46 protein-coding genes and 1 pseudogene (1 of these 47 cut by a window edge) are annotated in these 57,671 nt (G+C 63.0%); 14 read left to right on the top strand and 33 right to left on the bottom strand.

From position 1 onward, the window contains the following. The first annotated feature begins 16 nt into the window (after positions 1–16). From NKI72_RS00725 to dhaK, 7 genes are all read left to right on the top strand, one after another. Positions 17–1,660 carry a dihydroxyacetone kinase subunit DhaK gene (locus NKI72_RS00725; RefSeq protein ID WP_352849792.1) on the top strand — a complete coding sequence of 548 codons (1,644 nt, stop codon included), beginning with the start codon at positions 17–19 and terminating at the stop codon, positions 1,658–1,660. Between the two features lie 81 nt (positions 1,661–1,741). Continuing rightward, positions 1,742–2,344, top strand: a complete 603-nt coding sequence (gene dhaL / locus NKI72_RS00720; RefSeq protein ID WP_352767236.1) for a dihydroxyacetone kinase subunit DhaL — start codon at positions 1,742–1,744, stop codon at positions 2,342–2,344. Further along, a complete protein-coding gene (gene dhaM, locus NKI72_RS00715; protein WP_352469937.1) occupies positions 2,341–2,730 on the top strand; it encodes a dihydroxyacetone kinase phosphoryl donor subunit DhaM in 390 nt (129 codons plus the stop codon). The genes dhaL and dhaM overlap by 4 nt, the downstream gene beginning before the upstream one ends. Positions 2,731–2,752: 22 nt before the next feature. After that, the gene (locus tag NKI72_RS00710) at positions 2,753–3,055 is read left to right on the top strand and encodes an HPr family phosphocarrier protein (RefSeq protein ID WP_023676329.1); all 303 of its coding nucleotides are present in this window, start codon (positions 2,753–2,755) and stop codon (positions 3,053–3,055) included. Further along, positions 3,039–4,655 carry a phosphoenolpyruvate--protein phosphotransferase gene (gene ptsP, locus NKI72_RS00705; protein WP_352849791.1) on the top strand — a complete coding sequence of 539 codons (1,617 nt, stop codon included), beginning with the start codon at positions 3,039–3,041 and terminating at the stop codon, positions 4,653–4,655. The genes NKI72_RS00710 and ptsP overlap by 17 nt, the downstream gene beginning before the upstream one ends. Before the next feature lie 8 nt (positions 4,656–4,663). Continuing rightward, positions 4,664–5,086, top strand: coding sequence for a hypothetical protein (locus NKI72_RS00700; RefSeq protein ID WP_023676327.1), 423 nt, complete (start codon positions 4,664–4,666; stop codon positions 5,084–5,086). 26 nt (positions 5,087–5,112) lie between these two features. Then, positions 5,113–6,099 carry a dihydroxyacetone kinase subunit DhaK gene (dhaK, locus tag NKI72_RS00695; RefSeq protein ID WP_352849790.1) on the top strand — a complete coding sequence of 329 codons (987 nt, stop codon included), beginning with the start codon at positions 5,113–5,115 and terminating at the stop codon, positions 6,097–6,099. A 284-nt stretch (positions 6,100–6,383) separates the two neighbouring features. Here dhaK and NKI72_RS00690 read toward each other — a convergent pair whose 3' ends face one another. Further along, a complete protein-coding gene (locus NKI72_RS00690; RefSeq protein ID WP_352849789.1) occupies positions 6,384–7,175 on the bottom strand; it encodes a DUF2259 domain-containing protein in 792 nt (263 codons plus the stop codon). Positions 7,176–7,345: 170 nt separating this feature from the next. On the opposite strand from NKI72_RS00690, the gene NKI72_RS00685 reads away from it, so the two are divergent. Together NKI72_RS00685 and NKI72_RS00680 are read left to right on the top strand one after the other, a co-directional pair. Continuing rightward, the gene (locus NKI72_RS00685) at positions 7,346–9,253 is read left to right on the top strand and encodes a propionyl-CoA synthetase (RefSeq protein ID WP_352681427.1); all 1,908 of its coding nucleotides are present in this window, start codon (positions 7,346–7,348) and stop codon (positions 9,251–9,253) included. Between the two features lie 193 nt (positions 9,254–9,446). Then, the gene (locus tag NKI72_RS00680; RefSeq protein WP_352469933.1) at positions 9,447–10,148 is read left to right on the top strand and encodes a metallophosphoesterase family protein; all 702 of its coding nucleotides are present in this window, start codon (positions 9,447–9,449) and stop codon (positions 10,146–10,148) included. Between the two features lie 15 nt (positions 10,149–10,163). Here the strand turns inward: NKI72_RS00680 and NKI72_RS00675 are convergent, their stop codons facing one another. The 6 genes from NKI72_RS00675 to NKI72_RS00650 form a co-directional block, all read right to left on the bottom strand. Further along, positions 10,164–12,584 carry a polysaccharide biosynthesis tyrosine autokinase gene (locus NKI72_RS00675; RefSeq protein WP_352454691.1) on the bottom strand — a complete coding sequence of 807 codons (2,421 nt, stop codon included), beginning with the start codon at positions 12,582–12,584 and terminating at the stop codon, positions 10,164–10,166. Positions 12,585–12,733: 149 nt separating this feature from the next. After that, positions 12,734–13,630, bottom strand: a complete 897-nt coding sequence (locus tag NKI72_RS00670; RefSeq protein WP_023676320.1) for a UTP--glucose-1-phosphate uridylyltransferase — start codon at positions 13,628–13,630, stop codon at positions 12,734–12,736. A 75-nt stretch (positions 13,631–13,705) separates the two neighbouring features. Then, entirely contained in the window at positions 13,706–14,656 is a 951-nt protein-coding gene (locus tag NKI72_RS00665; RefSeq protein ID WP_352849788.1) for a glycosyltransferase family 2 protein, read from the bottom strand. After that, the gene (locus tag NKI72_RS00660) at positions 14,646–15,596 is read right to left on the bottom strand and encodes a glycosyltransferase family 2 protein (RefSeq protein ID WP_352849787.1); all 951 of its coding nucleotides are present in this window, start codon (positions 15,594–15,596) and stop codon (positions 14,646–14,648) included. The genes NKI72_RS00665 and NKI72_RS00660 overlap by 11 nt, the downstream gene beginning before the upstream one ends. Next, complete coding sequence (locus NKI72_RS00655; protein WP_352849786.1) at positions 15,596–16,588, bottom strand: glycosyltransferase family 2 protein; 993 nt, start codon at positions 16,586–16,588, stop codon at positions 15,596–15,598. Before NKI72_RS00655 ends, NKI72_RS00660 begins: the two co-directional genes overlap by 1 nt. 11 nt (positions 16,589–16,599) lie before the next feature. Then, a complete protein-coding gene (locus NKI72_RS00650) occupies positions 16,600–17,772 on the bottom strand; it encodes a glycosyltransferase family protein (RefSeq protein ID WP_352540408.1) in 1,173 nt (390 codons plus the stop codon). 302 nt (positions 17,773–18,074) lie between these two features. Here NKI72_RS00650 and NKI72_RS00645 point away from each other — a divergent pair. Next, positions 18,075–19,127, top strand: a pseudogene (locus NKI72_RS00645) (polysaccharide pyruvyl transferase family protein); the annotation flags it as partial. A 222-nt stretch (positions 19,128–19,349) separates the two neighbouring features. Here the strand turns inward: NKI72_RS00645 and NKI72_RS00640 are convergent. From NKI72_RS00640 to NKI72_RS00605, 8 genes are all read right to left on the bottom strand, one after another. Next, positions 19,350–20,813 carry a lipopolysaccharide biosynthesis protein gene (locus NKI72_RS00640; protein ID WP_352849785.1) on the bottom strand — a complete coding sequence of 488 codons (1,464 nt, stop codon included), beginning with the start codon at positions 20,811–20,813 and terminating at the stop codon, positions 19,350–19,352. Then, a complete protein-coding gene (locus tag NKI72_RS00635; RefSeq protein WP_352849784.1) occupies positions 20,810–22,096 on the bottom strand; it encodes a glycosyltransferase in 1,287 nt (428 codons plus the stop codon). Before NKI72_RS00635 ends, NKI72_RS00640 begins: the two co-directional genes overlap by 4 nt. Positions 22,097–22,166: 70 nt before the next feature. Beyond that, a complete protein-coding gene (locus NKI72_RS00630) occupies positions 22,167–23,246 on the bottom strand; it encodes a glycosyltransferase (protein ID WP_352681437.1) in 1,080 nt (359 codons plus the stop codon). Positions 23,247–23,277: 31 nt separating this feature from the next. After that, positions 23,278–24,609, bottom strand: a complete 1,332-nt coding sequence (locus NKI72_RS00625; RefSeq protein ID WP_352849783.1) for a UDP-glucose dehydrogenase family protein — start codon at positions 24,607–24,609, stop codon at positions 23,278–23,280. 85 nt (positions 24,610–24,694) lie between these two features. After that, positions 24,695–25,561: an endo-1,3-1,4-beta-glycanase ExoK gene (gene exoK / locus NKI72_RS00620; RefSeq protein WP_352849782.1), complete on the bottom strand. Its 867-nt coding sequence runs from the start codon at positions 25,559–25,561 to the stop codon at positions 24,695–24,697. A gap of 131 nt (positions 25,562–25,692) precedes the next feature. After that, positions 25,693–26,094 carry a hypothetical protein gene (locus tag NKI72_RS00615; RefSeq protein WP_352849781.1) on the bottom strand — a complete coding sequence of 134 codons (402 nt, stop codon included), beginning with the start codon at positions 26,092–26,094 and terminating at the stop codon, positions 25,693–25,695. 269 nt (positions 26,095–26,363) lie between these two features. Beyond that, positions 26,364–27,386, bottom strand: coding sequence for a glycosyltransferase family 2 protein (locus NKI72_RS00610; RefSeq protein WP_352469920.1), 1,023 nt, complete (start codon positions 27,384–27,386; stop codon positions 26,364–26,366). A gap of 455 nt (positions 27,387–27,841) precedes the next feature. Next, complete coding sequence (locus NKI72_RS00605; protein ID WP_352469919.1) at positions 27,842–28,162, bottom strand: exopolysaccharide production repressor protein; 321 nt, start codon at positions 28,160–28,162, stop codon at positions 27,842–27,844. Positions 28,163–28,720: 558 nt separating this feature from the next. On the opposite strand from NKI72_RS00605, the gene NKI72_RS00600 reads away from it, so the two are divergent. Together NKI72_RS00600 and NKI72_RS00595 are read left to right on the top strand one after the other, a co-directional pair. Continuing rightward, a complete protein-coding gene (locus NKI72_RS00600; RefSeq protein WP_352849780.1) occupies positions 28,721–29,398 on the top strand; it encodes a sugar transferase in 678 nt (225 codons plus the stop codon). 207 nt (positions 29,399–29,605) lie between these two features. After that, the gene (locus tag NKI72_RS00595; protein WP_352540403.1) at positions 29,606–30,817 is read left to right on the top strand and encodes a polysaccharide biosynthesis/export family protein; all 1,212 of its coding nucleotides are present in this window, start codon (positions 29,606–29,608) and stop codon (positions 30,815–30,817) included. Between the two features lie 125 nt (positions 30,818–30,942). Here the strand turns inward: NKI72_RS00595 and NKI72_RS00590 are convergent, their stop codons facing one another. Further along, a complete protein-coding gene (locus NKI72_RS00590) occupies positions 30,943–32,214 on the bottom strand; it encodes an O-antigen ligase family protein (protein WP_352454701.1) in 1,272 nt (423 codons plus the stop codon). 328 nt (positions 32,215–32,542) lie between these two features. Here NKI72_RS00590 and NKI72_RS00585 point away from each other — a divergent pair, with 328 nt between their 5' ends. Beyond that, positions 32,543–33,295: an SDR family NAD(P)-dependent oxidoreductase gene (locus NKI72_RS00585; RefSeq protein ID WP_352448445.1), complete on the top strand. Its 753-nt coding sequence runs from the start codon at positions 32,543–32,545 to the stop codon at positions 33,293–33,295. 40 nt (positions 33,296–33,335) lie between these two features. On the opposite strand, the gene NKI72_RS00580 is transcribed toward NKI72_RS00585, so the two are convergent. Together NKI72_RS00580 and NKI72_RS00575 are read right to left on the bottom strand one after the other, a co-directional pair. Continuing rightward, complete coding sequence (locus NKI72_RS00580; RefSeq protein WP_352448444.1) at positions 33,336–33,917, bottom strand: DUF1349 domain-containing protein; 582 nt, start codon at positions 33,915–33,917, stop codon at positions 33,336–33,338. A gap of 37 nt (positions 33,918–33,954) precedes the next feature. Further along, positions 33,955–35,391, bottom strand: a complete 1,437-nt coding sequence (locus NKI72_RS00575; RefSeq protein WP_352454833.1) for an aldehyde dehydrogenase family protein — start codon at positions 35,389–35,391, stop codon at positions 33,955–33,957. A gap of 175 nt (positions 35,392–35,566) precedes the next feature. Here NKI72_RS00575 and NKI72_RS00570 point away from each other — a divergent pair, with 175 nt between their 5' ends. Then, complete coding sequence (locus tag NKI72_RS00570) at positions 35,567–36,598, top strand: hydroxyacid dehydrogenase (protein ID WP_352849779.1); 1,032 nt, start codon at positions 35,567–35,569, stop codon at positions 36,596–36,598. Positions 36,599–36,625: 27 nt separating this feature from the next. On the opposite strand, the gene NKI72_RS00565 is transcribed toward NKI72_RS00570, so the two are convergent. From NKI72_RS00565 to NKI72_RS00495, 15 genes are all read right to left on the bottom strand, one after another. Beyond that, positions 36,626–37,111: a hypothetical protein gene (locus tag NKI72_RS00565; RefSeq protein ID WP_352849778.1), complete on the bottom strand. Its 486-nt coding sequence runs from the start codon at positions 37,109–37,111 to the stop codon at positions 36,626–36,628. Positions 37,112–37,215: 104 nt separating this feature from the next. Continuing rightward, positions 37,216–40,047 (bottom strand): nitrate reductase, encoded by a 2,832-nt coding sequence (locus NKI72_RS00560; RefSeq protein WP_352849777.1) that lies wholly within the window; start codon positions 40,045–40,047, stop codon positions 37,216–37,218. Positions 40,048–40,050: 3 nt separating this feature from the next. Further along, positions 40,051–40,380, bottom strand: a complete 330-nt coding sequence (gene nirD / locus NKI72_RS00555) for a nitrite reductase small subunit NirD (protein ID WP_352849776.1) — start codon at positions 40,378–40,380, stop codon at positions 40,051–40,053. A 66-nt stretch (positions 40,381–40,446) separates the two neighbouring features. Further along, on the bottom strand, positions 40,447–42,897 hold the full coding sequence (gene nirB / locus NKI72_RS00550) for a nitrite reductase large subunit NirB (RefSeq protein ID WP_023676296.1): 2,451 nt from the start codon (positions 42,895–42,897) through the stop codon (positions 40,447–40,449). A 19-nt stretch (positions 42,898–42,916) separates the two neighbouring features. Beyond that, positions 42,917–44,218 carry an MFS transporter gene (locus tag NKI72_RS00545; RefSeq protein ID WP_352448438.1) on the bottom strand — a complete coding sequence of 434 codons (1,302 nt, stop codon included), beginning with the start codon at positions 44,216–44,218 and terminating at the stop codon, positions 42,917–42,919. A gap of 58 nt (positions 44,219–44,276) precedes the next feature. After that, complete coding sequence (locus NKI72_RS00540; protein WP_352469909.1) at positions 44,277–44,474, bottom strand: twin-arginine translocation signal domain-containing protein; 198 nt, start codon at positions 44,472–44,474, stop codon at positions 44,277–44,279. 391 nt (positions 44,475–44,865) lie between these two features. Beyond that, entirely contained in the window at positions 44,866–45,663 is a 798-nt protein-coding gene (locus NKI72_RS00535) for an ABC transporter ATP-binding protein (protein ID WP_352681456.1), read from the bottom strand. An 11-nt stretch (positions 45,664–45,674) separates the two neighbouring features. Next, complete coding sequence (ntrB, locus tag NKI72_RS00530) at positions 45,675–46,571, bottom strand: nitrate ABC transporter permease (protein WP_352849775.1); 897 nt, start codon at positions 46,569–46,571, stop codon at positions 45,675–45,677. A gap of 74 nt (positions 46,572–46,645) precedes the next feature. Then, positions 46,646–47,962 (bottom strand): CmpA/NrtA family ABC transporter substrate-binding protein, encoded by a 1,317-nt coding sequence (locus tag NKI72_RS00525; RefSeq protein ID WP_352849774.1) that lies wholly within the window; start codon positions 47,960–47,962, stop codon positions 46,646–46,648. A 359-nt stretch (positions 47,963–48,321) separates the two neighbouring features. Then, complete coding sequence (locus NKI72_RS00520; protein WP_352849773.1) at positions 48,322–49,560, bottom strand: CmpA/NrtA family ABC transporter substrate-binding protein; 1,239 nt, start codon at positions 49,558–49,560, stop codon at positions 48,322–48,324. Between the two features lie 2 nt (positions 49,561–49,562). Then, a complete protein-coding gene (locus NKI72_RS00515) occupies positions 49,563–50,162 on the bottom strand; it encodes an ANTAR domain-containing response regulator (protein WP_023676288.1) in 600 nt (199 codons plus the stop codon). Between the two features lie 443 nt (positions 50,163–50,605). After that, a complete protein-coding gene (locus NKI72_RS00510; protein ID WP_352849772.1) occupies positions 50,606–53,809 on the bottom strand; it encodes an efflux RND transporter permease subunit in 3,204 nt (1,067 codons plus the stop codon). Continuing rightward, positions 53,806–54,912, bottom strand: a complete 1,107-nt coding sequence (locus NKI72_RS00505) for an efflux RND transporter periplasmic adaptor subunit (RefSeq protein ID WP_352470181.1) — start codon at positions 54,910–54,912, stop codon at positions 53,806–53,808. The genes NKI72_RS00510 and NKI72_RS00505 overlap by 4 nt, the downstream gene beginning before the upstream one ends. Before the next feature lie 496 nt (positions 54,913–55,408). Beyond that, entirely contained in the window at positions 55,409–56,908 is a 1,500-nt protein-coding gene (locus NKI72_RS00500; RefSeq protein ID WP_352849771.1) for a helicase HerA domain-containing protein, read from the bottom strand. Positions 56,909–57,050: 142 nt separating this feature from the next. After that, positions 57,051–57,671, bottom strand: partial view of a PAS domain-containing hybrid sensor histidine kinase/response regulator gene (locus tag NKI72_RS00495; RefSeq protein WP_352813849.1) — the end only. It continues 1,446 nt past the right edge of the window; only the last 621 of its 2,067 coding nucleotides appear in the window; the start codon falls outside the window, past its right edge; the stop codon is at positions 57,051–57,053.

The raw sequence follows: 57,671 nt of genomic DNA, 5'->3' as shown, positions 1-57,671 counted from the left end.
GGACTGGACCAATTCGATGAAGCATTTTTTCAATCGCAGGGATACGACCGTAACTGAGGCCCTGGACGGCTTCCTCGATACTACCGGCGCCGGCGATCTCGCTCGCCTCGACGGCTATCCCGAGATCAAGGTCATTCTCCGCGCGGACTGGGATAAGACCAAGGTTGCGGTCATTTCCGGCGGCGGGGCCGGGCACGAACCTGCCCATGCCGGCTTTGTTGGCATTGGCATGCTGACGGCGGCGGTTTCGGGCGAGATCTTTGCTTCGCCGAGCGTGGAAGCGGTATTGGCCGCCATCCGCGCGGTGACCGGTCCCGCCGGGTGTCTGCTGATCGTCAAGAACTATACCGGCGATCGCCTCAACTTCGGCCTGGCAGCCGAGAAGGCGCGCGCCGAAGGCTTCCGGGTCGAGATGGTGATTGTCGCCGACGATATCGCCCTGCCGGACATTGCCCAGCCGCGTGGCCTGGCCGGCACCTTGTTCGTGCACAAGATCGCCGGCCACCAGTCGGAAGCCGGCATTGACCTGGCGGCGATTGCCGGGGCGGCGCGGGCAGTGGCGGCGGATATCGTTTCGCTCGGCATATCGCTGTCATCCTGCTCGATCCCCGGCCAGAGCCATGAAGAAAGATTCGGGGCGGACGATGCCGAACTCGGCCTCGGCATCCATGGCGAACCGGGCGTTGAGCGGATTGCGGTGCAAAGTGCCGAAAGGCTGGTTGCGATCATGTCGGAGCGCCTTGCCGCGCGGCTTGATCCGGTCAGCCACTACGCCTTGCTGATCAATAATCTCGGTTCGGTGCCACCGCTGGAAATGTTGCTTGTCGCCAATGCGGTACTGGCTTCACCGCTGGCGCAAAAGGTGACGCTGACAATCGGGCCCGGGCAGCTTATGACCGCGCTCAACATGAACGGCTTTTCCCTGTCGCTGATCCGGCTCGATGCGTCGCGCGAAGCGGCGTTGCGGGCGCCGGTAGGCCCCCACGCCTGGCTGCCGGCAAGAGCCGTTCGCCAAGCCAGCGTCGTGCCGATGGCCAAAGCCGCCGGCCCGAACAACGCGTCGAAAGCCAGCCAGGACCCACGCACCGACCGGTTGGTTGTCGCGGTCTGCGAACGGCTGATCTCGCTTGAAGGCTCGTTGAACGGACTGGATGCCAAGGCGGGAGACGGTGACACCGGATCGACAGTGGCGGCCGGTGCGCGCAGTGTGCTTGGCCGCATTGCAACACTGCCGCTCGCTGACCCTGCCGCAACGCTCGCCGTCGTCGGCGACATCCTGAGCGCCAGCATGGGCGGCTCTAGCGGCGTGCTGTTGTCGATCTTCTTCACCGCCGCCGCGCAGGCGCTGGAGTCTGGCGAAACGCTTCCCAAGGCGCTTCTCGCCGGCCTCGATCGGATGTCCTTCTATGGTGGAGCGAGGGTCGGCGATCGCACGATGATCGATGCCCTGGAACCCGCCTTGAGGGCGCTGGATAGGGGGAGTCTGGAAGATGCGGCGGTCGCGGCGCAACGCGGAGCCGAGGCCACCGCTGCCATGCGCAAGGCCAAGGCCGGGCGGTCCGCCTATATTGGCAGCCAGCTCGACGGCGTGGTCGACCCCGGCGCCTTTGCCGTCGCCGAGGTCTTCACTGCCCTCGCTGCGTTGCTCGAACCCGCTTGACTGGGGAAAAGAATGCTTCAATTGCCGGATATGCAATTTTCTCGTACTGCCGGCAGCGCAGGGGCCAGGAGCATGGGTGACATGGCGGCAGCGGATATTTCCAGGCTGATCGAGGCGGCGGCAAACACGATCGCCGCACATGCCGACGAGCTGACCAGTCTCGACCAGGCCATCGGCGACGGCGACCATGGGCTCAACATGAAACGCGGCTTCGAGGCAGTGCGGGCCGAGGCCGGCGCGTTTGCGACAAAGCCGTTGCCCGAGGCGCTGAAGGCGATCGGCACCAAACTGGTGATGACCGTCGGCGGAGCCTCCGGTCCGTTGTTCGGCACGCTGTTCATGGCGCTCGGCAAGGAGATTTCCGCCGCGCCGGGTCGCGCCGACCTGGCGGCGGCCTTCGGCAAGGCGATCGAAGCGGTTGCCGCCAGAGGCAAGTCGCAGGCCGGGCAAAAAACCATGTTAGACGTGCTGCAGCCGGTGCATGAGGCCCTGCTGCAGGGAAAGACGGCAGCGGACATCGTCGAGATCGCCGACAACGCGGCCGACGCGACCGTGCCGATGAAGGCGCTGCGTGGGCGCGCCTCGTTCCTTGGCGACCGTTCGATCGGTCATATGGATGCCGGCGCACGCTCGACTGCGCTTCTGGTGCGGGCCGTAGCGGAGGCAATCGAGAGGCGCGCATGAGCAATGTCGGCATCGTCATCGTATCGCATTCGCCGCTGGTCGCCGAAGGCACCGCCGACATGGTGCGGCAGATGGTCGGCAACGAAGTGCCGCTTGCATGGTGCGGGGGAAACGGCCATGGCGGGCTGGGAACCAATGTCGAGGCGATCATGGACGCCATCGACAAGGCCTGGTCGGAGGCGGGGGTCGCGATCCTCGTCGATCTCGGCGGTGCCGAGACCAATAGCGAGATGGCGGTCGAGATGATCGGCGAACCACGCGCCCAGAAGATCATCGTCTGCAATGCGCCGATCGTCGAAGGCGCGGTGATGGCGGCGACCGAGGCTTCCGGCGGCGCCTCGCTCAGGGAAGTGGTGGCGACGGCGCACGAATTGTCGCCGTCGTGAACGAACGGGAATTTTGACAAGCATGTCCGCAGCAGCCGAAGCCAGCGTCCTGATCACCCATGAGGTGGGACTGCATGCGCGTCCTTCGGTGAAGTTCACCAAGCTTGCCAAGACGTTTTCGGCCGACGTCGAGATTGCGCTCGCCGCCAACGGGCCATGGTTCGACGCCAAGAGCATCGTCAAGGTGATGGCGGCGAAAGCGCCGAAAGGCACTGTCCTGCATATCAGAGCCAAAGGGGACGGCGCCGGCGAGGCGGTCGGCGCACTGGTCGAGCTGGTGCGGCGCGATTTCGACGAAGGCAAGGACCATGCCCGAACCGCTTAGGCTGCAGGGCATTTCGGCATCGGCCGGCTATGCCGAGGGGCCGCTGTTCAATCTGGACCAGGCTGCTGTGCGTTATGTCCGCAAGGCGACTGCCGCGGACGAGAAGGCGGCGCTTGAGGCCGCCATCTCCATTGCCGCAGGCCGGCTCGCGACATTGATGGAAACCAGCGACAGCGAGGCGGCCGGTATCCTCGAATTCCAGCTCGCCATGCTGGAGGACGACGCGCTGACCGGCCCGGCCTTTGAGCGAATTGCCGAGGGCATGGCTGCTGATGTGGCTTGGCGAAAAGCGCTCGACGCCGAGATAGCCGGCTATGAAACATCCGAGCAGGACTATTTCCGGGCGCGCGCGGCCGACATGCGCGACATACGCGACCAGGTGCTACGCGCGCTTGCCGGGGGCGGCGACATTGCCGCGCCGGCAGGTGCGATCTTCTACGGCGAGGATATCGCACCGACGCGCTTCCTCGAAACCGACTGGAGTGCCGGCGGCGGCATAGCACTTACGGCCGGAAGTGCCGCAAGTCATGTCGCAATGCTGGCACGCTCACGCGGCGTGCCAATGGTGGTGGGGTTGGGGCTCGTAACGCGTGGGGTAGCCGGGCCCGGTGCTTCGCCGGCTCACCTTGCCGGAATCGCACTGCTCGATGCCGAACATGGCGGCATCGTGTTGGCGCCTTCGAAAGTGGAGATCGACGCATTCCGGCGATCGTCGTCGTCTTTCGCGGCGCATCGCGACAAAGCGGCAGCCTATTTGACAAGGCCGGCAGCAACGAAGACCGGCATAGCGGTCCACGTGCAGGTGAATATTGCCGATCCGTCCGATGTCGACCGCATCGATGCTGCGGCGTGCGACGGTGTCGGGCTGATGCGGACCGAATTCCTGTTCGGCAAGACGCTGCCGGACGAGGAGACGCAATATCGCGCCTACCGTAGAGTGCTGGAATGGGCAGGCGACAGGCCGGTGACGATCCGTACTGTCGATGCGGGCGGCGATAAACCTGTGCCGGGCCTGACCGTCGAGGAAGGTAATCCATTCCTTGGCCTGCGCGGGATCAGGCTGTCGCTGATGCGTCCGGAGGTCTTTGGTGTGCAGATCCGCGCCTTGCTACGTGCCGCCATGCACGGCAATCTGAAGGTGATGTTCCCGATGATCGCCGTTCCGGAAGAGTATGAACACGCCACCGCGCTGTTCGCTGAGGAGCAGGCTGACCTTTTGGCGCGCGGCATCGCGCACAAAATGCCGCCGCTTGGCATCATGGTCGAGGTGCCGTCGGTGGCCATCGCACCGGAGGCATTCGCCAAGGCCGCTTTCTTCTCGATCGGTTCGAATGATTTGACCCAATACGTGATGGCCGCCGCGCGCGACAATGCGTCGGTCGCACATTTGAATTCCGTCAGGCATCCGGCCGTGCTCCGGCTGATCGCCTCGGTTGCCGCCTTCGGCCGCGAGCATAATATCCCGGTCAGCCTGTGTGGCGATGCCGGCGGCGACCCCGCCTCGATCCCGGCGCTGCTCGAAACCGGCCTGCGTGACCTCTCCGTCGCTCCCGCCCAACTCGCGATGGCCAAGGCGGCCATCGCGGACGTTTCGATCTAGGCCCCGGTATGGCAGACAAGGCGTCGCAATCCGGCCCCGAAGAGGCGATCCGCGCCTACAAGACGATCCTGTCGCAGGTGATCGACCAGCGCCCGTCCGGCATGCGCCAGCGCCTCGCCGATGCGCTGGGCAAGCATCGCAGCTTCGTCACGCAGATTTCCAGCCCGGCCTATTCGACGCCGATCCCGTCGAAGCATTTGCCGGCTATCTTCTCCGTCTGCCATTTCAGCCCGGCCGAACGCGATCATTTCCTTGAGGCCTACCATCGGGCGCATCCGGGAAAGATGTCGCTGGCCGCAGGCTTGCGCAAGACACGCCATGTCTCGCTGATCGTTCCCGATTTCGGCGACGACAAGCAGAACGCGGCGCTCGACCGGGCGGTCAACGATTTCATCCAGAAGATCACCAGCATTGCCGGCAAGGGCAGCTGACGCTGGGCTATTTCGGGAGGACGGCCATGAAGAAATTTTTGAATTCGGTCGATACGGTGCTGACCGAGAGCCTCGACGGCTTCGTTGCCGCGCATGCCGATATCCTGGCGCTTGGCGAGGAACACAGATTTGTCCGCCGCAAGCTGCTCACACCGGGCAAGGTGGCGCTGATCTCCGGCGGCGGCTCGGGTCACGAGCCGCTACATGGCGGGTTCGTCGGGCACGGCATGCTGGATGCGGCCTGCCCCGGCCAGGTATTCACCTCGCCAACGCCTGACCAGATGATGGCGGCGGCCGAAGTCGTCAATACGGGCGCCGGCTGCCTGTTCATCGTCAAGAACTACGAGGGCGACGTGATGAATTTCGACATGGCCGCTGAAATGTCGGAAGGCGTGATGCAAATCGTGACCAATGACGACGTTGCGGTCGAAAACTCGTCCTACACCACCGGCCGGCGCGGCGTCGCCGGCACGCTGGTGGTCGAGAAAATCGTCGGCGCGGCGGCCGAACAAGGCATGGCACTGGAGCCGTTGAAGGCGCTCGGCGAGCGCGTCAACGGCGCGACGCGCTCGATGGGCGTGGCGCTGACCAGTTGCACCGTGCCGGCGGCGGGCAAGCCGACCTTCGATATCGGCGACGGCGAGATGGAGTTCGGGGTCGGCATCCACGGCGAGCCTGGGAGGCGGCGCGACACATTGAAAAGCGCCGATGCTATCGCCGAGGAGATCTGTACCGCAATCCTGGGTGACCTGGGCGACGGTGCCAGAGGCCAGGCGCTACTCTTCGTCAACGGCTTTGGCGGCACACCGTTGATGGAGCTTTATCTGATGTACAACAGCGCCCGCAAAATCTTCGAGAAGCACGGCGTGACGGTGATCCGGTCGCTGGTCGGGTCCTATGTGACCTCGCTCGATATGGCCGGCTGTTCGATCACGCTGAGCATGCTCGACGACGAGGCGGCTGTTTGGTGGGATGCACCGGTACATACGGCCGCGCTGCGCTGGGGCATGTAGCGGCGGAGAATGCCCCAGAAATAGTCGGTGACAAGACCGGTATCGGCAACGCCGCGCATCGCCAGACAGTTGCCCTCCTCACCCTGCGTAAGATAAAGAATCTGCGGGTTTGGGGAGTTCGAGCATGCGTTACAATTGGGATCGGGCGCCGACGGGTTTCGAGCGCCATGGAAAGGTGCTGGCAGCCGCCTTGCTGATCGTCGGCGGGGTCGGACTTATGCTCGCTGCCCTCCCGCTTTAGGGACAACAAACTCGGGTAGCGGACTACGTCTCAGCGCGTTGCCTCAGTGCGCCTGGCCAGTCACGGCGATGAAACGGCGGTCGCGCCCTTCAAATCCCTGGCTGAAGCGCTGCACGAGCACCGCAAGCACGCCCGGTTTTCCATCCGGGGTGAATGCGTAAGATTCCGACAGGCTGTAGGAAGTCGGGCAATTCCTCGAACCGGGCACCGCCTTGTCCTCATGCAGCAGCTTGATCGGCTTGCCGTCCTGACCCTGCAGCGTCAGGCGAAAGCCGAGCGCCTTGCCGGTCGTTTCGCCTTGCAGCGTCGCGTCGAAACTCGCTGAACAATCCGCCGTGCTGTCGGCACGGATCTGCTCGAGCTGGATGGTGCCAAGCTTCTCATAGGCCGGCGAAAGCCATTTTTGCGAAACCTGCTCGAGGCGCGCAATGTCATTGTAGGCGACCATGTCGTCGGGAAAGGTGAACCTGTCCAAGGCAGTCCGCTCGCCGCGCGGCGCGATGGCATATTTGGCCAGCAAGGGCGCCGCCAGTTCGGCGGCCTGTGCCCTCGCCTGCGCAAGCGTCAATGTCGAATCCTCCGTCTCGTCGGCGATGACGATCGGCTTGCCGCCGACGAACTCATCGGTCCGCGTGTCGATGATGTCGATCTCCGACCAGCCCGAATCCGAAGCACCGGCATCGAGCGTGCCGTACTGTTCGAAGGCGAAGTAGTTGCCGTCTGGCGAAAAGCCGATGACGCGCCGAGCCGCCGCGTCGCCTGCCTGAGCAGCTGAAGCGAGCACCACCGCCAGCGTCGCAACCGCGGCAAACCCAAGCTCATATCGCAATTTCATCGCGCCCTGCCCCTAATGCCGAAAATTCGAACGATACCGGCCCCCAGACCACCATGACCCGCACTTGCGGCCAAGTTAGAACGACGGCAAACGAAACGCACAAATACATGGTTACACAAACCAGCATACGCTATTTCAAGGACAGCAAACATTCCTGGGGAGGAAGCTGGATGGCGTCACGCTACCACGAGGTCTATGACGACTGGAAACGCGACTCGGAAAAATTCTGGGCCGATGCCGCGGGCGAAATCGACTGGTTCTCGCCCTTTGAGACGGTGTTCGACGCCAATGCCGGCGTCTATGGCAGGTGGTTCATTGGCGCCTCGTGCAACACCTGCTTCAATGCCGTCGATCGTCATGTGGCGGGCGGCCGTGCCGACCAGATCGCGTTGATCCATGACAGCGCGATTTCCGGCACAATCAGGAAGTTCACCTATACCGAGTTGAAGCGCGAGGTGATCGCGCTGACCTCGGTGCTCAAGAATCGTGGCATCCAAAAAGGCGATCGCGTCATCATCTACATGCCGATGGTGCCGGAAGCAGCCTTCGCCATGCTTGCCTGTGCGCGGATCGGCGCCGTGCATTCGGTGGTCTTCGGCGGCTTTGCCTCGCATGAGCTCGCCACCCGCATCGACGACGCCAAGCCGAAGCTGATCATCTCCGCTTCCTGCGGCCTGGAGCCAGGGCGCGTGGTTGCCTATAAGCCGCTGCTCGACAAGGCAATCGAGATGTCGCGGCACAAGCCGGAAAGCTGCCTTATCCTGCAGCGCGACCAACTGCGCTGCGAACTCAGGGAAAACCACGATATCGACTATGCCGACGCCGTGGCGCGGGAGCGGGCCGCGGGTGCCAATGTCGACTGTGTTCCGGTGCTTGCCACCGATCCGCTCTACATCATCTACACGTCGGGCACGACCGGCCAGCCGAAGGGAATCGTGCGTGACAATGGCGGCCATATGGTCGCGCTGAAATGGTCGATGGAAAACGAGTTCGGCGTCAAACCGGGCGAAGTGTTCTGGGCGGCTTCCGATGTCGGCTGGGTGGTCGGCCATTCCTATATCGTCTACGGCCCGCTGCTGCATGGCTGCACAACAATCCTGTTCGAGGGCAAGCCGGTCGGCACGCCCGATGCCGGCACCTATTGGCGTGTGATCGCCGAGCATGGCGTCGTCGCGCTGTTCACCGCGCCAACCGCCTTTCGCGCCATCAAAGGACAGGACCCGAAGGGCGAATTCGTCCCGAAATACGACCTGTCCAAATTCCGGACGCTGTTCCTCGCCGGCGAGCGCGCCGATCCCGAAACCATCAAATGGGCGGAGCAGAAATTGACCTTGCCGGTGATCGACCATTGGTGGCAGACCGAGACCGGCTCGCCGATGACCATCAACCCCGCCGGACTGGGCCTGTTGCCGGTCAAATACGGCTCGCCCGGCGTGCCGATGCCCGGTTATGACATCCGCGTGCTCGACGATGCCGGGCATGAGGTCAAGCGTGGTACGCTTGGCAATGTCGTGGTGAGATTGCCGTTGCCCCCCGGCTGCCTGCCGACGCTGTGGAATGCCGACGAGCGGTTTCGCCAAGCCTATCTCGACGAGTTCCCCGGCTTCTACAAAACCGCGGATGCCGGCATGATGGACGAGGACGGCTATCTCTATGTCATGGCTCGCACCGACGACATCATCAATGTCGCCGGCCACCGGCTATCGACCGGCGCCATGGAGGAGATTCTGGCCGCGCATCCCGACGTCGCCGAATGCGCCGTCGTCGGTATTGCCGATGCTATGAAAGGCCAGGTTCCACTCGGCTTCGTCGTGCTGAATGCCGGCGTCGACCGCGACGCCGGCATCATCGAAAACGAGGTTGTCACCCTAGTGCGCGAACGGATCGGCCCGGTCGCTGCCTTCAAGACGGTGGTGACGATCAAGCGCCTGCCGAAGACGCGCTCCGGCAAGATCCTGCGCGGCACCATGCAGAAGATCGCCGACAAGGAGGAATGGGCCATGCCGGCAACGATCGACGACCCGGCCATCCTCGACGAGATCACCGCCGCGCTGAACCGCCGCGGCATCGGCCTGTAATGGGCGCCGAAGCCGAGTTGCGTCCGAAGCTCCGGTATGGAACGACCGGCGCCGGACGTGGTATCCACGCGCGGTGTCGTCATGTTGTTTCGGAATCGAGACGCACCCACAGCCATGCGAGACGCCATACGTGACCCTGTTCCAGCGATCGAGAAAGCCCCAGGCCGCGGCACGCCAGCGGCTGGAGATCGATATGCGGGGCGCAGTCGTCTATGCGATCGGCGACGTGCATGGCTGCTACAAGGAACTCCGCGCCCTGGAGCAGAAGATCGTGCTCGATTCGGCGCCCTTCGAAGGGCGCAAGCTCATAATCATGCTTGGCGACTACGTCGATCGTGGACCCCAGTCGGCGCGTGTGCTCGATCATCTGCTGGCGCCACCGCTGCGTGATTTCCAGCGCATCTGCCTTGCCGGCAACCACGAAGTCGTGATGCTGAACTACGTCGACGGGATCATTTCGAGAGAGTCGTGGCTGGCGATAGGCGGCCTGCAAACGCTGTTTTCCTACGGCGTCGACCCGTCGCGCATGGCCGATCTCTATGGGTCAAGCGAGGAGGTCGACAAGCGCATTCGGGAAGTCATTCCAGCCGACCACATTAGCTTCATGCGCGCGCTGCCGGTCATGGTCTGTTCGGCGAAATTCGTGTTCGTCCATGCCGGCATCAGGCCCGGCATCGACCTCGCCGCGCAGGACGAGGACGACTTGCTGAATATCCGTTCGGACTTCTTCGACGCTGCGCATCTTCTCGACCGCTATGTCGTGCACGGACATACGCCGGTCGACACTCCGAAGCTCGAGGGACGCCGGCTTGGCATAGACACCGGCGCCTTCCAAACCGGCCAGCTGACCGCCCTCAGGATCGTCGACAACCGCGCCAGGTTGATATTTTCCTGAGCGCGATGTCGTCGCTCAGGCGGCTGCCTTGGTGCGCGCTTCCGATTTTTCCAGATAGTAGCTCGAATATTTGTCGAAGAATTTTTCCGAGCCGCCGATCGCGCCATATTTGGCCAGCTTCTTCAGTTCGACCTTGTTCAGCACCGCGCCAATGATCTTCTTGGCGATGTAGGGCTCCGAGCTGAGCATGGATTGCACCATCGCACGCGGCGTGCGTCCCCATTCGGTGACCAGCACGAAGCCGTCGACAAGCGGAGCGAAGGCCTTGGCGTCGACGACCGGCCCGAGCGGCGGCAGATCGACGATGATGTATTCGAAGGTTTCCTTGGCGTTATCGATGAAACGCCGCATGCCGGCTGAAGACAGAAGCTCGCTGGTATGCGAAAACTGGCCACGCAGGACGGCCGGGATGATAGCCAGCTTGGTCTGCCGGTCGATCTTGCCGACCGACTGCCATGTCTGCCCGCTCACCACAGCTTCCATCAGGCCCTGCTCGGCCTCCATACCGAGGCTGCGGCTGAGGCCGGGATTGCGCAGGTCGCCGTCGATCAGCAGCGTTTTCGATCCGTTGACGGCAAGCAGCCCGGCAAGATTGGCCGCCACCGTCGACTTGCCCTCGCCGGGAAGCACCGAGACCACGCCGATGACCCGGCTGCCCTGGCCCTCCATCACGACGTCGAAGGCGATCTTGGCGTTGCGCAGCGTCTCGGAGAACATCGATGCCGGGGCATCGACGGTTACCCGCATCCGCGCACGTTTTTCGGCTGCCGACAATGTTTTGGAGGGCTGGGATTTGGAGGACTTGGCGGACTTGGATTCAACGACTTTGACGTCAGGCTGACCGCCATTGCGCTGGTCATCCTTGCCAGCCTTGCCGATGACCGGCAGGTAGCCTAGGAATTTGAGGCCCACACGGTCGCGGACATCCTCGCCGGTCCTGAAGAAGCGTTCCCTGAATTCATTCAGGCCACCAACCCCTGCCCCCAGCATCATGCCAAGCGCCAGCGAAAGCCCCAGCACGATGGCTGTGCGCGGGGTTGCGGCCGACTGCGGCATCGTCGCGTCCGAGATGACCCGGATCTTGCCGACCGGGAAGGATTGCTGCTGGGCGGCCTCCTCATAGCGGTTCAGGAACGTCTGGTAGAGCGTCGACAGCGCCGTCGCCTTTTGGTCCAGCTCACGCAGCTTGACCTGCGACTGGTTGTCGATGGAGCTCTTGCCAGCCGCCAAGGCGACATTTGCGCGGAGCGCGGTTTCGCGCGCCAGAGCGACCTCGTATTCGTTGCGGTAGCTTTCGGTCAGTTGCTTCAGCTCGCCGAAAATCTGCGCCGATATGTCGGCCTTCTCCTTGGCGAGCGCGACGGCCTGCGGATGTTGCGGGCCGAAATTGGCTTCGACATCCTGCTGCCGCTTGGATACGGTGAGATAGCGGTTCTTCAGCGTCGTGATGACCGAGCTGCTCGGTTGGTCGTTCGATATCGCAGCGTCCTTGAACGCATTGTCCGAGCCGCTTTCGACGATCGACTTGTACTGCTGATAGCGGGCGCCGGCACGTGCGGTATCGGCCTGCGCGACGATCAGCTGGGTGTTGAGATCGGACAATTGCTTGTCGCTGATCAGCTGGCCGTCATTGACGGCCAATCCGTGTTCGGCCCTGAACTTTTCGACCGCCAGTGCAGCCGCCTGAGAGCTCTCACGAAGCTCGGTCAGCCGGCCTTGCAGCCAGACCGCCGCCCGCTCGGTCGCGTCGAAGCTGGCATCAAGTTGATCGGCTAGATAGGCATCGGCATAGGCCTTGGTGATGGCGGTCGCAAGCGCCGGATCGGTCGCCTGAAAGGAGATGCTGATGACAAAGCTCCGGCCGATCCGCTCGGCATCGAGTTGGGTCTGCAGTTTGAAGATTGCGTAGTCACGGGGCGATGAGGATGCGGTGATCGCGTCACGCGTCGCAGCATCAAGCTGAGTGACATCGGTTGTGCTAGCGGCGCGCTTGGGGCGGACAGACTGGACGATACCGCGCACAAAGCCAGCAACCTTCGACAGGGCCGATGTCGGAGGGTTCATGAAAGCGTCGTTCTGATCGAGCTTCAGCTTGTCGACGACCACCCCAGCCAGCCTGGCCGACTGTAGTATTTCGATCTGGCTCAGAACGGCGGAGTCGGTCTGCATGCTGACCGACGCCGCCGAAATGTCGTCGACGACCTTGTTCAATCCTTCGTCGATCAGCACGCTGCTCGTCGCCACATAGGTAGGAGGCGTCGTCTGCAAATAGAGCACGCCGAGAAAGAGACCGATGACGGCGCAGGCGGCAACCACTTTCGCCTGCCGCGCGGCCATGCCAAGCAGGCGCTCGATGTCGATGAAGTCTTCGGCGTTTGCCGCATTTGAAGCCGGCAATGGCGTCCTCTTGTCGACAGGAAAATTGGCATAGTTCATCTTCGGTCCAATTCTAGTTTGCAGGCGCTACCGCCTCGAAGGTCGGGACATAGGGTGCAAACCTTGCGCCGGACAGTGCGCGTTACGCTCGGCGCAACGGCCTGTCCTGCGTCATCAGCCGCACCCACAATGCCTCGAAAAAATGGACATTATGCGGCTTCTTCCCGACGCTGATGCGACCGGACGAATTCCTGCAGCATCTCGAAGATCGGGCCCTTCATGTCCTCCCGCGCCAGCGCGAAAGCGACATTGGCCTGAATGAAGCCCTCCTTCGAACCGCAGTCGAACATGCGGCCGTCGAAAGGCTGGGCGAAGAAGGCCTGGGTCTGTGCGAGACGCACCATTGCGTCGGTCAGTTGTATCTCGTTGCCGGCGCCGCGCTGCTGGCTGGCCAGCAACGAGAATATCTCGGGCTGCAGGATGTAGCGGCCGTTGATGTAGAAGTTCGATGGCGCGTTGGCAGGAGCCGGCTTTTCGACCATGGCCGTCACCTCGAAGCCCGTGCCGACATCAGCGCCGCGCCCGACAATGCCGTATTTGCTGGTCTCGGTCGGATCGCAACGCTCGACGGCGATAACGTTTGCGCCAGTCTGCGCATAAAGATCGGCGACCTCGGCGAGACACCCGCGCCCGCCAAAGGACACCATGTCCGGCAACAGCAATGCGAAGGGCTCGTCACCGATGACTTCGCGCGCGCACCAGACGGCATGGCCGAGGCCTTGCGGCGACTGCTGGCGGATGAAGCTCGTCGCGCCGGCGACGGGAAGCAGGCTTTCAAGCGATTCGAGTTGCGCCTTCTTGCCGCTCTGCTCCAGGGTTCCGATCAGTTCAGGATGCAGGTCGAAATAGTCCTCGATCACCGCCTTGTTGCGGCCGGTGACGAAGACGATGTGCTCGATGCCGGCCTCGAACGCCTCGTCAACCGCATATTGCACGACAGGCCTGTCGACCACCGGCAGCATTTCCTTCGGCATGGACTTGGTCGCCGGCAGGAACCGCGTTCCGAGCCCCGCCACCGGTATGACTGCCTTCCTGACTTTTTTCATTGCACGTTCCTTCTGAGGAGATCGATTTCAACCCTGTCGCAGGCGGCGAAACTGTCTTCATTCACCTGCAGCCCTTCACCTCCCCGCCACCACGGCAAACTGTGCCGCTACCCTTCGCAGCCGGACGGCGATCGGCATGCTCATATGCCGAACCGCCGCCGGATCGCTGAGCGCCGTCCATATCGCCTTGAGCGGGGACCGCGCCTTGATGTGCTGGACCAGCGACAGGAATGATGCCGCCCGGCGCAGGCTGCGAGCGCGCCTGGCGAACGCCGCCTCGGCCGCAGCATCCATGGAATGGGTCGCGGCGAAGGTGGCATCGGCCCTGCGCATCGCCTCGACGTGATGAAGTTCGAGCACCCGGGAGATGGAACCGGTGCGAATGTGGTAGATATAGCCCGTCGTCGGCTCGACCACGCATTTGCCGCCTTTAGCCAGAGCACTGGCCAGGAGGATATAGTCTTCGCCAATGATCAGGCTTTCATCGTAACGAAGCCCGTTCTCGTTCAGGAACCGGCGCTGGAAGATCGGCTTGAGGTAGCCGAGATTGAACCTCGATTCGAAGAGGACATTGCCGCCGATGAAATCCGCCAGCGAGATTTCACCGAGGCCTTCCAGATAGTCGGCCGGGAACATCGTCTCTTCGGCAACGCCATCCTCGCGAACGACCTGCAGATTATCGACCGCGATCTCGGCGCCCGCTTTCTCCGCGCCTTCGATCATGGTGCAGAGTCGCCCGGGATAGACCGCGTCGTCGGAATCGAGGACCGCGACCCACCTGCCGCGTGCAAGCTCAAGGCCGGCATTCCTGGCGCCGCCGGGGCCACGGTTTTGCTCAAGCGCGACAACGCGTACGATGTCTTCGGGGTACGATCTCGCCAGGTCGAGCGTCCGGTCGCGCGACTTGTCGTCGACGACGATGATCTCGACGCTGATATTGCGCTGGGCGACGGCGCTGGCAATCGCCCGATCGATGGTCGCCTCGGCATTGTAGGCGGCGATCACGAAGCTCACGTCAGGCTGCACGCTTGCCCCCTTGCTGCGGCGAAGACAGGCCGTATTGGCGGATTTCACGAACCCCGACGAGGCCGCTGACGACGCCGACATGCATAATGCCGCGAAGCACGCTGCGGTTCCGACGTACGGGGTCGATGGCGACCGGAATTGCCGACAGGAAACTGTAGGCGGCCTTTGCCGCGGCAATGCCGACCTGCTTGAGCCGGGCAAGGCCGTGTGCGTTGCGCCCCAGAAGATGACCGTGCGTCTGCCCGACGCGGAACCGGCGGCGGCCGAGCCAGTCGAATGCCGCCCTGGCAGGTGGCACCGCTTCGTCGACCCAAGCCTCCGGCGAAAAGGCGATGCGGCCGCCGGCCTTGACCATCTGGTCGAAGAATTCCGTATCTTCGCCGCCGGTCTGGCCACGTGCCAGGCTGAAGCGCCGGCCGCGCAGGCTCTCAGCGCCAATCCTGAGCAGGACGTTGCAGGTGTAGCCGGTGCGGATTTCGCCGCTCACCCAGACCGGCAAGGTCGAGTGGAAATCGCCTTTGCGCATCCAGGCGGGCGCATCCGGCAGGTAACGGGCTTGCACCGGCCCAAGCACCGTCGCAGCACCTGTTGCTTCCGCCGTCGCCACCAGTTCGGCAAGCCAGCCAGCGGTGGCCGTCTCGTCGTCGTCGATAAAGGCGACGAAATCCGCCGCACTGGTATCGAGGCAAGCGTTGCGCGCGATCGAGATGTTGCGGGCCGGGGCGTGCCGGTAGGTCACCGGCAGCTTCAACTCCCCCGCCAGCTTGGCGACCAGCGTTTCGGCCGTCGGCGTATCGTCGTTGTCGGCGATGACGATACCGACGTCGAACCCCGCGGGCATATCCATGGCCGCTATGGAGCGAAGCGTGTTGGCAAGCTCCGGCCGGCGGAATGTGCAGACGCAGATATCGATGCTTCGATTTTTCCTGAGCGGGTCCATCACGCCACCCCGCGCTGCGGTCGCGGTGCGAGCAGTTGCAGCCAGAAACCGACCGACCAGCCGAAATGCATGACCATTGCCGAGACCCCGGCAAGCGCAATGTCGGCTTTGCGCTGGCTGACGGCGGTCCAAAAGCCGTAGCCGAGGCAGACCGACGCCCATAGCAAAAGCGGCACGGCCGCCAGCCAGTGGACGAAGGAAAAGGCGGCGAGAAGAACCACGGGGAACACCAGAAGCGGCACCATCTGCCGGATCTTCGGGATCATGCGGTGCTTGAGAACGTTCTTCGCCCGGCCACGGCCATAGCCGAGATATTGAAAATAGAGGCCCTTCAGCGAGGAGCGCGGGTAGTAGACCATTTGCGTCTTGCCTGTCATCCAGATGCGGTAGCCGGCCTGGCGGAGCCGATAGTCGAGTTCGGCATCCTCATTGTGGCTGAAGGTTTCGTCATAGCCGCCGACCGCGGTGAAGGCCGATATCCGTATCAGTGCGTGGTGGCCATGATCGACCCATTCCCCCGCCGAAAGATGCCGGTGCTTGGAGCCGCCGGTGCCGAGCCTGGAGTTCTGCGCCGCTGCCGCTGCTTTCTGAACCATGCCGCTGCCACTGGTCAGCATCGAGACAACGACCGAATCCGCACCGGTGGCCTGCGCTTCTTCGACCAGCCGGTTGCAATAATCCGCAGGATAGCCGCCATGCGCGTCGATGCGAATGAGATAGTCGACGCCTTCCCCGAACCTGGCGACGGCGAGATTGATTGCCGCGCTCTGCAAGCGCTTTTCATTGTGCAGCAGGATCACCCGCTGATCTTTTGCGGCGATGTCCGCGACGATCGTCCTGGTGCCGTCCGTGCTGCCGCCATCGGCAACGATGATCACGGCGCCCAGCCTCTCGGCCGCAGGGCGGAGCTCTCGAAGCAACGCGCCGATATGGGCCGCCTCGTTCAGGCACGGAACCACGATCGTGCAGGATGGAATTTCGGTTTGCGTCATCGGCAGTCCTTCTATGCCAATGCTTCGGCAGCATATGGACCGGGAGCCGCAGTCAGCCCGCGGAGCTTTTCGACGAGCGCCCGACAATCGGCGCGGTCGTAGCTCCAGGTGCGCGGATTGCGGGCGAGAACACGCGCCCTCAATGTCCCGAACCGATGCTGCTCCATCGTGCCGACGGCGACTTCGAGCGCCTCGGGCGTGGCTTCTGGCAAAAGAACCCCTATGCCTTGCCGGTCGAGGAACCGGCCGGTTTCGGTGGCTCCCATCGAAATCGGCACGGCTCCGAAGCGGCAGCCCTCATAGAGCCGGTTGGGCAGCAGCCATTCGGAGTTCAGGCCCTGCTCAAAAAAGTCGATGGCCCAGGAAAAGTGGACCTCGCGGTAGATCGCCGCCATATCCTCGGGATTGCGGTAGGGCCCGCCAAACGAGAGCCAGGGTTCCGATTCGACGAAACCGTGGAAATCGGGAAATTCGGACAGCGCCGGGCGGCCCCTGAGGACGATTTCAAAGCGGCCGTCGAGGCGGCGCGAAAATTCGGCCAGAAGCTCCAGGGAACGGCGGCAGCGGAGCGCCCCGAACCAGCCGATCCGCCAAGGCGGCGCTACGGGGTTCTCCGGCGCCGCGCGGTCATCCAGCGAGGCCGCGGCTGGCTCGAAATACTTGTTTTCGAGCAGTTCGACTGGGGCGGCAATCTGCCCGAACGGCTTGAAATAGTTGGCGATGAAGGCCGGAGAGCTGGTCACCAGAAGCTTCACATCCCTAGCCAGGAAGCGTTCTGCGCCGCGCATCGCCCATCCCAGCGGATCGTCGCGAAGCAGCAGGCGATGGATATCCAGGCACTCGTAGACGATCGGCACCGTTGCCTGGAAAGCCGATCTGGCGCGGCGGGCAAGCGCCAGCATTTCCAGATTGCGCGCGACAATGAGGTCGGGCCGTGGCATTGAGCCCAGCTTCGAGCCGGTCGAGACAACTGCCTTCATGATCGCGGCCAGACGTTGGGCGAATCGGCCATCACGAGTCGGGCCGAGATCGATCGGCTGCAAGCCCTCGACATCAGCAACTGCGCTTGCCGTACGACGAAAGCCCGCCAGCGTAACCTGGGCGCCGCCTGCCTTGAGCATTATGATCCGCCGGCGCACTGCCGGGTCGGAGACGTCGTGTACCAAGTACAAGACATGCAGCATGAAAACTCGACCGCTGTTGGCCCGCCCGCGACAATGCTAGTACAGCTCTTGCTGCATCGCAACATTTTTGGTTGCAGCGTAGCAAAGATCCCCGTTTTTTGTTGCACTGCAAAATCGATGGGTTAATCTCGCTCTGCTTGGGCCACATGGACCGCGCGTTGGCCTGCCATCGGGCTGCGCGCCAATAATCACGACGCGAGAACCATCCTTGGCGTGCAGCATTTTCGGCCAACCCGCCTGCAATCCGCCCCTTCGCACCCGTCGATGGAAGCACGGGACTACTCACGAAATGAGGTCATTCCATGAAGATCGCGGTTGAAAACACCGTCTGCCTGAATACCGGGGATGCAGCGATTCTCCTGGCGATCCGCCATGTTTTCAAGACGATCGTGCTAGACGATATCCAGTTCTACGTCTTCGACAGCCAGCCGGAGGTGGCGGCGAGGCTCTACACGAAGAAAGAGTATCCTGATCTCGAATTCCACAAGCTGCTGTCGGAATCGCTGTTCCGCTACAAATACGGCAGTGGGCTGAAGAACCTGTTCAAGCCGATCTACAATCGGCTCGTCCTCAACGCCCTGCGGCGGTTCGGCATCCGCGGCGTTCTCGGGCGTTTGTTCAGCTCAAGCAATCGCCGTGGTCTCGAGATCTACAAAGACGCCGACCTCGTGGTCACGACAGGCGGAACCTATCTTGTCGAGACTTACAATCTGGAACGGCGACTCAATCAATTCCGGATCGACGCGATTCTGGGCAAGGACCCCGTCTTCTTCACGCAATCGCTCGGCCCGTTCAACAAAAGTTACAATCGCCAGGAGTTGAGCCCAATCTTCGATCGGAGCCCGCTCATCCTGCTGCGCGACGAACGTTCGCGAGGCCACATTGTGGACATGGTGAAAGACCCCGGCAAATGCCACGTCGTGGCCGACGCCGTCTTTGCCCTGGCCGACACCGACAGGATCGGAAAAATTCTGGCCTCCGGCCAGTCGGCGACCGTCACCGGCCGCGTCGCCATTTCCGTCCGTCACTGGAACTATGTCAGCGACGGCGAGGGCGGCATGCGCCGCTACATCGACTCGATCCGCGCGATCGCGACCATCCTGGTCAGGGACCACGCCAAGGAGGTCACCTTCGTCTCCACCTGCCAGGGCGTGCCGGAATACGCCCATGATGATTCCAAGACGGCGCGGGCTATCGTTGCCGAACTCGATTCGGAGATCGCCAAGCATGTCAGCGTGGACGCTTCGTTCCACACGCCGGAGCAACTGATGGCACTGGTGAAAGGCTTCGACTTCGTTGTCGCAACGCGCATGCACATGATGATCATGTCGCTCTGCGTCGGCACGCCGGTGCTGCCAATCGCCTATGAATTCAAGACCAAGGAACTTGCCAAGCGGATCGGCGTCGCCGACCTGCTGCTCGACATCGACACGGTGACGCCCGAGGAAGCGAGCGAGAAGCTCGGCAGACTTACCGCCAATCTCGACCTCTATCGCAGGACGAGCCTTCAGGCAGTGCTTGAGGAGCATGCGTCGGCGATGTCGGCAGGTGAGCTTTTGAGGCCGGTGATTGCCGGCCTAGCGGGCGTTGCGCATGGCGCTGGAAAGCGTGGTGAACAGGGCGCTGCGCGACTGGCGAAGGGCAAGCATGAGGACCAGGCCGATCGAATAATTGAGGGCAACCGCCAGGACCACCGCGAGCAGGTCTGACTGGCTGGTCAGCGATGCCGGCAACTCCCGGTACACGGACCAGGCAAGCAGCGATGACGCGATGAAAAGCCCCTGCATGACCAGGAAGTCGGCTGCAGTCACCGGGCCGACCCGGTGGACAAGAACGGCAAGCACCGGGACGCGCAGCACATAGCCGCTGATCGCGTAGGCCGCCGCGACACCGACGGCGCCCCAGTGCAGGCCGATGATGAAGGCGGCGACCGTCGTCAGCGACGAGTAGATGCCCCAGTGGAACATGGTCTTGGTCTTGCCCTGGCAGATGAAGATCCACCCGGTGGTGCTCGAGACGGACTGGATCAGGCTGGCGATGCCCAGCCAGGCGAAGATCGGCGCCACCGCTGTCCAGCGCTCGCCGAAGAGAAGCCCGACGACCTGGTCCGACGTCAGCGTCAGCGCCGCGATGCCGGGCATAGTGATGGCCGCCAGCATCCAATTGGTTCGCACATAGATGTCGCGAAACCGCGCCTTGTCCTCATGGATGCGGCTCAGCAGCGGCACCATCACGCGTGTCAGCGGCTGGTTGATGTTCTGCAGCGGAAACAGCAGGAGCTTGTAGGCGCGGTCATAATAGCCGAGCTCGATCGCGCCCGAATATTTTCCGATCAGGATGTTGTCGAGATTGCGCGAGAAGAAGTTGGCCAGATTGAAGCCGGTCAGATTGGCGCCGAAAGACAATATGTCGGTATCGACCTTCAGGTCCGGCCGCGACGGCGTCCAGCGCGCCACCTGCCATGCCGCGGCCAGCGCGACAACAGCCGATACCGCAGGGCCGATGACCAGCGACCAGTAGCCCAGCCCCGCATAGGCGGCGATTGCGGTAGTCGCAAGTCCGGCAGCAGCGGTTATCACGTCGTTCAGCGCGAGTTGGCCAAAGCGCAAGTGACGGTTCATCAGCGCCAGCGGCACCGCGGCGAGGCTGCCAAGCAGCAGCGGCAAGGCAGAGCCGATGGTGATCCCGACCATGCGTTGATCGCCATAGAAGGCAGCGATGGCGGGCGCCAGGGATGCAACCACCACGGCACTGCCCATCCCCACCAGCGCACTGATCCAGAATACCTGGTTGAGCTGCTCGGTGCTGATGTCCTTGCGCTGGACCACGGCCTGCTGCAGGCCAAGGTTTTGAAGCAACCCGACAAAGGCCACGATCGGCCCGACGGAAGCCACCAGGCCGAAATCCTCGGGCACGAGCAGACGCGCAAGCACGATGACGGAGAGAAACTGGATCGCCATCTTGAAGCCTTGCGCGCCGATCGTCACCACGCCGCCGCGCAGGGCGACGCGACCGAACTGGGGGGGCGGGTTGGCGTTCATGCCGGCTGCCTGGCTTCGGCCAGTTGAGCAACGATCTGCGCAAAACGTTCGTTGAGTACGTCCGCGTTGAAATCCTGCTCGATCTTGCGGCGCGCCGCACATGCGATGCGCTCGCATTTGTCCGGGTTCTCTGCCACCCAGACAAGCTTGCGGGCCAACGCCGCAACATCTCGCTCCGGTGAGAGGAAGCCTGTCTCCTGATCCTCGATCAGTTCGGGGATGCCCGAGTGATAGGTGCTGACGACGATCAGCCCGGCGGCCATAGCTTCCATCAGCGCCACCGGAATACCCTCGAGATCGCCGTCTCGCGCGGCTACGCTAGGCAGCAGGAATACGTGGGCATTGCGCAGGCGCTGCTTGACCTCGGCATGCGGACGCGGCCCGAGGAAAGTCACCCGGTCGGCAATGCCGAGATTTGCGGCGAGCTTCTTCAAGTCGTCCAGCAATTCGCCGCCGCCAATCACCGAATAGACCCAGTCGCGCCGCGGCAGGCTGGCGAGCGCCCGAAGGGCGAATTCGATGCCCTTCTTTTCGGTCAGCCGGCAGACCGAGATGAAGGACAGCGTGTCCCGGTCCCAGGAACGCCAATGGTAGCCGATCTCACCGGGCCGCACGCCCATATGGTGAACCATGACTTGCGCCGGGGGTGCGCCGACGCCGATCAGGGCATCGCGGAAAAACGCGTTCACCGGGAGCTGGAGAACGCCCTTGTCGAAGACAACCTTGTAGCGCGTGAGCGTGTTGTCATGCAGCGGTTCGCCGACATCGCGGCCGTGGAATATGGTCACCAGCGGAGCGGAAATCCGGCCTCGTTTCATGGCGCGGGCGACGCGCATGCCGTTATTGCCGAAATGCGCGACGATCACATCGGCGTTCTGCAATTTGCGCGCAAAAGCGATGTCGACAGCGGTCGAGAGCTTATCCCAGAACCTGCCCGACCATCTCCTGAGCGTCGGGCGAAAGCGCCCCAGCCCGCCCCACCAGCAGACGACCTTGCCAGGGAGAGCCTGCCAGCGGCGATCGTCGATGTTGCTGTCCTTGCCGAAGGACGTCTCGTTGCAGACGACGCCGACTTGCATGCCGCGCTCGAGGCACCCTTCTATCTGGTCGAGGACGAAGGTCTCCGACAAAGAGGGGAACTTATCAACTACGAAGCAAATCTTCATCGAATGGACGATCTTTCGAGGCCGGTCGGCGATCTGCTCGCGCGGATGAGGGATGACGCCCGTCGCCGCCGTGCGAGGCGCCTCAAGCGTCTGGTGTTGTGCGTGTCGTTGTCCCAAAGCAGCTCCCACCCTGGTCAGGCGCGAGAGCCGGCTTTTAGGCGACATGCATGGCTTTGGACGAAATACATCAGGCGGCACGCTCCAGCGCGCCTTGCCTGGCGCGGTCGAGAACGCCGAGAAAAGTCGCGAACTGGCTGTCGGGGTTCATTTGCGGCCGCTCCGAAAACAGCTGCGCCGCCGCCGACAGCCGATCGTACTCGGCCTTGTCGCTCCATAGTCGCCTGACCGCGGCGACCCAGTCGTCGAGCGGTGCGTCATAGTCGAGCACCACGCCGCCGGCGCCAATCGCTTCCGGCAGGCCGCCGCGACGGGACCCGACGACTGGAATGCCGCTGCAATGGGCCTCGGATGCCACCCGCCCCCAGGCCTCTTCCCATTTGCTGGGCGCCAGCAGAATCTTGGTGCGGCCATAGACGGTCTTCATGTCGCTGGTGCGGCTTTCCAGCCTGACGTTGCGCAGCGGGGCGATGATCTGTTCGATCTGCGCCCGATGGTCGTCGTCGAGCTTCCAGCTTTCGACGAACAGGAACGGAATTTCGGGGCATTGGCCGGCGATGCGCACGGCGAGTTCGAACCCTTTTTCGTTGTAAGGATTGATCAGCGTGACGAATTCGCCGGTGGTCGGCGTGCTGTAGAGCCCGGGATTGATGGTCGGCGGGATCACGGTCGAGTCGATGCCGAACCTTTCCTTATAGGTGCGCGCAGTGAATTCGGAATTGGCGATATAAAGCGCCGAATGCAATTCGCGCAGGTCGCCGGCCAATTCGTGGAATTCGACGTTCCGCAGATAGACCACCAGCGGTATTCCGAGCGCCTGCAGCGCCTTTCCGATCGGCACCGATTTGTGGCACTGCACGACGGCGACATCGGGATCGAGCCGTTCGACCGCGAAGCGCGCCGCCTCCCAGGGAAACCATGCCCGCACGACCGGATAGCCGGGATAGCTGTCGATGACCGCTCGTTGGCGAAGCAGCTTCATCTTGGCGCGCGCCTTGAAGCCGAACATGCCGTCACCGAACAGCGCCGCCAGAACCGAGGCGTCATGACCGTGCTCGCGCAGCTGCTCGACCAGATGATGCGTGCTCGACTGAACGCCACCGCTGAACTGCGGCGTGTAGCCGTTGCCGCCCGCAAACAGAACTTTCATGGACCTGGCTCCTTGCTGGACCGCCCTAGCGTCACGCCGCCATTCTGCCGATGCTGTGGTATTCGATGCCGTGGCGGGCGATGACCTTGGGGTCGTAGAGATTGCGTCCGTCGAAGATAACGGGCGTGGTCAGCGCGTTCTTCAGCGCATCGAAAGACGGCGCGCTGAAGCTTTTCCACTCGGTCACGATCAAGAGCGCATCGGCGCCTCGCAGCGCGGCCTCCTTGGTGCCGCACAGTTGCAGGTCGTCGCGGAGCCCGTAGATCGCCTGGCATTCCTGCATCGCCTCGGGATCGTAGGCCTGGACATTGGCACCGGCGGCCCAGAGCGCTTCCATCAGCGTGCGGGCCGGGGCCTCGCGCATGTCGTCGGTATTGGGTTTGAAGGCCAAGCCCCACAGCGCAAATGTCTTGCCTTTGAGATTGCCCTTGAAATAGCGGTCCACCTTCTCGAACAGGACCGACTTCTGCTGGTTGTTGCGCTCCTCGACGGCACGCAGCAGCTTGGCGTCGAACTTGACGGCCTCGGCGGTCTTGATCAGGGCACGCACATCCTTCGGGAAACACGAGCCGCCATAGCCGAGGCCCGGATAGATGAAGTGGTAGCCGATCCGCGGGTCGCTGCCGATGCCCTTGCGGACTTCCTCGATGTCGGCGCCCAGTTGCTCGGCCAGGTTGGCCATTTCATTCATGAAGCTGATCTTGGTCGCCAGCATGCAATTGGCCGCGTATTTGGTGAACTCGGCACTGCGCACATCCATGACGATCATCTTTTCGTGGTTGCGGTTGAACGGCGCGTAGAGTTCGCGCATCACCGCCTCGGTGTCCTCGTTGCTGGTGCCGACGATGATGCGGTCGGGCTTCATACAGTCGCTCACAGCGGACCCTTCCTTGAGGAATTCCGGATTGGAGGCGACGTCGAAAGCCAGATCCTCGCGCCCGCGCGCCTTCAGCGTTGCGGCGATCCTGGCCTTTATCCTTTCGCAGGTGCCGACGGGCACGGTCGACTTGCCGACGACGATCTTGGGCTCGTCCATCTCACGACCGATGGCCTCGGCGACGGCCAGCACATATTTGAGGTCGGCCGAACCATCCTCGCCCGGCGGCGTGCCGACGGCGATCATCTGGATCTGGCCATGCTTGATCGCCGCGGCGGCGTCGGTGGTGAACTTGATGCGGCCGGCGGCATGGTTCTCCTTGACGATGTTTTCGAGCCCAGGCTCGAAGATCGGGACATGACCCTGGTTGAGCCGCTCGACCTTTTTTGCATCGACGTCGACGCAGACCACCTGATGGCCGACTTCGGCAAGCACCGCCGCCTGTACAAGACCGACATAGCCGATTCCAAAGACAGTCAAATTCATTCGGTTTCATCCCTGTTCAAGGCTTCGGGCCTGTTCGAGCTTCGGTTTTCCGACCACCTTCGGCCCGGCCGGTTCAGATGCGCTTCTAGTTTGTGTTGCATGCCAGCGATTCGGAGAATTGGCAGGGCTGGCCAAGTGCAGTGAATGCAACACGATCCACCTGCATGGTGAGCTTGCGGCCCGGATCCGAGAACGGCCCCATCCAGCCCTTCATCGTATCGCTGCCCCACAGGCTGAAATAGATCCTTTGCGAATGGGTGGGCAGCTTCGCCGGATCGGTGATCTCGTGGACAAGCTTGCCGTTGACGTACCAGCGCAGCCGGTCCCTTTCCCAGACGAATGCGTAGTCGTTGAAGGCCTTGTCGGTGCCGCCGGCGACGTCGACCAGTTTCTCGTTCTTGCCTTTGCCGGCTATGTAGGCGTTAACCTGGATCTTGGACGTGTCCTTGGTCAGCACCTCGAAGTCGATTTCATCATGCGGCTGCTTGTCGGCATCGCCGACGAAGCTGAAGAATGCCGCGTTGACGCCAGAGCCCGTGTCGGTCTTCATCCGCGCCTCGTAGGTACCGTAGCCGAAGCGCTGCTTGGTCTGGATCTCGGCGCAGGCGAATTCGCGATCCTTCAGCTTGCGCTTCTCGAAACCGAGCGTCAGCATGCCGCCGGAAAGCCCGATCAGGCTTTTGGACCAGGTGCAGTTCTGATGCTTGCCGTTCGTCCAGCCGTCGGAAATGTACCAGCGCGCGCGACTGAGGCTGGTGAAATCATCGACAAAGGACGGCGCGGTTGGGAGATCCTGCGCGCCGGCGGGCACCAGGCCCGCAACCAGACTGCCGAGAACGACCAGCAGAAACGCGCCGTCTGAACGGAGCCGCCGCAGCTTGCCTGGGATCGGGCGCGTGAACGGGGTGCCTCCGGTTGCCGGGGCGGGCGTGCTTTTAAGATCTGCGTTCATATCAAACTCACCTTGTGCTGTGCGCCCCCAAAGCGATCGTTCGAACCGTGACGAAACAACCTGATCTTGACCTCTGTCGCTCCCAAGCTCCGTGTTGTGCCTAAAACCATTGCGCCGACCCGGGTGTTCGCTCAGCCTGTGCCGGAATCGGCGGGCTTCACAAAATCGGTCCTTATGTCGGGACCGTTCTGCCGCTTCTCTTCGAAGATTTCATCCAGCGAATGACGGAGATCCTTCATCATCTGCATCTGGCGCGACAGCGCTGCGATGCGCCGCTCGCAATTCAGGATCGACCTGGTCAGTTCGCCGACTTCGGAAGACCTGCGAGAGGAGACCGCTCCGTTCTCCATCGCCTCAACCAGAAAGGCGGCATTGGTAGCCGTTGTCCTGTAGCGGTTCTCAAGGCCGCTCTTCTCCGCCTCGACTTCGGCCGAGATCTGGTCCAGCAGCTTTGCCAACCGATCAAGGCGCGAGGTGTCGGTCTGCGTGTCGCGCGCCGGATCTCTCGACCGGAAGCGAAAGATCGAGGCCATGCAGTCAGCGCCCCATCATCGTCGAGCTGGTGAAGGGCCTTAGTGCCCGTCCACATTCAAAAGACATTTCTTGCATCGTCCAGCTCCTCCGACAGGGTATGTCTCGGGCCAGTTCGGTTGGCCGTCCAAAATTGCTGCACCGCAACATAGATTGCCATTCCCTGCGCGCATAGGCAACCACCTAGATCGTAAACTCATGAATCTCGTTGAAATGGTGCGAGCCGACCGAAGGGTAAGGGAGTGGCAACCGCCATCGCACGTTGACGGGCCTAGCTTTCGTTGGCCGTGCTGGTTCCGGCCATGAGGAAGCGCAGCGGCGGCACATGCTGACGCTTCGCGGCGAGGCCAGCGCGGCGAAACAGCGCATCCAGCTTGTCGGAGGCAACGCCGCGGACGACGGCTGTGAGGTTGGACGAGCCGGCCAAGGCGTAGGCCGCGGCCGGGGCCAACCCGCGCTCAGCCTTCACGTCTAAAAACTTCCGCAACCGGTATTTGTCGCGGATGTGCCGCTCGTGCCTTCTCAGCGCAGCCTTCGATGCCTCCGGCAAACTGTCGATCGCAAGCAGTGCCAGGTCGGCATCGGCCAGATGCTTCAGGTCCTGGGTCTTGTGCCGTCCGCTCAGCGAATCGGCGCGCACGATCGCGCCGTAGCCACAGGATTTGATGACCTTGAAGCGCGCGCCAAGGGCAACCGCACGCGCATAGAGTTCATAGTCTTCACCCAGGCGCAGCTTCTCGTCGTAGCGCAGCCCATGCCGATCGAGGAAGGCGCGGCTGATCACGGGTTTGAGGAACCCCAGTTCCCCTCGTTGCACACGGCGCCTGGAGATGTTGGCGTCGATGAAACCCTCGAAATCGAGGAATTCCGGCTCGGGCGAGAACGGTGGAGCCACGATTTTCGAAACGTCGGTTGCCGCGTCATCCCTGACAAGCATGATGTTGTCTGCGGCGAAATCCCAATCGGTGCTGGCGAACAGTCTGTGAAACCTGCCTTCGAAAAAGAAATCATCAGCGTCCAGAATGCTGATGAACGGCGACCTGGAACCGGCAATCGCGGCGTTGCGTGCAAAGGATGGGCCGCGATTGGCGTCGAAGCGGATGACGGAAAGACGGCCCGTGCCGTCGCCGGCCGCGTGGGCGACTTTCGCGGTGTCGTCGGTGGACGCGTCGTCGACGACGACAACTTCCGCAACCTCAGGCTCGCGTAATGCCGATGCAATGGCAGCCGGGATTGTCCGCGCCGCATTGCGGGCGGCGATGATCACGCAGACCTGGAATGATGTCATGGACATGCCTCTCGGTTGCAGAAGCCGTTGCGGATTTCCTCGCCCCGTCCGCTCAATGCCCCACCGCCCATTCTGAAATGCATCGGCCCAAACGCCTATGCTGCAAGTGCGAAGCAAGCATCGCCAAAATCATCGGCGCCGTCCAGTTTTTCATTTTGCTGGGTGTCATGGCCCGGTTGGGCAGGCGGCGAGCCTCAATCGGGACGGCTCCAGAAATGCGCCGCTTGGCAGAGCCGTTCCTACACGCTCCATCAGAGCGCTCAACTGGCAGAAACCAGTTGCTGATCCTCGCCGACCGGACGGCGGCGGGGCGGAGCGAGCGCGTCGAGGCCCGCAGTGTCAAGGAATTGAAAGAACAGGAATGCCGACTGCCGGTGTCGTTGAGGCGAGCAATTCGTCAGGGGACCGGCGAGCTTAACCACAGGTCACATGGACATCGCAGACCGCGGCCAGGCCCGAAATCAGTGAAGGCCTCTCCTGGCGCTGAGTTTCTCGGCTTCGGCCGCTTCGTTCGAACTCAGCTTTCGTTCAGCGTCGCGGATTTTGTCGGCCGGGGTCGGGGCATTTCTGGCAACCATGGCAAAGACCAGCAGAAAATAACCCAGTTGGATGACTATAGCGCAGCCGATGACACGAAACAGCGTCGTGCCGAGCGACGCGCCGCCTAAATAGGACCAGACGATCACGATCGCCAGCGCAAAACACATTCCGATAATGAACTTTGGCAGTGACATACCCGATAGCCCATCAACCGGCTCGGGAAAAAATGTCGACAAGCCCACCCCGAGCACCTCCCTTAAACTCTGCGAGCTTATTTAGGTTGCCCGCTTCTGGCCGGTTGCTTCCGGCCTAGCCCAATCTGTCCATAGTCCGACAGAAACAATTTGCAACTCTATTGAGCCGCGCAATAGGCGGCAAGGGCAGCTGCGCAATAAATTTTAAACGAATCCTCGGGATCGACTCTGCCATGGTGCAACGCACACGTCGGCATCACCACTGATTGCCGGATATCGACTCGCTCCAGTAAGATTTATAATATTGAATAGTATTTTTGCATAACATCAGTCATTATCTTGAAATTCTAAATGACGGCAAAGCTCCACAGGAGGGTATAAAGAGCGATTCGCCTAAAATCAGCCCCAAAATTGGACTAGTTTTTCCAAAATTGCCCATAATCTGTCTCTTTTGCGACATAAAGGCGAAATTTTGTGCAGGACGAGTTTATTATTTAGTCAGTTCATGACGCGACTATTACAGCCGTCTGGGAAATTGTGTGTTGCGCTGCAACATTTTTTTGGTATCGTGCGGTAAACCATCCGTTCAACGTATGGAGTTTACGCATGAGGGACCTAGCCAAGCCGGCCGATGCGGATTTTTCGCAGGCCGGCGTCGATTTTCCGCCACCGATTGGCGGCCTGCTCAAACGCAGCTTCGATATTGTCGGTTCGCTGATCGGCCTGGTCGCTCTCAGCCCGCTGTTCGTGATGATAGCGCTGCTTGTCAGGTTTTCCGATGGCGGGCCGATTTTCTATGGTCACAGCCGGATCGGCCGCGGAGGACGGATTTTTCCGTGCCTCAAGTTCCGCACCATGGTTCCAGACGGCGAGCGGGTGCTTGCTGCCTATCTCGCCGCGAATCCGGAGGCCAACGCCGAATGGATAGCGACCCGCAAGTTGAAGAACGACCCGCGGATCACGCGCGTCGGAGCGGTGCTGAGGAAGCTCAGCCTCGATGAGTTGCCGCAGATCATCAACATCCTGCAGGGGGATATGAGCCTGGTCGGGCCTCGTCCCGTGGTGCGCGATGAGCTGGAGATTTATGGCAATTCGGCCGTCTATTATCTTAAATCGCGCCCCGGCCTGACAGGGCTGTGGCAGGTCAGCGGACGCAACGATGTTTCGTATGACAGCCGCGTCGCATTCGACAGGCACTATGTCGAGAACTGGTCGATGTTCGAAGACATCCGCATCATCATCAAGACCGTACCCGCGGTCTGGATGTCGCGAGGCTGCTACTGACGGCCGCTTGCTGGCCGTGCATCGAGGAGCGACTGTCCAGAATTCGGGCCTGGAACTCAGGCCCCTAACTCAGGCATCGGCAGCTCATCGGGCGGGGCAAACCAGATCGGAAACGCTCAGTTGAAAGCAGATATAATCGATATTTTTTGCACCGGTATTCTCTCCAGACGCATGCGGCGAGTACGGCTTTTGACGACTTGCCTTACAATGGCGACCGGCCTGACGCTGTCGCTAGCCTTGCCACAGTTTGCCTTCGCCGACGACTATCGCCTAGGAGCACAGGACAAGCTGACCATTCGCGTGGCGGAATGGCAGACCGTCGAAGGCACGTTCCGTGACTGGTCGGCCATCAATGGAGAATACACGGTCGGGCCCGCTGGAACCTTGTCGGTTCCCTTCGTCGGCGAGATGCCCGCATCCGGCAAGACGACTTCGGAGATCGCCGCATCGCTCGGCGAGGCGCTGCAGCGCAAGCTCGCTCTGGCCGACAAGCCGGAGGCTTCCGTCGAAATGGCACAGTACCGGCCATTCTACATCTCCGGCGAGGTGCAATCGCCCGGCCAGTATCCTTGTGTGCCTGGGTTGTCCGTGCTGAAAGCGATGAGCATTGCCGGCGGAGCCCGGCGGAACCCGGAGAGCGGGCAGCGCTACGACCGCGACCTGATCAATGCGAAGGGCAATTTCGACGTATTACAAGACCAATTGGTCAGGCTGACCGTCAAGCGCGCCCGCATCGAAGCGGAACTGGCGGACAAGCCGGCATTCGCGGTGCCGAAAGAGGTGGCCGACGATCCGAAGCTGCCCAGCATCGTTGCCGATGAGACGGCGATCCTGGCGGCCGACCAGAAGAAACTCAAGCTGCGCTTGCAGGCGCTCGACGATTTGAAGGCGCTGCTGCAGAGCGAGATCGATTCGCTGCAGAAAAAGATCGTCAACCAGCAGAAGCAGGTTGATCTGGCGAAGGAGCAGCTCAACGGCATCGGCTCGCTGGCGCAAAAGGGCCTGGTCGTCAACACGCGGGTTTTGAACTCGCAGCAAACCATCGCCGATCTCGAGGGCCAGATCCTGGATTACGAAACGGCGATTCTCACGGCCAAGCAGTCGATCAGCAAGGCCACCCAGGACGCCATCGATCTCGAGAATACCCAGAACTCCAGCCTCGCGACCGACCGGCAACAGACGGAAGCCGATCTCAACGAGGTGACGCTGAAGCTGAATATGGAAAAGGCCTTGATGTCCGAAGCCTTGTCGGGCAGCCCCATGCCGCAATTCTACGGCAACAACGAACCAGCGGCCTTATCATTTTCCCTGGTGCGGGTGGTCGACGGCAAGACCAGCGAAATCACCGCCGATGAAGACACGCCGGTGCTGCCAGGGGACGTGATCAAGGTCAAACCGGCGCCCCTGGCCATCCAGTAGCTTCTTTCCACCGGAGCAAAGCACCAACCCCGCAGGCAGCGGTCTGCGGGGTTTTTGCGTTTGGGATCTTATGGATCAGAAAACAAGCCGGCCTTCGGGCAACGAACCGCCTGGATCCGCCCGCTCTAGCCTCGCACGGCGTCCGGCTCCTCTAGATGGTTCACGGCGCTCCACCGGGAAGGAGCGACGGCCGGCACCCTCACCAGCTTGAAGTAGCTGTAGTACAGCAGGAACGATCCCATGATGTAGGGATTGAGGGTCTCGACCTCGACGAAGGATCGGATGAACAGAAGCACCATGACGCCGGCAAGAATCACGGACTCGGCTTGCCATGTCCTGAATATCAGCGCCGAGACATGACCCCAGAGCGTGCGCAGGATGATCAGCGAAAGCAGTGTCGCGCCGACGAAGCCGAGTTCCACCAAGGTCTCGATGTAGGTGTTGTGGAAGTGGAAGCCGCTTCGCGCGGCGATATAGAATTCGTTCCACAGCCGCTCGGCCTCGGAGAAGCCCTGCACCCAATAAGCCGCGTAGCCGACGCCGAGGATGGGCGATTGCTGCGCGGCATTCCAGCCCTGTTGCCAGAGGTAGGTTCGTCCGGTGAGCGTCGAATCCTTGCCGAAAAGGCCAAGGACAAAGTCCATCAGCCCGAGATTCAGCGCAATCACGGTGCAGGCGACCAGCCCGCCCGCACCGATCATGAAAATCACCCGGCGATGGCGGAGCGAAAGCAGCTTGCCGATGGAAAGCAGGGCGACCAGAGCGAGAACCGCGGGGGTAGATGCCATCGAAGTGGCGGAATGCGACACCACCAGCAGATAGCCCGATAGAAGGACAATCGGTACGATCAACAAACAGCTTATCCGGCCGCGCCTGAGAAAGGCGAGGTAGACAACGCAGAAATAGATGCCAAGCGATGCGACAAAGCCGATCTGGTTCTTGGAGCTGAACGCGCCGACGAAATTATACGTCCCATCGAGAACGTCGTAGGAATAGCTCGCGACCTTGAGCGAGTAGAGCAGGACGACGAAAATCCCGATCAGGGCACCTATGGTCAAGGTCCGGACGCTGACGGTGCGCGCGGCAATGTAGGCGCAGGCGATATGGGAGCAATATTGGACGGCCGTCCTTGCCGTGGTGCCGGGAGCTGCCGACCAGAACACCGAGAAGCAGACATAGGTTGCGAAGGCCAGCGGAAGCCAGGCGCTGGAAGCGTGCCTTAATATCTTGCGGTAGTCGACCAGGATGAGCGGTAGCCAGACCGCATAGTAGGCCAGGATCATGGCCTGGCCGAAAATGGTCGAGTAGGAAAACGCCCAGATCGAGACGGCAACGGCAAAGCTGCCGTAGACCGTGTTCTTGTCCGGATCGATCAACAGAGATTTTGGAATCTTCATCTCGATAGCGGTTTTCCGTCCTTGCAGCTCAATGCCGATTTCATGGGCCGCTCGTGGGCCGATTCTTCGGATCGATGGGAGCCTCGCCTGCAGGCGCTCGCATTGTGCAGTGCAATATAACCCATCCGGCGCCGCCTGTCACCCGGATGCCAACCGGGCGCGTCGTTCCAGCCGTTCTCTCCATACCGGGCGAGACGATTTGGCCAGAAGGCAGTGCCGTACAATTGACCGGTGCTGGCCCATCATAAGCTGTTCTGAGGTTGCAAGTCCGCGCTTGAACTTGTCCGCCGTTGACTTCACATTCGCCGCCAATTGGGAGGAAGACCACATGCCGATGAGTTTCGCGGGACGATTTGCCGGACGATCTGCTGTTATCACCGGCGGCGCCTCAGGCATCGGCCTGGCCGTCGCGCAAAGGATCACTGGCGAAGGCGGGCGTGTTTCGGTCTGGGATCGCGATGCCGCCCAGATCGAGCAGGCCAAGGCCATTGTTCCAGGCCTGCACAGCGTCACCTTAGACGTCGCCGACCCCATAGCGGTCGAAGCCGCCGCCGGAGAGACGATCGAAGCGCTTGGCGCGGTCGATGTCCTTGTCACCAGTGCTGCCATCACCGGGCCGAACATGACGACCTGGGAGTATTCGGTGGAGGATTGGCGCCGGGTCACCGACATCAACATCAACGGCGTCTTCTTCTGCAACAAGGCGCTGGTCCCGCATATGCTCGAACGCAATTACGGCAGGATCATCAACATCGCCTCGATTGCCGGCAAGGAAGGTAACCCGAACGCCTCGGCCTACAGCACCTCCAAGGCGGCGGTGATCGGCATGACCAAATCGCTCGGCAAGGAACTGGCCAAGACCAAAGTAACGGTGAACTGCGTCACGCCGGCGGCCGTGCGCACCGCGATCTTCCAGCAGATGAGCCAGCAACACATCGACTTTATGCTGTCCAAAATACCAATGGCGCGGTTCGGCGAGGTCGAGGAGGTGGCGGCGCTGATTTGCTGGATCGCGTCCGAGGAATGCTCGTTCACGACGGCTGCCGTCTTCGACGTCTCCGGCGGCCGGGCGACCTACTGAGGCAGGCCGGACGCAAACCGCGCGACCGGATCGCGGCGCCTTAGTCGTGAAGCTCTCGCGAGATCGGCGGGCCGATCGAAAAATCGCTGAATGTCACCTCAAAGCCCTCGCGCTGCGGCGAACAGCACATCATGCCGACATCGACCGTTTTCGACGGGGGGAAATAGGCAAGCCGCACCGGTTTCCAGTGCTTGTCAGATGGGTCGCGATACTGGACGCGGATCGTCTCGGCATGGCGGGTCATGCGGATCCTGACCCCGTCCGGATCGGCCGGTATGCTGGCCAGCGACCAGTCGGAGGCATCGTTGGTGACGACGACGGAAAAATACATCAGCCCGTCGGTGTATTCGATGCCGGCCTTGATCCAGTGCGTCTCGCTCAGGCGGACCATAAGCCCGGCCTGATCGTAAAGCACCTCATAGTGCCCCTTGACCGTGACTTCGGCGCTGAAATCGCCCTCGACCTCACGATAGAGGAAATGGCCATTGTCGCGCCAGAAGCCGTAGAACGTCTCGCGCCAGAAGTCGGTCTCCTCGCCGGTCCGTACATGCACCGTATTGTTGCCGAAGGCGTGGTGCGGCGGCGGATTGAGCCAGGTCAGGTCCGTATTCTCAGATGCCATCGACTTGCTCGCTGCCTGGCTGGTCTGCCGCCTTTTCTTAGCCGGCAAACGTGTAAGCGGTCTTCACCGTGGTGTAGAACTCTGCGGCATAGCGGCCCTGCTCGCGCGGGCCGTAGCTCGATCCCTTGCGCCCGCCGAAAGGCACGTGGAAGTCGACGCCCGCCGTCGGCAGATTGACCATGACCATGCCGGCTTCCGAATTGCGCTTGAAGTGCGTGGCATGCTTGAGGCTCGAGGTGCAGATGCCGGAGGTCAGGCCGAACGGCGTGTCGTTGGCCACCGCCAGCGCCTCGTCATAATCCTTGACGCGGATGACGTTGGCGACCGGTCCGAAAATCTCCTCGCGCGAGATGCGCATGGCGTTGGTGGTTTCGGTGAACAGCGCCGGCTGCAAATAGAAGCCGCGGGTTTCACGATCGAGCCGCTCGCCGCCGAAGGCGAGATCGGCACCTTCCTGACGTCCGATGGCGATATAGTCCTCGTCCTGTTTCAACTGGCTCTGGTCGACAACCGGCCCGATCTGGGTCTTGGCATCGAGAGCGTCGCCGACGACCAACTTGGCCATGCGGTCCTTGAGCGCCTCGACGAAGCGGTCGTGAATGCCGTCCGTCACCACCAGCCGGGACGACGCCGTGCAGCGCTGGCCGGTCGAGAAGTAGGCACCGTTGATGGCGCAGTCGACAGCGACGGCAAGGTCGGCATCGTCGAGCACGACAAGCGGGTTCTTGCCGCCCATTTCGAGCTGAAACTTGCGCATGTGCTCGACGCTGGCGGCGGCGACGCGCTTGCCGGTGCCGACCGATCCGGTGAAGGTGATCGCGTTGAGGTCAGGACTGTCGAGCATGGCCTGGCCGACCACCGAACCTTTGCCCATCACCAGGTTGAGCACACCCTTGGGCAGCCCGGCGCGGTGCAGGATGTCGACAATAGTCCAGGCGCTCTCCGGAACGAGTTCCGCCGGCTTGAAGACGATGGTGTTGCCGTAGGCCAGCGCCGGAGCGATTTTCCAAGCCGGAATGGCGATCGGAAAATTCCACGGCGTGATGATGCCGACGACGCCGACCGCTTCACGGGTGATCTCGACGCCGACGCCGGGCCGCACGCTCGGCACCAGCTCGCCCGACAGGCGCAGCGTCTCGCCGGCGAAGAAGTCGAATATCTGGGCGGCGCGGACAGTCTCGCCGATGCCCTCGACCAGCGTCTTGCCTTCCTCGCGCGCCAACGCCCGGCCGATTTCATCTTTCCGCGCGGTGATCTCGTCCGACGCCTTCCTCAGCACCGCATGGCGGGCCAGCAGGCCCGATCGGGACCACGCCGGAAATGCCGCCTTCGCCGCCGCGATGGCCTGCCGGGCGTGCTCGGCGCCTCCCGATGCATATTCGCCGACCACGTCGTCGAGATTGGACGGGTTGATGTTACGGGAGCCGGCATCGCCTACCCACTCTCCATCGATGAGGTTCTTTCGAAACGGGATCATGTCGCTGTCTTCCTTGTCGTCCTTCGATCGCCGTCTATCTGGACCACCGACCGCCGCACCGCAAGGCCGAAGCCGGGCAAACTTCTCCTCCTCGACAGGCATGTGATAGGTGTCGGGGCGGGAAAGACGATTCCAGTGTGGTGCGACGCCGATCGCACGGGAGGAAAGCATCATGTCCGACAGCGCCTTGCCGCTGGTGATCAGCGCACCCGAACCGCGCACGCTCGACCTGATCTTCACGCCGGCTGCGCTGGCGAAATTTCGATCGAAATACCGCATCGTCGAAATATCGCCCGAAGCGGTGGCGGCGCTGCCGGCCGATATCCTTGGCGAGGCGCGCTACATCGTCGGCCAGCCACCTATCGTGCCGGAGACGCTGGAAAAAATGAAGGCGCTGCGCTGCATCTTCAATGTCGAGAGCAACCTCATCAACAACATGCCCTACGAGACGCTGTTTTCGCGCGGCATCCATGTCGTCACCACCGGGCTGGTGTTTGCCGAACCGGTGGCCGAGCTCGGCCTTGCCATGGCGCTCAACCTCGCCCGCGGCATCGTCGACGCCGACCTCGCCTTTCGTCAGGGCAAGGAGCTGTGGGGCGGCGACGGCAACCGGGCGGCGCGGCTTCTTTCCGGCGCGGATGTCGGCATTATCGGCTTCGGCGATCTTGGCCGTGCGCTCAACCGGCTGCTGTCAGGCTTTCGCACGCGGACAAAAGTCTTCGACCCGTGGCTGCCGCCGTCGATCCTGATCGAAAACGGCGTCGAGCCCGCCTCTCTCGACGACGTTCTGTCGAACAGCGATTTCGTCTTCGTCGTCGCTTCGGTGACTAGCGAAAACCAGGGCTTCCTCGGCGCCGAGGCGTTTGCCAGGATGCGCAAGGGAGCCGCTTTCATCCTGCTCAGCCGAGCCGGCGTGGTCGATTTCCCGGCACTGATTGACGTCGTCCGCAGCGGCCATATCGTCGCCGCCAGCGATGTTTTTCCTGAGGAGCCGCTTGCCCAGGATCACCCGGTCCGCACATTGCCGGGGTTCCTGCGCTCCGCCCACCGGGCGGGTGCGCTCGACATCGCTTTCAAGCGGATGGGCGCCATGGTGCTGGAAGACATGGACCTGGTCGACCGCGGCCTGCCGCCGATGCGTTCGAAGCGGGCCGAGCGTGAGACCGTTTCGCGAATGCGTTCGAAGCCGGTCGACAAGAATTAGGCCGTCTGCCCGACGGGTCGCACATGCTCAGATGGTGAAGGACCAAAACAGGCAGGCCAGTGTCGCTGCGGCGAAGACGACGAAGAACAGGCTTCGCAACAGGATGTTCCGGCGCAGCTCGTTGATGAAGAGATGGCATCCGACGACGGCTGCGACAAACAGGAACCGCCAGTTCAGCAGTGCCGGGAGCACATCGCGCTGACCGAAAGCAAATCTCGCGGCGAGACATCCAACGATGACCGCAAACAACAAGATGACCGTCCAGAAGATCGCATCGGCGGCATGTGTCAGGACGATGCCAGCGAGCCTGATCGGCAGAACCATCATCAGCAGTGCGCTGAAAAAATAGATCGCCGCGAGCGGAATGAACGTCCCCGCATCGGCGATGTCGCTCAAGCGCTTGGCACCGATCGCGCCATAGGGATAGCCATGCCTGGCCACCATCAGGCTGAGCGCCATCAGCAAGGCCGTCAGCGCGGCGGCAAGCGCGAATGAGGTCAGGGCTTTGCTCATGAGGCTCCCGTTCCGAGCGAATCGAAGTCAGAACGTTGGTAGCCCATGGTTTGTAAATTGCTAGTAAGCATCATGCAGCGGCACGGCAGAGTTTCTCGGCGCATTCACTCCGCAGCTTGCAGACGCCGCCCGTCGATAATCGTCTTGATCTCGGCGCGGCAAGAGCCGCAATTGGTGCCGGCGTGAAGGGCGGCGCCGATTGCCGCGACGCTGGTACAGCCGCCGCGTACCGCTTCCGCGATCTGGTTGGCACCGACCCCGAAACAGGCGCAGACGGTGGCACCGCGGTCGACGCTGTTGCCGCCCGGCCGCCCGGCGACAATCGCCAGCCGCGCCTGCCGATCAGCATGGTCAGCACCAAGTTGTTCGACTGCCCACCCGCGCGACACCGCTACCGGGGTGGGCGCAAGATAAAGCGCGCCGACCAGCCGAGTTCCCGCGAAACGGGCGAAGCGATGGTGCCCGCCGGCGATGTCGTGATAGGCGAGCGTCTCCCCTTCCATGCCTAACAGGGAGGCGCCAAACCCGGTCCAGTCACGGCTGTCCTGCAGCGCAATTTCAAGCCGCCAGCCGGCGGGGCAGCGGGCGAGGCTCCAGTAATCGGCGTCAATCGATGCGGGCCGTTCGGCAAGCACGGCGAAGCCGAAGGCTGTGGCGGCGAACCGCTCGATGCGGGCGGCAACATTCTTCGAGGCCGGTTGGCCTGAAATCGCATCGGTCGTCGGCGCGACCAGTGCATCGACGCGCGCGCGGGCGGAGAACTGATCGGTCCAGTGCATCGGTACGAATACAGAGCCTTGGCGTTGACGCACCGTCACCAGGGCGCGGACCAGCACCTCGCCATGGGCAGTCGAGACGCGGACGATCTCGGCATCGCCGATGCCGAAGTGCTGCGCATCCGACGGGTGGATTTCGACGAACGGTTCGGCCATGTGCTGCGACAAGCGCGGGCTCTTGCCGGTCCGCGTCATGGTGTGCCAATGGTCGCGCACGCGCCCGGTGTTGAGCACCAGCGGGAAGTCCGGGCTGGTGCGGGTTTGTGCGGCTGGGCGGATGGCAATGAAGCGTGCCTTGCCGTCGGGCGTGTAGAAATTGCCGTTGGCGAAGAAGCGGGTGCTTTTGACCTCCGGCTGGCGCCGCGCGCGCCCCTCTGGCCTGCCGGCCATCTCCCCTTCAAAGGGGGAGATTGGCAGTTTTGCCGGCACCACCTTTTCAGCAATGGCAACGATTGGCGAAACCGGTGGTGACATCCAATCTCCCCCCTTGAGAGGGAGATGGCCGGCAGGCCAGAGGGGGGTGCCTTGGCTCGGCGCTGGCCATTGGAATGGCGCCAACTCCTCATACGTCCCTGCATCGATCCCGGCGTAGGCGCCGATGTCGAAATCGCGTGCCCCGTCATTCTCGAATGTCGACAACGCGGCATGCTCGGCGAAGATGTTGGCCGGCGACACATGCGAAAAAGCCTCGCCGAAGCCCATCCGCTTGGCGACTTCAGCGATGATCCACCAGTCGGCTCTTGCCTCACCGGGCGTGGCCAAAAAGGCTCGCTGGCGCGAGATGCGGCGCTCCGAATTGGTGACGGTGCCATCCTTTTCGCCCCATGCGGTGGCCGGCAGCCGGACATGGGCGTGGCGGACCGTGTCGGTCTTGGCCAGCACGTCGGAGACCACGACAAACGGGCAGGCCTTGATCGCCGCCTCGACGGCATCGGCATCCGGCATCGAATCGACGGGGTTGGTGGCCATGATCCACAGCGCCTTGATGCGTCCGTCGGCCACCGCTTGGAACATCTCGACCGCTTTCAGGCCGGGTTTTTCGGCGACGGTTGGGGCATTCCAGAAGCGTTGCACGCGTTCGCGGTGCTCGGGGTTTTCGATCTCCATGTGGGCGGCCAGCATGTTGGCCATGCCGCCGACCTCACGGCCGCCCATGGCGTTGGGCTGGCCGGTCACCGAGAACGGCCCGGCGCCGGGCTGGCCTATGCGGCCGGTGGCCAGATGGCAGTTGATGATGGCGTTGACCTTGTCGGTGCCCGCAGACGACTGGTTCACGCCTTGGCTGTAGACGGTCACCGTCTTCGCCGTCGCGGCAAACAGGCTGTAGAAGCGGGCCAGTTCGTCCTCACTGAGACCCGTGGCAGCCGCGATGCCGGCAAGATCGAGCGCCGAGGCGGCGAAAAGCGCTTGCCCGAAGCCGGTCGTGTGCGCCGTGATATAGGTGCGGTCCAGCGCGTTGTGCTGGCCGAGATAGGCGAGCAGGCCGGTGAACAAAGCGACGTCACCATCGGGCGCGATCGCCAGATGCATGTCGGCGATGTCTGAGGTCATGGTGTGGCGAGGATCGATCAGCACCACCTTCATCTCGGGCCGCTTTTCCCGGGCGGCGGCAATGCGCTGGTAGAGTACAGGATGGCACCAGGCGAGATTGGAGCCGACCAGCACGATCAGGTCGGCAAGTTCCAGATCCTCGTAATTTCCCGGAACGGTGTCCGAGCCAAAGGCGCGGCGGTGGCCGGCGACCGACGAGGCCATGCACAGGCGCGAATTGGTGTCGATATTGGCCGAGCCGATAAAGCCTTTCATCAGCTTGTTGGCGACGTAATAGTCCTCGGTCAGCAACTGGCCGGAAACATAAAAGGCGACCGAACCTGGGCCGTGTTCGGCAATGGTTTGCGAGAAGGTCGAAGCGACAAGGTCGAGCGCTTCGTCCCAGTCGGTGCGGCGACCGTGGATCTCCGGGTATAGCAACCTGCCGTCGAGATCGATGGTCTCAGCCAGCGCCGAGCCTTTGGAGCAGAGCCGGCCGAAATTCGCCGGGTGGTCCGGGTCGCCGCGAACGGTTATTTCACCGTCCGCGGCGACCTTCGCCAGCACGCCGCAACCCACCCCGCAATAGGGGCAGGTGGTCCTCACCTCGCGCGCTTCATCAATCTGCATGGTTCACGCCGCGCGGCTGGCCGGCGCTTCCAGCGCAATGAACAGCCGCTCGCCGTCGATCCGCACCGCAATGGTGCGCACCGCGCCCTCGTCCGCGCCGAGCGCCTTGCCTGTCTCCAGCGAGATCACCCAATTGTGCAAGGGACAGGTCACCGCCGTGCCATGGACGATGCCCTGGCTGAGCGGCCCACCTTTGTGCGGGCAATGGTCGTCGATGGCAAAGACCTGATCGTTGGCCGTGCGAAAGACGGCGATCTTTCCTTCCGGCGTGGCGACGCAGCGCGCGCCGCGACGCGGAATGTCCGAGAGCGTGCCGATCGATACCCAATTCATGTGGCCATTCCTCTTTTGCGCGTGTTCTTGTCCGAAAACCGCATTCCACTTTTCGGGAACACGCGCCTACTCCGCCGCCTGGGCAAAGCCGACCGAAGCCATCGGCCGGAATTCATGCTTGTCCTTGCCGGAAGCACGTTCCGACCATGGGTCGACCTGGGCGAATTTCTGCGAAAAGACGAAGCGGTCGAAATAGGCTTTGCGCTTCTCGCCATCGTCCATGATCTGACGCTTGATCTCAGCTATGCCGACGCGCTTGGCCCATTTGTAGATACGCTCGAGATAGCGACCCTGCTCGCGATACATCTGCGTCAACGCCACGATATGCTCCAGCGCCTCGTCCTCGGTCTTGACCAGGCCGAGCACTTCGGTGCCCTTGATGTCGAGACCGGCGGCGCCGGCGAAATGGATCTCGTAGCCGCTATCGACGCAGATCACGCCGACATCCTTGCAGGTCGCCTCGGCACAGTTTCGCGGACAGCCCGACACCGCCATCTTGACCTTGGCCGGGGTCCACGAGCCCCACATGAATTTTTCGATACGGATGCCCAAGCCGGTCGAATCCTGCGTGCCGAAGCGGCACCAGTCCGAGCCGACACAGGTCTTCACCGTGCGCAGTCCTTTGGCATAGGCGTGGCCGGAGACGAAGCCGGCCTGGCCGAGATCGGCCCATACCGCCGGCAGGTCTTCCTTGCGGATGCCGAGCATGTCAATGCGCTGGCCGCCGGTGACCTTGACCATCGGGATCTCGAACTTGTCGACGACGTCGGCGATGGCGCGCAATTCGGCGGCGTTGGTGACGCCGCCCCACATGCGCGGCACTACCGAATAGGTGCCGTCCTTTTGGATGTTGGCGTGGACGCGCTCGTTGATGAAGCGCGACTGGTAATCGTCGGCGTATTCGTCGGGCCAGTCGCAGACGAGATAATAGTTGAGCGCCGGCCGGCATTTGGCGCAGCCGCAGGAGGTCTTCCACTCCAGTTCCTGCATGACGGCGGGAATGGTCTTCAGGCCCTTGGCCTTGATCAGCCGGCGGACCTCGTCATGGCCAAGCGCGGTGCAGCTGCACATCGGCTGGACCGCCGCGGGGTTGTATTTGTCGCCGATGGTCAGCACCATCAGCTTTTCGACCAGCCCGGTGCAGGAGCCGCAGGAGGCCGACGCCTTGGTGTGGGCGCGCACATCGTCGAGCGAGGTCAAGCCCCTGGCCGTGATCGCGCCGGTGATCTTTCCCTTGCATACGCCGTTGCAACCGCAGATTTCCGCATCATCCGGCAAGGCTGCAACGGCCGCCATAGGGTCCAGGGGGGCGCCTCCCTGGTAGGACTGGCCGAAGATGAGCGTATCGCGCATCTCGGATATGTCGGTCTGCTTCTTCTTGAGGTCGTTGAACCAGGCGCCGTCCGCCGTCTCGCCATAGAGCACGGTGCCGATGATGCGGTCGTCCTTGAGTACCAGGCGCTTGTAGACGCCGGCCGCGGCATCGCGCAGCACGATCTCCTGGCGGTCATCGCCCTCGGCGAAGTCGCCGAGAGAGAACAGCTCGATGCCGGTGACCTTGAGCTTAGTCGGCGTGTCCATGTGGACGAAAGCCGCCGCCTCATTGCCGGCCAGATGGCTGGCGGCGACGCGCGCCATCTCGTAGAGCGGCGCGACCAGCCCGTAGACCTGGCCGTTGACCTCGGCGCATTCGCCGATTGCGTAGATATCGGGATCGTTGCTGCGCATGCCGGCGTCGACGACGATGCCGCGATTGACCGCAATGCCGGCTTCCTTCGCCAGCGCCGCATTCGGCCTGATGCCCACCGCCATGACGACGAGCGTTGCGGGAATGACTGTGCCGTCGGCAAGCTCCACCCGCTCGACCTTGCCGTTGCCGGTGATCGCCTGGGTGTTGGCCTTGGTGATGACCTTGATGCCGCGCTGCTCGACGGCGCGCTGCAGGAGATATCCGGCGGCCGGATCGAGCTGACGCTCCATCAGCGTCGGCATGACGTGCAGCACGGTGACGTCCATGCCCTGCGCGTTCAGACCCGCAGCCGCTTCCAGGCCGAGCAGGCCGCCGCCGATGACGACAGCCTTGGCCCGCGACTGGGCGGCAAGCATCATCGCCCGGACGTCGTCGAGATCGCGATAGGTGAGCACGCCCGGCAGGTCATGGCCTGGCACCGGAATGATAAACGGCACCGAGCCGGTGGCGATGACGAGCTTGTCGTAGGGCTCGGTCACGCCATGATCGGAGGTGACGGTCTTTGCCTGCCGGTCGATGGCGACGATCTTGTGGCCCTTGTAGAGGGTGATGCCGTGCTTGATGTACCAACCGTCGCCATGGATGATGATCTCCTCATAGGCCTTTTCTCCCGATAGAACCGGCGACAGCATGATGCGGTCGTAGTTCACGCGCGGCTCGGCGTTGAAGATGGTGACCTGGTAGCGCCCAGGCGCCTTTTCCAGGAGATGCTCCAGCATGCGCCCGGGGGCCATGCCGTTGCCGATGATGACGAGTTTCTCGGTCATGTCCTGATCCACTCCGCTCTCACTCAGCCGCGTAGGAAAGGCCTGAAGCTTCGTCAGACGCCGTGCGCTCCATCCGCCGGATGGAAAAATGCATCCAGGCAAAGCAGGTGGCGACAATGACGAAGAGCAGCATGAAGCAGCTCGACCAGACGCCGGTGAGGTCGTTGAGCACGCCGAAGGCGATTGGCAGGATAAAGCCGCCGAGCCCGCCAATCATGCCGACAACGCCGCCGACCGCGCCGACACTCTGCGGATAGTAAGCCGGGATGTGCTTGTAGACGGCGGCCTTGCCAAGGCTCATGAAGAAGCCGAGCACACAGGCAACGGCTATGAAGGCAAGCGGGCCGATCTCGAAATGGAAGGCGATCGGCCCGCTGATACCGCGCACGACGTAGTCTGCCGAGGGGAGAGACAGAACGAGAGTCGCGACGGCACTGACAGCGAAGGTGCAGTAGAGCACGGTGCGGGCGCCGATCCGGTCGGAAAGCACGCCGCCATAGGCGCGGAAAATACTTGCCGGAATTGAATAGGCCGCGCCAATCATGCCGGCGGTCGCAAGCCCGAAGCCGTAGACGCCGATCAGGTAGCGGGGCAGCCACAGCGAGAGCGCCACGAATGCACCGAAGGCGAAGAAATAATAGAAGGCGAAGCGCCAGACCTGCAGGTTCTTGAGCGGCGCGAATTCCTGCAAGAAGCTTCTCTTGGGCGCTGCCTTGCCGGCGCGGCGCTCGCGGATGACCGGATCGTCGCCAGTCGTGAACCAGAAGACGGCGGCCATGACGACGAGTGCTGCCGCCCAGATCAGCGCGACCGACTGCCAGCCCCAGGAAAGAAGCACGAACGGTGCCAGGAACTTGGTGACCGCGGCGCCGACATTGCCGACACCGAAAATGCCAAGCGCCGTACCCTGCTTGCCGGCCGGGAAGAAGCGCGAGACATAGGCGACACCGACGGCGAAGGAACCGCCGGCGAGCCCAACGCCTAATGCGGCGACCAGCATCTGCCCGTAGGTGTGCGCAAAAGCGAGCAGAAAGGTCGCGACCGCCGCCGCAAGCATGGTCGCGGTGTATACCAGCCGTCCGCCAAAACGGTCGGTCCAGACACCGAGCACCATACGCACGAGCGAGCCGGTGAGGATCGGCGTGCCGACGAGCAGGCCGAACTCCGTCTCGTTCAGCCCCAACTCCTGCTTTATGCGCACGCCGATGATTGAAAAGATCGTCCACACCGCGAAGCAGACGGTGAAGGCGATGGTGGACATGGCAAGCGCCTGCCGGGGAGCGCTGTCCTGGCTGGGCGCGGCTGGGAGATTTGCGGTCATTTTCTGGCTCCGGTTTGCGGCGTGGGAGGCACCGCCCTTGTCTGTTCGTTCGCGACTGTCAGCGGCGCAGCATCGGCGAACTGGTTGAAACCGACCTTTGCGCGGTCACTTCAAGACCCTTGCCGTCAGTCTTGGCGCCGGCGGGAAAGAGGAGGAGCGCGGCGGTGAACAGCGCCGCCGTCAGCGCGCTAGCGGCCAGAAAATCGCGGCGCGTGAAGTCCGCGAGGGACGCGCCAGTTCCGATCCGTTTCGTCATCGTCGTCTCCGGTTGGCGCCGCTTGGGACCAGCGTGTCGATTGCGTCAAAACAAAAAAGCCGCCGGCCAGGTCTTCGCGTCCGGGATTTCGGGAGCGCGTGTGGACCTGAGCGGCAGCTTTGCCTGTGGCGCCCGCCATTGGACGCCGTGTCACTTGGCCCTTGCGGACCCTACATTTTGGAAAGCAGGAAGCGTGCCAATTCGACAGCGCTCTTAATTATAGAATGAAATCAATATGAACCGCAGCCGCGCGACTTTTGACCAAGCTCGGCAGCGGATCAAAGATTAGTCAAAATGCCTTGCACAGCAGCATAATATTTGTGCAATGCGGTAGATTGCCCATTGCCGATGCAGATTTGCCAATGATGATGACGAGTTTCCAATTATGGCCTTACTCCGCGGCTTCGACGAAGCGGTGGCGTTCGTAGAGGAATTTCAGCACCGCCTCGCGGCAGCGCAGGAAGGTGCGGTCGGAGGAAAGCTCAATGCGCCGACGCGGCCGGGCCAGCGGCACGGGAAGAACCTCGCCGATGGTGGCCGCCGGCCCGTTGGTCATCATGACGATGCGGTCGGACAGCAGCACCGCCTCGTCGACATCGTGAGTGATCATGATCGTCGTCGAGCCGAGCCTCGAATGGATATCCATCACCGCGTCCTGAAGATGCGCGCGGGTCAGCGCGTCGAGCGCGCCGAAGGGCTCGTCGAGCAGCAGGATCTTCGGCTCCATGGCCAGCGCCCGGGCGATGCCGACGCGCTGCTTCATGCCGCCCGAAATCTCGGCCGGACGTTTGTCCTTGGCATGCGCCATCTGCACGAGATCGAGATTGCGCATGATCCATTCATGCCGCTCGGCCCGGCTCTTTTTGCCGCCGAAGACCTTGGATACCGCGAGGTTGATGTTTTCGTAGACGGTGAGCCAAGGCAGCAGGCTGTGGTTCTGGAACACCACGGCGCGTTCCGGGCCGGGGCTGTCGACCTCCTTGTCTTCGAGCAGGACGGCGCCGGCCGAGACCTTGGTCAGGCCGGCGATCAGGTTGAGCAAGGTCGACTTGCCGCAGCCGGAATGGCCGATGATCGAGACGAATTCGCCCTTGTCGATAGTCAGCCGGATGTCCTTCAGCACGTCGCTGACCTGGCTGCCGCGGGCGAAGGATTTGTTGATGTGGTCGAGTTTCAGATAGGCCGTCATCGTCCCTCTCCTCACTTTGCCGTTGTGCCGCGGGTGACGAAGACGCCGACCGCCGCGACCAGGCGGTCGAGGCAAAAGCCGGTGATGCCGATATAGGCGAGCGCGACAATGATGTCGGGCAGGCGCGACGAGTTCCACGCGTCCCAGATGAAGAAGCCGATGCCGACGCCGCCGGTCAGCATTTCGGCGGCGACAATGGCGAGCCAGGACAGGCCGATGCCGATCCGCAAGCCGGTGAAGATGTAGGGCGCGGCCGCCGGCACCATGATCTTCACAAAGAACTCGAACTGGTTGAGCCGGAGGATACGGGCGACGTTGCGGTAGTCCTCGGGGATGTTGCGGACACCGACCGCGGTGTTGATGATGATGGGCCAGATCGAGGTGATGAAGATGACGAAGATCGCCGACGGGCTGGAATCGCGGAACGCCGCCAGCGACAGCGGCAGCCACGCGAGCGGCGGCACCGTGCGCAGGATCTGGAAGACCGGATCGAGACCGCGCATCGCCCAGATCGACTGGCCGACGAGCGCGCCGAGCGCGACGCCGACGATTGCTGCCAGGCCGAAGCCCATGGCGACGCGCTGCAGCGACATCAGCACCCGCCAGGCGAGTCCGATGTCCTGCGGGCCATTGTCGAAGAACGGGTGGGCGATCAGGTCATAGGCCTCGTTCCACACCTGGCTCGGCGGTGGCAGGCTGGCCGTGGGCGACGAACAGGCGACCTGCCAGACGACGAGCATAATGGTGATGACGATGACCGGCGGCACCAGCGTGCTGGCCAGTTTGGCGGCGATCGCGGCCGGGTCGAAGCGGCGCCGCGCCCTGGCGGTCAAGGCGATGATTTCGGCGGGCTTGGCCGGTGCGGGGAACGGCTTCACCTTGCGGTCCTCGATGGCTTGGATAGACATTTCTCGAAAAACTCCTTGGCGGCAGGTGCAAGGCAGGCGGCGGTGCCACCGCCTGCCTTGCACCTATGTCAGGCTCAGGCCGACACCTTGATTCTCAGGCTGTCGAGATAGGCCGACGGGTTCTCCGGATCGAAGATCTTGCCGTCGAAGAAGGTTTCGGCGCCGCGCGACGTAGACGCCGGAATATCGGCCGCGGCGACACCAAGATCCTTGGCCGCCTCGCGCCACAGATCCTCACGGTTTACTTGGCCGACCAGTGCTTTGATGTCGGTGGTCGGCGCGAACTTGCCCCAGCGGATATTTTCGGCGAGGAACCAGCTGTCGTGGCTCTTGAAGGGATAGGACACGCCGCCCTTCCAGAACTTCATATAGAGGTCGGTGCCGTTGGCGACGCGGCCATTGCCGTAGTTGATGTCGCCCTTGAGGCGGCCGATGATGTCGGCAGTCGGCACGTTCATCCACTGCCGCTTGCCGATGATGGCGGCCATCTCGTCCTTGTTTTCTTTTGCCTCGCACCATTGCTGGGCTTCCATGACGGCCATCAGGATCGCCTTGGTGGCGTTCGGGTACTTGTCGATAAAGGCGGCGCGCAGGCCGAGCGCCTTTTCCGGATGGCCCTTCCACAGTTCGCCGGTGGTGGCGGCGGTGAAGCCGACGCCCTGGTGGACGAGTTGCTCGTTCCACGGCTCGCCGACACAGAACACGTCCATGTTGCCGACCTTCATGTTGGCGACCATCTGCGGCGGCGGCACGACGATGGTCGAGACGTCCTTGTCGGGATCGATGCCGCCGGCAGCCAGCCAGTAGCGCAGCCAAAGATCGTGCGTGCCGCCCGGGAAGGTCATGGCGGCCTTCACCTCCTTGCCTGCGGCCTTTTTCGCAGCGAAGGCGTCCTTCAGCTTGGAGGCGTCGAGGCCGACGCCGGTGCCGGCATATTCCTGGGCGACGGAAATGCCCTGGCAGTCGTAGTTGAGCCGCGCCACGATCGCCATCGGCAGTGGCTGCTTGTTTTGCGTCACCTTGCCGGTGTGCATCAGATAAGGCATCGGCGTCAGGATATGGGCGCCGTCAATGCCGTTGGCTTCGCCGCCGAGCACCAGATTATCGCGCGTCGCCCCCCAGGAGGCCTGCTTGAGCACCTCGACATCGGGCATGCCGAATTTCTCGAACAGGCCTTTCTCCTTGGCGATCATCAACGGTGCTGCATCAGTCAATGCGATGAAGCCGAGCTTGGCGCCGGTGACTTCCTGCGCGGCGGGCGCCGCATAGGCGCCGGAGGGCAGCAGCGCACGCGCCGCCGCCAGCGTTGCCGCGGTGGCCGCGCTGATCCTCAGGAAATCCCGGCGGCTGATCGCCGTTTGGGCGGAATGGCTATTGGTGCTTTTCGTCATCGTCATCTCCGGTTGGGCGCGGCTTGGGATCGGCGCCGTCGATTGCGTGTTCGACCAAAACAAAAAAAGCCGCCGGCCAGGCCGCGCGCGTCCGTCCATCCGGGATCGCGTGTCGACCTGAGCGGCAGCTTTGCCTGTAGCGCCCGCCATTGGACGCCTATTCCGTGACCCGAGAAGAGTCTGCCTATTGCAAAGCAGGAACCGTGCCAGTTTCGGAATGGATGACAAACATCAATGAGATCAACGGCATGCCACAATCTTCGGCGCGCCGGCCCGCTGGGCGAGCAAGCCAAGGATTGTTCATTAGCGCAGTCGCACGCACATTTTTTGTGCAGCGCACAAGAATGCCGGGGAAATGATCAGGCTTCAGCGCGCGCCAATTTCTGGCCGGCAATGTAGGCGTCGATCTCGTCGGGATCGAATATCTGGCCATCGAAGAAGCCATCGGGACCGAGCACCAGGCTTGCCCCCGCCGAACCGACCGGAGTCGCGGCCTTCAGCGCGCCCTCGACCTTGGCATTGGCACCGGGAAGCGCCACGCCAAGCGGCTTCAACGCCGAGCGGTAGAGATCGGGGCGGTAGCAGTCGCGGGCAATAGCGAGGTTTTCCGGCGTGTGCGCGACATGCCCCCAGCGCACCATCTGCGTGTAGAACCACAGCGCATGGCTCTTCCACGGGAAGTTCGCCGCCTTGTTGAAGGGCAGAAAGAAGTCGCCGACGGTGAGTTCGGCGCCGCCGCCGAGCGCCAGATGCCCGCTGAGAATCGGCATCTGCAGCGCCGGCGCAAGCCCGAGGAAGGCCGGCTGCGCCATCAGGGCCGCGAGTTCGTCACGGTTTGCCGGATCCTGGCACCAGCGCGCCGCGTGATGAAGCGCACGCAGCAGGGCTGAAAGCGCGTCCGGCTCTCTTTCCGCCCATGCCTTGCGCACGCCAACGACTTTCTCCGGGCTGGTCTTCCAGATGGCCGCCTTGACCGTGGCGATGCGGCCGGTGCCGGCGACGACCGCGGCACTGTTCCAAGGTTCGCCGACGCAGTAGCCGTCGATCCTGCCGGCGGCGAGCGCGTCGGCCATGAAGGGGGGCGGCACGATGACAATCTCGATTTCACGCGACGGGTCGATGCCGCAGGCGGCGAGCCAGTAGCGCAATTCGTAATTGTGCCCGGAATGCGGATGGACGACGGCGAAGCGCAGCGGATCGCCGCCGCCATTCGCCCGTTCGCGAATCAGCGCTCGCAATGCCTTGCCGGCCCGCGCCGGATCGAGATCGGGTTGGGCGCCGTGCGCGGCCATGCCGGCCCAGACCGCGTTTGAAACCGTCACGCAATTGCCGCCGAGGCCGAGCGAGAACGGCACGAGGGTATCGGAGGCGAGCGGCGTCAGCCCCAGATTGCAGGCGATCGGCATCGGCCCCAGCATGTGCGCCAGATCGAAGTGGCCGATGGCGATGCGGTCGCGGATGTTGGCCCAGGACGTTTCCCGGTTGAGGGTGAGGTCGATGCCTTCGCGCAAAGCAAAGCCGATTTCCTTCGCCGCGACAAGGATGGCGCTGTCGAAGAGCGGCATGAAGCCAGCATTGATCCGGTGCTCGGCCGCCATTCTCAACTCTCCTCGGGATCCAGAAGCCCTGCCGCCGTCACCAGGCTCTGCGCGATTTCGGCGATCTTGCGGTTCTGGTTCATGGCTGTCTTGCGCAGCAGCGTGTAGGCCGCGTCCTCCGACAGGCCGCGCGATTTCATCAGGATGCCCTTGGCGCGATCGATCACCTTGCGGCTCTCCAACTCGCTGCGGGCTTCTTCCAGTTCGCGCGCCATGCGCGAGAAGGCGTTGAAGCGGCTGATCGCCATGTCGAGGATCGGCTTGACCCGCTCCTGGCGCAGGCCGTCGACGACATAGGCCGATACCCCCGCTTCCACCGCAGCTTCGATCGAAGCCTGATCCGAGCGGTCGACGAACATGGCGATCGGCCGCTTCACCACGCGCGAAAGCTGGAACATGTTTTCGAGCATGTCGCGGTTGGGATTTTCGAGATCGATGACGATCACGTCGGGTTCGATCTCGGCGATCCGCCGCGCGATGCCGGCGACGTCGTGGATGACCGTGACCTGCTGATGCCCGGCCTCCCGCAATCCCGCTTCGATTATCGAAGCGCGAATGTGGTTTTCATCGATCACCAGAACAGTGAGGGATTTGCGGATCATGCCGCATTTTGCGCAGGCGAGACGATTGTGCAATGCGGCATGGCGAGATTCACGGAAACAAAGCCGGCGTCCAGGCGCCGCCTGAGGAATTGGACGACGGCCGGCGCCACGAAGTTGACGCCGCGGGCGCCGCACCCGCCTGATCGGCTGCCTGCAGGTCTGTCGGCGCACGGTGATCGCGTCGGGCGGAAGCAGACATCGCAAGCGAGGACTCCGGAGGTCGCGGTTGCGCCCTCAAGCCCCGCCTGGTCGACCAGATAGAAGATCGCATTGGCCTCTCCGCCCGGCATCGTCTCGCTGAACTGGATGCGGCTGTCAGGCTGGATCAGACCGAGCAGGGTCTCCGCGGCACCTCGACGCCGAGGTTGCGCAGATCGTAGCCGTTGCCGCGCCGCGCCGATTTTCTGGAGTGATAACCGCGCTCGCGCGGCGAATTCGTAACCCTACTCGGCGGCCGTCTCCGATGGCGCCTCTGCCGGCCCCGAAGGTTCGGCCTCGGCACGGGGCTTGCGCTGTGAAAACAGCGACCTGAGCGTGACGTAGAACACCGGCGTCAGGAACAGGCCGACGAAGGTGACGCCGAGCATGCCGGAGAATACCGCGGTGCCGAGCGACTGGCGCATTTCTGCGCCCGGTCCCGTTGCGATCATCAGCGGCACGACGCCGAGGATGAACGAGAAGGCGGTCATCAGGATCGGCCGCAGCCTGAGCCGGCAGGCTTCGACGGCAGCCTCGGCGGCCGACAGCCCGCGTTCCTGCGCCTGCCGCGCGAATTCGACGATCAGGATCGCGTTCTTCGCGGCAAGCCCGATCAGCACGATGAGGCCGATCTGCACGAGGATGTTGTTGTCCAGCCCTCGGAAAGACACGCCGAGCAACGCCGCGAGCACGCCGAGCGGCACCACCAGCACAATGGCGAACGGCAGCACCCAGCTTTCATATTGCGCCGCCAGCGCCAGGAACACGAACAGCACCGACAGTCCGAAAATATAGACAGCGGCATTGCCGGTGTTGCGCTCCTGATAGGCGAGCTCGGTCCATTCATAGGAGGTACCGGCCGGCAGCGTCTTTGCCGTGATCCCTTCCATCAATGCCAGCGCGTCGCCCGTGGAAACGCCGGGCGCGGCGTTGCCCTGCAGCGGCACTGAGACGTACATGTTGTAGCGCTGGACCAGCGCCGGGCCGGTGACGTCGCGGATCTCGATCAACGTGCCGAGCGGAACCAGCGCGCCGGTCGCCGAGCGCACCTTCAGTTTCAAGATGTCGGCGCGATCGAGACGGAACGCCTGGTCGGCCTGCGCCCGCACCTGGTAGACGCGCCCGAAAGCGTTGAAGTCGTTGACGTAGGCGGTACCCAAATTGATCGACAGCGCCTCGAAGATGTTGGGGATCGGCACGTTCAGGATGCGCGCCTTGTCGCGATCGATCGCCAGGAAGAATTGCGGGCTCGACGCGGAGAAGGTGGTGAACACGCCCGTCAGCCCCGGCGTCTTGTTGGCCTTGCCGGCGATTTCGTAGGCAAGCGCCAGGATCTGCCGCATGTCGGCGCTGTTGCGCTCCTGGATCTGCAGCTTGAAGCCGCCGGCATTGCCGACGCCGCGGATCGGCGGCGGTGGCAGTGCGATAATGAAGGCTTCCTTGATGCTTTGCAGGCTGCCGAACAGATTGCCGATGACCTGGGTCGCCGACTGGCCGGCTTTCAGTCGCTCGTCAAACGGCTTGAACCTGGCGAAGATCACGCCCGCGTTGCTGGCGTTGGTGAAGGTCGCGCCGGAGAAGCCGGCGAAGGCGACAGCGTAATCGACGCCTGGCGTTTTCTGGATGATCTGCGACGCCTGCTGGATGACCGAATCGGTCCTCGACAGCGAAGCGCCGTCCGGCAACTGGACGACGACGATCGCATAGCCCTGGTCAAGCGACGGAATGAAACCGCGCGGCACCGCCTGCACCATGTAGACCGTGGCGTAGATGAGGGCCGCGAAAACGGCCAGCATGGCGGCCATCGTTATCCACGAGCCGACCAGCACGCGGATAATGCTCGAATACCAATGGGCGACCCTGTCGAAGCCGCGATTGAAGCCGTCGGCGAGCGCCCGTCCGAACCGCGCCAGGAAAAAGCGCGGCGGCGCCGCCGCGGCGTGATGCGGCTTGAACAGCAGTGCGGCCAGCGCCGGCGAAAGCGTCAGCGAATTGAATGCCGAGATCGCCGTCGACACCGCGATGGTGATAGCAAACTGCAGATAGAACTGCCCAGAAATGCCGGGGATGAAGGCTGTCGGCACGAACACGGCTATCAGCACCAGCGAGATCGCGATGACGGCCGTTCCGACTTCGTCCATGGTCAGGTGCGACGCCGGACTGGGCGCCAGCCCTCTGGCGATATTGCGCTCGACGTTTTCGACCACGACGATCGCATCGTCGACGACGATGCCGATCGCCAGAACGAGGCCGAACAGCGTCAGCATGTTGAGCGAGAAGCCGGCGGCGTAAAGTACCGCCAGCGTGCCGATCAGCGACACGGGAATCGCCACGATCGGCACGATCGCCATGCGCCACGATTGCAAGAAGACGATGATGACGATGATGACCAGCAGCATCGCCTCGAGGATCGTCTTGTAGACCTCCTGGATCGACTCGGCGACGAACTCGGTCGGATTGTAGACGATGTCGTAGCTCAACCCCTTCGGGAAGTCGCGGGAAAGCTCCTTCATCTTGTCCTGGATCTCCGCGGCTGCGGCGAGCGCATTGGTGCCCGGCCGCTGGAAGATGGCGAGCGCCACCGCCGGTTTGCCGTTGAGATAGGAGTTGGTGACGTAATCCTTGGCGCCGAGCTCGATGCGCGCCACGTCCTGGAGCGAGATCAGGCGGCCGTCGTCGGTCGATTTGACGATCACGTATCGGAAGTCGCGTGCGTCGTTGAAGCGGCCTTGCGTTGTGACCGTGTACTGGAACGCCGTGCCGGTGCTGGTCGGCGGCGCGCCGATCGAGCCGCCCGACACCTGGACATTCTGGTCGCGCAGCGCCTGCACCACATCGCCCGAGGTCATCCCCAGGGCGGACAGTTTTTCCGGATCGAGCCAGATGCGCAGCGAATATTCGCGTTCGCCGAAGATGATGAGGTCGCCGACGCCGTCTAGTCTGAGCAGTATGTCGCGCACCCGCGAGCGGGCGTAGTTCGAGACGTAGAGTTGGTCGTAGGTATTGTCGGGCGACAGCATGTGCACGACCATCATCAGGTCGGGCGAGGTCTTGGTGGTGGTGATGCCGAGGCGGCGGACTTCTTCGGGCAGGCGCGGCTCGGCGACCGACACGCGGTTCTGCACCAGCACCTGCGCCTGGTCGAGATCGGTGCCCAGCTTGAAGGTGATGGTCAGCGCCATCGCCCCGTCGCCCGACGAATAGGACGACATGTAGAGCATGCCCTCGACGCCGTTGATCTCCTGCTCGATCGGCGTTGCCACCGTCGCTGCGACCGTCTCGGCGTCTGCGCCCGGATACTGGGCGCGAACGACGATGGTCGGCGGCGCGATCTCGGGATATTGCGCGACCGGCAGCTGGGTATAAGCAATCCCGCCGAGGATCAGCAGGACGATCGAAACGACCGATGCGAAGATCGGACGGTCGACGAAGAAATGTGCGAACCTCATTGCTGCAACTCGGCGGTCTCGGCCCTGGGCGGCAACGTCACCATCTCGACCTTGACCTTGGTGCCGGGCCTGGCGTGCATCAGCCCGTTGACGATGATCGTCTCATCGCCGGTCAGGCCCTGGCGGATCACCCGGTAGCCGTCGAGAAGCGGGCCGGTGCGCACGGGCTTCGCCGACACCATCCCGGCCTCATCCACCAGGAACACGATGCGGCGATCCTGATCGGCGCCGATCGCCTCGTCGGGCACCAGCACGCCGCTATGCGGCAGCGACCCCGGCACGTTGATGCGTCCGAACATGCCTGGCTGGAGAATGCCGTCGGCGTTGGGAAACCTTGCACGCACCCGCATGGTGCCGGTCGCGTTGTCGATCCGGTTCTCGGCAAAATCGAGCTTGCCTTTGAATACCGCCTCCGCGCGGTCGGCGACGCGAACCACCACCTCGAGCCCGCCGGCGCCTTCCTGCATGCTGCCGCCGCGCTCCTTCGCGTCGCGGGCGTAGCTGAAATACAGGCGCTCATCGACGTCGAAATAGAAGTCGATCGGATCGCGCGTAACGATGGTCGTCAGCAAGGTGGAATCCGGCTGCACGAGGTTGCCGACCGACACCAGCCGGCGGTCGATGCGGCCGGACAAGGGCGCCTTGATCTCGGTGAATTCCATGTTCAGTCTGGCCGTCGTCAGCGCAGCCGTCGCGCCCTGCATCTGCGCCTGCGCCGAAAGGTATTCCCGCCGGCGGTCGTCGACCGTCGCGGTTGAGATATTGCCGGTCTTGGCGAGTTCGTCGGCGCGATCCAGCTGCATCTTGGAGAATTCGAGCAGACTCTTGGCGACGTCCACTTGCGACTTGGCGGCATCATAAGCCGCCTGGTACGGACGCTGATCGATGGTGAAGAGCAGGTCGCCCTTGTTGACCAGTGCGCCGTCCTGGAAGCTGACCTTGTCCAGATAGCCGCTGACGCGCGAACGGATGGCGACCTGGTCGAGGGCTTCGAAGCGCCCGACGAACTCGTCGTCTTCGACGATTTCACGGACCACCGGCTTGGCCGCCGTCACCACGGGTAACTGTTGGTCCTGCGCAAACGCAGTGCTGCTGAAAGCCATGCCGAGCAGGAATGCCGCCGACACGGCGGCGCGGGTAAGCCAGCCGGCCGATCGACAGGGTCGCCCGCCCGCGTCGCGATGCAATTGCCCATTCTCTTGGGTGTCCATTTGCGTCCTCGCCCGCTGGACCCGGAGGTCGATTGATCCGCTTCTACGCTCAGGCTTTTCGTCGAAATCAGAGCACTACAGTGTTGTGCATGGCAACATGATCATTTTCGATGTGGGCTGAAATGTCCACCCTGTGGCTGCCCCGCCACCCGCCACTTGCGATGCAGATCCACCGGGCGGTCCGGGGATGCCATTGAGAGGGGGCGGCTAGACCTGGGAACAGACCTTGGTCCCGTCGGGCTGAACGTCCGCAATCCTTCTTCAAACGTTAAAGCCGCCATTTCGCTATCGGCCCCAAACGCGACGTCTGAGTACTGGTTCGGCGATGAACACTCTGGCGCTTGCTGATGTTGAGCGACGTCAGCTTTCGCCCAAACCGCGTCAGCCCTTACACCACCAACCTCCCCTGCTCCGCGTCCTCTGCATTGGGATCGCCCGGCGCGGTCGCCCAGGCGAGCTCCACCAGCGTCACCGTCCGCCTTCCAACCCCGTCGAGCTGGCAGACGATCAGCCCCTGCTCCTCGATATATATCAGCAGGCGCCGGGCGCGGCGTAGCGAGTGCGAGCCGTAGGCGCGGGCGATCGCCGCGTCGCTCGGGCAGGGCCAGCCCTCCTTGGCGGCGCGGGCGATCATCATGAACACGCCTTGCATGTCCTCGGGGAGCAGCGAGGCGCGCGCCGAGACGTCCTGCCAAGCGTCATCGCCTGCCATGTCGGAGCCGAGGCCGGCGCGGGCGCGGGTCAGCATGCGGCGGAACTCCGGCAGGTCCGGCACGACCGAGGCGAGGCCCTCGATGCGGCAGCGGACAACGAACTCCTGATAAAGCACGCCGATGACCCGGAAGCCGGCATCGGGTTGCGCCAGCACGGCGCGCAGCACCCGGTCGACGCGCTCGCGGCGCTCCGCCAAATCCTCGGCGCTGATCGGCGGCTCCACCGCTTCGGGGCGGATTTCCAGCGCCGCCGATTTCGCCGCCATCAGCTGGTCGAGCAGGTCCGGCGACGACCGGCGCTGCGGCCGGACGGTTTCGGGCGGCGGGGCCGCCAGGATGATCGCGCGCGCGTCCTCCAACGCCGATTCCGGCAGCGGCATCAGGCGCGGGGTCGCGTTGCGCGGACTTGTATCGGTCGGGCCGATCCGCAAGCCCAGCGGACGGCGCGACAGCGCCGGGCCGAGCGCCATGAATTGCCCGCGCTCGAGGTCGCGAAAAGCCTCCGCCTGGCGCCGCTCCATGCCGAGCAGGTCGGCGGCGCGCGCCATGTCGATATCGAGAAAGGTCCGGCCCATGAGGAAATTGGAAGCCTCGGCCGCGACGTTCTTGGCAAGCTTGGCCAGCCGCTGGGTGGCGATGATGCCGGCCAGCCCGCGTTTGCGGCCGCGGCACATCAAATTGGTCATGGCGCCGAGCGAGAGCTTGCGCGCCTCGTCGGAAACCTCGCCGGCGACAGCCGGCGCGAACAGCTGCGCTTCGTCAACCACCACCAGCATCGGGTACCAGTGGTCGCGGGCGACCTCGAAAAGCCCGCCGAGAAAGGCGGCGGCGCGCCGCATCTGGTTCTCGGCGTCGAGCCCCTCGAGATTGAGCACCGTGGAGACGCGGTGGATGCGCGCCCGCTCGCCGGCGCTCTGCAGGCCGCGCTCGGTATGCTCCTCGGCGTCGATCACCAGGTGGCCGAAACGGTCGTCCAGCGTCACGAAGTCGCCTTCGGGGTCGATGATGGTCTGCTGCACCCAGGGCGCGCTCTGCTCCAAGAGCCGGCGCAGCAGGTGGGACTTGCCGGAGCCCGAATTGCCCTGCACCAAAAGGCGGGTCGCCAGCAGCTCCTCGAGATCCAGCGCCGCCGGGGCGCCTGCGCTCGTCTGGCCCATCTCGATCGCAACGGTCATGTCTCGACTCTCCTTGCGGAGAGGGCTTATCAATCGCATCACAGCCCGTCGAGCGCGGCATGGCCGGCGCCCCGTGTTGCGCACAGGCTGGATGTCGCGTGGATACGGAACGTACCGTTTCGATTCGATGAGGCTTGTCTCCTCAGGTCGAAAACCGGTACCCGCCTTTCACCGGCTGGGCCTGCCTGGCTTTCTGCGAGCCGGCGCGCGCGGCCGCTGCAAGAATGCTCTCCACCAGATCCTTATCGCGCAGCGGTTTGCCGAGCAGCGGCACGTCGGGGGGCCGGCCGGCGATCGCGTCGGCATCGGCATATCCGGTTATCATCACCGCCGGCCAATCGGCCCGCAGATTGCGGGCGAACCGAATGACCTCCAGGCCCGAGACGAGCGGCATGGCAAAATCGGTGACGATGACATCGAAATCGTACGGCGCGCGCTCGATCATCGCCAGCGCTTCGGCACCGCCCGCGGCACAGGTAACCGCAAAGCCGTGTTGGCGAAGCGATTGCGCCGTCAGTTCCCGCAGTACGTTGCTGTCGTCGATCAGCAGGACCGATGGATAGTCCTCGCCGGCATTCACGACGCTGTCGTCGGCATCGGATTTCTCGGGGATTTCGACCGGACGCTCGATTGAACGCGGCAGCCAGAGCTGGACGGATGTTCCACTGCCGACGGTGCTTTCAATGCGAAGCGTGCCGCCCGATTGCTTGACGAAACCATGCACCGTGCTCAGACCGAGGCCAGTGCCCTTGCCGACCGGTTT

It is taken from the genome of Mesorhizobium sp. M0437 (genome assembly GCF_040321335.1).
In the GTDB taxonomy this organism is placed as follows: domain Bacteria; phylum Pseudomonadota; class Alphaproteobacteria; order Rhizobiales; family Rhizobiaceae; genus Mesorhizobium.
This window is presented reverse-complemented; position numbering and strand designations above follow the sequence as displayed.

Coding starts and splice junctions, on each gene's coding strand:
- NKI72_RS00655 (WP_352849786.1), bottom strand. CDS start 16,588: ATGACGCAAACCGAAATTCCATCCTGCACGATCGTGGTTCCGTGCCTG.
- NKI72_RS00685 (WP_352681427.1), top strand. CDS start 7,346: ATGGCGTCACGCTACCACGAGGTCTATGACGACTGGAAACGCGACTCG.
- NKI72_RS00615 (WP_352849781.1), bottom strand. CDS start 26,094: ATGGCCTCGATCTTTCGCTTCCGGTCGAGAGATCCGGCGCGCGACACG.
- dhaK (WP_352849790.1), top strand. CDS start 5,113: ATGAAGAAATTTTTGAATTCGGTCGATACGGTGCTGACCGAGAGCCTC.
- ntrB (WP_352849775.1), bottom strand. CDS start 46,571: ATGTCTATCCAAGCCATCGAGGACCGCAAGGTGAAGCCGTTCCCCGCA.
- NKI72_RS00585 (WP_352448445.1), top strand. CDS start 32,543: ATGCCGATGAGTTTCGCGGGACGATTTGCCGGACGATCTGCTGTTATC.
- NKI72_RS00500 (WP_352849771.1), bottom strand. CDS start 56,908: ATGACCGTTGCGATCGAGATGGGCCAGACGAGCGCAGGCGCCCCGGCG.
- NKI72_RS00540 (WP_352469909.1), bottom strand. CDS start 44,474: ATGACGAAACGGATCGGAACTGGCGCGTCCCTCGCGGACTTCACGCGC.
- NKI72_RS00520 (WP_352849773.1), bottom strand. CDS start 49,560: ATGGCGGCCGAGCACCGGATCAATGCTGGCTTCATGCCGCTCTTCGAC.
- NKI72_RS00675 (WP_352454691.1), bottom strand. CDS start 12,584: ATGAACTATGCCAATTTTCCTGTCGACAAGAGGACGCCATTGCCGGCT.
- nirB (WP_023676296.1), bottom strand. CDS start 42,897: ATGACCGAGAAACTCGTCATCATCGGCAACGGCATGGCCCCCGGGCGC.
- NKI72_RS00595 (WP_352540403.1), top strand. CDS start 29,606: ATGGCGACCGGCCTGACGCTGTCGCTAGCCTTGCCACAGTTTGCCTTC.
- dhaL (WP_352767236.1), top strand. CDS start 1,742: ATGGCGGCAGCGGATATTTCCAGGCTGATCGAGGCGGCGGCAAACACG.
- NKI72_RS00545 (WP_352448438.1), bottom strand. CDS start 44,218: ATGACCGCAAATCTCCCAGCCGCGCCCAGCCAGGACAGCGCTCCCCGG.
- NKI72_RS00570 (WP_352849779.1), top strand. CDS start 35,567: ATGTCCGACAGCGCCTTGCCGCTGGTGATCAGCGCACCCGAACCGCGC.
- NKI72_RS00535 (WP_352681456.1), bottom strand. CDS start 45,663: ATGACGGCCTATCTGAAACTCGACCACATCAACAAATCCTTCGCCCGC.
- NKI72_RS00640 (WP_352849785.1), bottom strand. CDS start 20,813: ATGAACGCCAACCCGCCCCCCCAGTTCGGTCGCGTCGCCCTGCGCGGC.
- NKI72_RS00510 (WP_352849772.1), bottom strand. CDS start 53,809: ATGAGGTTCGCACATTTCTTCGTCGACCGTCCGATCTTCGCATCGGTC.
- NKI72_RS00630 (WP_352681437.1), bottom strand. CDS start 23,246: ATGAAAGTTCTGTTTGCGGGCGGCAACGGCTACACGCCGCAGTTCAGC.
- NKI72_RS00560 (WP_352849777.1), bottom strand. CDS start 40,047: ATGCAGATTGATGAAGCGCGCGAGGTGAGGACCACCTGCCCCTATTGC.
- NKI72_RS00600 (WP_352849780.1), top strand. CDS start 28,721: ATGAGGGACCTAGCCAAGCCGGCCGATGCGGATTTTTCGCAGGCCGGC.
- NKI72_RS00610 (WP_352469920.1), bottom strand. CDS start 27,386: ATGTCCATGACATCATTCCAGGTCTGCGTGATCATCGCCGCCCGCAAT.
- NKI72_RS00505 (WP_352470181.1), bottom strand. CDS start 54,912: ATGGCTTTCAGCAGCACTGCGTTTGCGCAGGACCAACAGTTACCCGTG.
- exoK (WP_352849782.1), bottom strand. CDS start 25,561: ATGAACGCAGATCTTAAAAGCACGCCCGCCCCGGCAACCGGAGGCACC.
- NKI72_RS00670 (WP_023676320.1), bottom strand. CDS start 13,630: ATGAAAAAAGTCAGGAAGGCAGTCATACCGGTGGCGGGGCTCGGAACG.
- NKI72_RS00590 (WP_352454701.1), bottom strand. CDS start 32,214: ATGAAGATTCCAAAATCTCTGTTGATCGATCCGGACAAGAACACGGTC.
- NKI72_RS00525 (WP_352849774.1), bottom strand. CDS start 47,962: ATGACGAAAAGCACCAATAGCCATTCCGCCCAAACGGCGATCAGCCGC.
- NKI72_RS00680 (WP_352469933.1), top strand. CDS start 9,447: ATGCGGGGCGCAGTCGTCTATGCGATCGGCGACGTGCATGGCTGCTAC.
- NKI72_RS00700 (WP_023676327.1), top strand. CDS start 4,664: ATGGCAGACAAGGCGTCGCAATCCGGCCCCGAAGAGGCGATCCGCGCC.
- NKI72_RS00580 (WP_352448444.1), bottom strand. CDS start 33,917: ATGGCATCTGAGAATACGGACCTGACCTGGCTCAATCCGCCGCCGCAC.
- dhaM (WP_352469937.1), top strand. CDS start 2,341: ATGAGCAATGTCGGCATCGTCATCGTATCGCATTCGCCGCTGGTCGCC.
- NKI72_RS00565 (WP_352849778.1), bottom strand. CDS start 37,111: ATGAGCAAAGCCCTGACCTCATTCGCGCTTGCCGCCGCGCTGACGGCC.
- nirD (WP_352849776.1), bottom strand. CDS start 40,380: ATGAATTGGGTATCGATCGGCACGCTCTCGGACATTCCGCGTCGCGGC.
- NKI72_RS00625 (WP_352849783.1), bottom strand. CDS start 24,609: ATGAATTTGACTGTCTTTGGAATCGGCTATGTCGGTCTTGTACAGGCG.
- NKI72_RS00650 (WP_352540408.1), bottom strand. CDS start 17,772: ATGCTGCATGTCTTGTACTTGGTACACGACGTCTCCGACCCGGCAGTG.
- NKI72_RS00515 (WP_023676288.1), bottom strand. CDS start 50,162: ATGATCCGCAAATCCCTCACTGTTCTGGTGATCGATGAAAACCACATT.
- NKI72_RS00725 (WP_352849792.1), top strand. CDS start 17: ATGAAGCATTTTTTCAATCGCAGGGATACGACCGTAACTGAGGCCCTG.
- NKI72_RS00660 (WP_352849787.1), bottom strand. CDS start 15,596: ATGGACCCGCTCAGGAAAAATCGAAGCATCGATATCTGCGTCTGCACA.
- NKI72_RS00710 (WP_023676329.1), top strand. CDS start 2,753: ATGTCCGCAGCAGCCGAAGCCAGCGTCCTGATCACCCATGAGGTGGGA.
- ptsP (WP_352849791.1), top strand. CDS start 3,039: ATGCCCGAACCGCTTAGGCTGCAGGGCATTTCGGCATCGGCCGGCTAT.
- NKI72_RS00690 (WP_352849789.1), bottom strand. CDS start 7,175: ATGAAATTGCGATATGAGCTTGGGTTTGCCGCGGTTGCGACGCTGGCG.